The organism is Lysobacter sp. P5_C4, from assembly GCF_054049695.1.
The window spans coordinates 282141-337947 of sequence record NZ_JBFULX010000002.1; the positions used below are offsets into that span (position 1 = coordinate 282141).

The following is a 55807-nucleotide window of genomic DNA, read 5'->3' on the forward strand; positions in this document are numbered from 1 at the left end:
CGATCACCAGCACGTTCGGGCAATGCGCGAGCGCGCCTTCGACGACTTCACGGATCCGCAGCGACTCGTTGAGCGCCGGGATGACGATGCAGGTGCGTCGCGCGAGATCGGTCACGTCGGTCATGCGATGGCCACCTGCAGGGTGCGCCCGCGGCCTGCGAACAGGTGCGCTTCACTCCGCGTCGCGGCGAACGCTTCGAACAAGGGCAGCATCTGCGCCATCGCGTTGCCGCCGGCGAGTTCGGAAAGACGCGCCGCATCGGCGGGCCTGCGGCCCGGTTGCAGGGTGACTTCGATGCGCGGTGCATCGGCCTTCGGCAGGCGCGACAACACCAGCGCGCCGCCCAGCAGGCCCGCGCTGTTGGAAATCGGCATCAACGGACCGACGGCGCCACCGTCGTAACCGACCAGCAGCACCGCTTCCTCCCCCGCTGCCAATTGCACGAGCGCCTCGACCAGGCCTTCGGCGAAGGTCGCGTCGTACGCACTGATCGCCGTGGTCGCTTCCGTGCAACCCGCGCCGATGGTCCAGTAACCGGCGGCTGCGTTGTGCACCGAGTTGTGAAAGCGCGTCGGCGAGATCGAACGCGGGTCGGCCGCGAGCGTCGCGCACATGTAGTCGGTGATCCCCAGATCGCCGTGCGTGGAGGCAAACACCGACGGCAGCGCGCGCGGGTCGCGGCCGGCTGCGGTGCACGCGGCCAGCGCCACTTCCAGCGCGACCGCGACGGTGTCCGGCGCGCGGCGGCGTTCGTTCGGCGCGAGCAGTTGCGGCGAAGGGCGGGCGGGTGCAGCTTCGGGCAAGGCGCCGTCGCGCACGAATGCGCGTGCGGCGCTCCAGTCCGGCAGGCCGTTGCTCCAGAAGCCGATGCCCTCGACGGTGGCGGACAACCCCGTCATGCCGCGAACACCAGCGAACAATTGTTGCCGCCGAACCCGAAGGAGTTGTTCATCGCGTAACGGATCGCGCGTTGCGCGTTGTCGAAGCGGATCTGCGCGCCGCAGGCGGGATCGCGTTGCGCGCTGTTGAGGATGCCGGGCAACACGCCGTGTTCCAGCGCCAGCATCGCGCAGACCGATTCCACGATGCCGGCCGCGCCGAGCGTGTGCCCGGTCCACCCCTTGGTCGAACTGGCGTGCAGCGTGTCGGGAAACAGTGCGGCGATGGCCTGCGCCTCGATGGTGTCGTTCGCGGGGGTCGCCGTGCCGTGCAGGTTGAGGTACCCGATGTCCGCAGCCTGCACGCCCGCGCGCGCAAGCGCATCGCCCATGGCCAGTCGCGCGCCGAGGCCTTCGGGATGCGGCGCGGACATGTGGTGGGCGTCGCTCGACTCGCCGTAGCCACGCAGCGACAGGCCGGGTGGTGCGCCGTCTTCGACGCGTTCGAGCAATGCGAAGCCGCCGGCCTCGCCGAGCGACAAACCGTCGCGCGTCGCATCGAAGGGTTTGCACTTGCCCTGCGACACCAGGCCCAGCGCGTTGAAGCCGTACAGCACGCTGCCACACAGGGTATCGACGCCGCCGACGAGCGCGGCATCGGCGAGCCCCGCGTGGATCAGGCGCGCGGCCTGCGCGAACACCTTCGCGCTCGACGAGCACGCGGTCGCCACGGTGACGCAGGGGCCGTCGAGCCCGGTCGCATGCGCGATGAAATCGCCGAGCGAATGCGGGGTGTGCACGATCGGGCGCTGCATGTCGTGCGGGAACGCGGGGCCGGCGGCGGTGGATTCGAGCCGCGCATACGCCTCCTCGCTGGCGCCGATGCTGGAGGTGGAGGTGCCCACGACGATGGCGACGCGGTCGGCGCCGAAGCGATCGCTCGCCTCGCGCACCGCGTCCAGCATCCCGTCCTGCTGCAGCGCGAGCCAGGCGAGCCGGTTGTTGCGACATTCCCAATGTGCGAACGCGTGCGGCAGCGCCTGGGTTTCCAGCCCGTCGACGCGGCCGATCCAGCAATCCAGGCGGTCTTCGCCGCCGAAATCATTGGGACGCAAGCCGCCGCGGCGGTCCCGGAACGCATTCAGTTGCGCATCGCGACCGCGGCCGAGCGCGGTGGTCGCGGTATAGCGACGGATCGCCAGTGGTGGAAGCGGCGTGTTGGGCGAGCCTGGCGGCAGGGAAGACAAATGCACACAGGGCTCCGGAATGCAGGTTCATCGAAAGGCGGGCCGAGTATAGCCATCGCCCCGTCGGCAGCCAGCGTGGCGCATCCGTCGCGGAAACGGGATGATGGCGGCCGTCGCGGGGGGCCCGGCATCGCCGAGGACGCGGCGTTTCCGAAGAGAACCAAGGGGAATCACCGCATGAAGCTCCATCGTCGCGCGCTCGTCGCGTGTTTCGCACTGCTGTCCATGTGTGTCTTCGCCGCCAACGTGCAGGCCCGCCAGAGCCGCCTGAGCGATCCGGCCGCCGTCGCCATTCCGGCCGGGATGTCCGAAGAACAGGTCGTCAAGGACATCAAGCGCGCCCTCGCCGGCCGCGGCTGGACGATCGCCGAAGAAAAGCCGGGCGACATCGTCGCCGAGCTCAACCTGCGCGAGCATTGGGCGAAGATCCACGTCACCCATGACGGCAAGGCCGTGCAGTACGCGTACATGGACAGCCGCAACCTCGATTTCGAATCCCGCCGCGGCAAGCGGTGGATCCATCGCAATTACCTCGGCTGGATGAATTACCTCGCCACCGACACGCGGACCAACTTCCAGCTGACCTCCGGGCAGTTGTGATGCGCCTTGCGTCGTAGCCCACACATCCGGGCCGCGCAACGCACGTAAACTGGAGGCGCCGCACCCGCGGCGCTTTCTTTTTCGACCCCACGCCCCCATCCAGCGGCCATGCCGTCCCACGTCGCCCATCGTTTGCACCTTGCCGTCGATCGCGATGTCCTTCACACGGGGCTGGTGACGCTGCTCGCCTGCATGTTGAGCGCCGGCGTGGTCTATCTCGGCTACTTCTGGCATGTGCTGCGCGTGGCGCGCCGCGCGCCGACGACGCCCGAGCACGGCGTCACGGTCCTGTTGTTCGGCAAACACGCACCGAACGGCCGCATCGACGCGGATTTCGCCGCGCGCCTGGAACGCGCCGCCACCCTGTGGCGCGAACGCCCGCCGCGCGAAGTGATCCTCCTCGGCGGCGGCGCACCCAACCAGCCCACCGAAGCCGAAGTCGCCCGGCAGTCGCTGCTCGCGCGCAACCTCGACGTGGGCCCCGCGCTGCGCCTGGAGGCGCAATCGCGCGACACCCTGCAGAACCTGCGCAACGCCCGCGACCTGATGGTGGGCGAAAATGCGCGCCGCGTGACCCTGCTCAGCAGCCGCTATCACCTCGCGCGCTGCGCCCTGTTCGCCCGCCAGCTCGGGTACGACTGGGAGTTGTGCGCCGCCGAACCGCGCCTGCCACTGCGGCCCGCGACGCTGCTGCACATCGCCGCCGAAGCCTATTTCGTCTGCTGGAGCGACCTGGGGACGCGCTGGGCGCGCTTCATCGGATCGGACCGGATGCTCGCGCGCGTGACCTGAGGGCGGGGCGCAAAACGAGACGCCCGTCCCTTGTGCAGGACCACCGGCAGGGGCCGGCGACGGGGGTGGTTGCGCTAGCATCGGTCGCTTCCGGATCCGTTTTGGAGCAGGGGCATGGGTTTGAAGTTGGATCGCAGCGCACGCGCGCTGCTCGTCGGCGCGGGTCTCGCGCTGTCCTCGGGCGCATTCGCCCAATCGCCGGCGAAGGTCACGACCGCGGATTACGACCGCGCCGTGAAGATGCTTTCGCAGAATACGAATCCGTTGGTCGACCACGCGGCGCAAGGCGTCACCTGGCTCGACGACACGTCCTTCGTCTGGTTCGACAACGATGCCAACGGCGTCCGCGTGGTCCGCACCGACGCAACGACCGGCAAGTCCGTCGCGGCCTTCGATGTCGCGCGCATGGCCAAGGCCCTGTCGTCCGCGTCGGGCAAGCAGGTCGACGCCAAGCGCATCGACAAGTCCATCTACGGCGTTGGCCTCAACGCCGACGGCCGTTACGACTTCTCGGTGAAGGGCACGCACTACCTGTGCGACGTGTCCAAGCCCCGTTGCGTCGCCAAGCCGGCGGCGAAGGGCAAGGACGGCGACGGCCCGGCGAACGTCTCGCCCGATGGCAAGCGCGAAGCCTTCATCCGCGACTGGAACCTGTGGGTGCGCGACACCGCCACCGGAAAGGAAACCCGCCTGACCACGGACGGCGTCGAGAATTTCGGCTACGCCACCAACAACGCCGGCTGGGTGCACGACGACAGCGCGATCCTCGTGTGGTCGCCCGATTCGTCGAAGATCGCCACCTTCCAGCAGGACCAGCGCAAGACCAGCACGATGGCGGTGGTCGGCACCAATGTCGGTGCGCCGAAGATCGAAACGTGGAAGTACCCGTTCGTCGGCGACAAGGACGTGACCATGATCGAGCGCGTCGTGATCGACGTGCCGACGCAGAAGCTCGTGCGCCTGAAGATGCCGGCCGACCAGCATCGTTCGACGCAGTGCGACGACGTCAGCTGCTTCGGCGGCTGGGAAGACGTGCAGTGGGCGAAGGACGGCAAGTCGATCGCCTTCGTTTCCACCGCGCGCGACCACACCAGGAGCTGGGTGCGCACGGCGGATGTCGACACCGGTGCCGTGCACGAGGTCTTCGACGAAAGCGCGAAGAACTGGCTCGAATCCGGCATCAACGCCATCAACTGGCGCTACCTGCCGGAGAGCAACGAGATCCTGTGGTGGAGCCAGCGCAGCAACTGGGGCCACCTGTATCTGTACGACCTGGGCACCGGCAAGCTGAAGCGCCAGGTGACGACAGGCGACTGGAACGTCGCCGAAGTGCTGCGTTTGGATCCGGCTTCGCGCACGGTGTGGTTCACCGGCGTGAACCGCGAAGCGGGCCATCACCCGTACCACCAGCACCTGTACAAGGTGAACCTCGACGCCGGCGAGCCGACGCTCCTGTCGCCGGAAGACGCGCAGCACGACTTCAGGCTGTCGAAGGACGGCAAGTATGTCGTCGATACCTATTCGACGACCGCCGTCCCGCCGGTCACCGTGTTGCGCGATGCCAACGACGGCAAGGTGCTCGCGCAAATCGCGAAGGCCGACATCTCGCGTTTGAAGGCGTCGGGTTGGGTGGCGCCCGAGCAGATCGTCGTCAAGGCGCGCGACGGCAAGACCGACCTGTACGGCATGCTGTTCAAGCCGTCCAACTTCGATCCGAACAAGAAGTACCCGATCGTCAATTACATCTACCCCGGCCCGCAGGTCGGCTCGGTGCGCACCTACGGGTTCGCGCCCTCGCATGGCGACAACCAGGCGCTGGCCGAGCTGGGCTTCGTGGTCGTCGCGATCGACGGCATGGGCACGCCCTATCGTTCGAAGGCCTTCCACGACGCCTACGCGAAGAACGTCGGCGACAACACGCTGCCCGACCAGGTCACCGGCATGAAGCAGCTGGCCGCGCGCTTCCCGTGGATCGACCTTGCGCGCGTCGGCATCTGGGGCCACTCCGGCGGCGGCAACGCCACGGGCACGGCGATGTTCCGTTACCCGGACTTCTTCAAGGTCGGCATCGCCGAAAGCGGCAACCACGACAACCGCAACTACGAAGACGACTGGGCGGAGAAGTGGCAGGGCCTGCTGGTCACGGGCAAGGACGGCAAGACGAACTACGACGACCAGGCCAACCAGGCCCACGCCGGCAAGTTGAAGGGCAAGTTGCTGCTCATGCACGGACTGATGGACGACAACGTGCCGCCGCAGAACACGCTGCTCGTCGTCGACGCACTGATCAAGGCCAACAAGGACTTCGACCTGCTGCTCCTGCCGAATGCGCGCCACGGCTACGGCGAGTACTCGCCGTACGTCATGCGCGAGCGCTGGGACTATTTCGTGCAGAACCTGCTGGGCGCCGAGCATCCCGACGCGTATGAAGTGAAGCTGCCGAAGTAAGCGAAGCAAGCAACGGCGCGACTTTCACGCGCGTGAAGACGGGGCCTTCAGGCCCCGTCTTTGTTGGTGAAACCGGCGTGGAAACGATGATGTATCGTTTTCACATGACAGCAGCAGCCGACAACGGATATCGCGATCGCCTGCGTGGCGCCACGGGCACCGCGCACGTGCGCCTCGACGCGCGTTTCGCGCAAGGGTTGCGCACCGGGGCGCAGTACCGCACGTACGTCCTGGGCATGCAGGCCTTCGTGGCGAATGCCGAGCGCGCGTTGTCGCTCGCCAACCTGCGGCCGGCGTGGAACGCCTGGCGCGATCCCGCGCGTACTGCCTGGCTCGACGAGGATCTCACCGCCATCGGCATCGCCGCGCTTGCGCAAGGCCCGCGGATGTCGATCGCCGGCGACGCGGATGCGGCCGGCCTGTTTTACGTGATCGAAGGCTCGGCACTCGGTGCGACGCAGTTGTTGGGCGATGCGCAGGCGCTCGGCCATGGGCCGGGGACCGGTGCGACCTTCCTGTCGCGCCACGGTGGTTTCGGCGCGGGCAAGCGTTGGCGCGCCTTCGTCGCCGACCTGGAACGCGCCGATTTCGACACCGGCTGCGAACGCGCGATGCTCGAATCGGCGGCACGCGCCTTCGCCTGCGCCGAGCACGAGTTCCATCGCGCGGAGCTCGCGCACTCCACTTTCAGCGACGGACGCTGATCCAATGGACGAGGCAACGCGCAGCGCCGCGGGCGCCGACGCCGAGTGCGCGCGCGAACCGATCCACCTGAGCGGCGCGATCCAGCCGCACGGTTACCTGATCAGCTGCTCCTTGCCGGACTGGACGGTGCGCCACGCTTCGGCGAACGTCGCCGAACTGCTCGACGTGGCGCCCGACGACCTCATCGGCCGCAGCCTGGGCGAACACGTCGCCGACGAAGTCCTGCAGCCGCTGCTCGAAGTCATCGACATGATGGAGTCGGGCGCGCCGCCGCAACGCGCCGCGATCGGCAACATCGGTGCGATGGCGCATCTGTGCGATTTCGTCGTGCACGTCGCCGGCGACCTGGTGCACCTCGAACTCGAACCGCGCACCAACATGCCCGTGCGGCAAACGCCGACCGTCGTCGCGCAGCGGATGATCGCGCGCGCCACCGGCAGCGCGGACATGCGTGGCTTCCACCAGCACACCGCCGACGAGGTCCGCGCGCTCACCGGCTACGACCGCGTGATGATCTATCGCTTCCGCCACGACGAAGCCGGCGAAGTCATCGCCGAATCGCGTGCCGACGACATGGAGCCTTACCTCGGCCTGCGCTTCCCGGCGTCCGACATTCCCGCGCAGGCGCGCGCGCTGTACGTGCGCAACCGCATCCGCGTGATTCCTGATGTCGCGTACGTGCCGGTGCCGATCCTGCCCGACCGCGATGCGAAGGGTGCCCCGCTCGACCTGAGCCAGCACATCCTGCGCAGCGTCTCGCCGATGCACATCGAATATCTGAAGAACATGGGCCTGGCCGCGTCGATGTCGATTTCGATCGTCAGCGGCGGGCGCCTGTGGGGCCTGATCGCCTGCCACCATCGGGAGCCGCGTCTGGTGCCGCCATCGATCCGCGCGGCCGCCGACATGTTCAGCCTGTTCGTGTCGATGCGCGTGAGCGCCGCCGACCAGGAAATCGCGGCGAAGCAGGACGACCGCGCACGCGAGGCGCGCGAACGTCTCGCGCTCCGCCTCACGGGCCAGGAAAGCCTGTCGTCCGCACTCGCCAAAGCGATGCCGATCCTCGCCGAAATGGTGCCCGTCGACGGCATCGCGCTGCGCAGCGACGGGCGGTGGACGACACAGGGCCGCGCGCCTTCTCCCGCAGGCCTGTCGCGTGCGTTGGAGTGGGCGCGCACGCAGGGCGTCGACCGCTTGCCCGCGGTCGACCACGCCACGCCCTGGGCCTTGTCCGATGCGCACGACGGTCTCGCCGGCGTGCTCGCGGTGCCGTTTGGCCGACGCGACGATTGGCTGCTGTTCTTCCGCTGCGAACAGGTGGAAGACGTCGTGTGGGCCGGCGATCCGCACAAACCCATGGTGGCGACGGACGACGGCGTGCGGATCGCGCCGCGCAAGAGCTTCGAGAGTTGGCGCCAAACCGTGCGCGGCCACGCCTCGCCGTGGACCGAGGCCGAACGTGCAGCCGCCGAGCGCCTGCGCTGGCTGTTCCAGGAACGTCCGTGGCAACCGCTGCCCGCCGAAAGCGAAGCCGGCAACGTGCGCGACATGCGTCTGTTCCGCCGCCGCCACGTGATCGCCGAACAGAAGTCGCGACTGGATCAACTCGGCGCTTTGCTCGATGGCTTGGGCCATCTCGAAGATGCGGAAACCGCGCGAATCGGCGCGCGCATCGCCGAACTGGAAGCCGAATTGCGCCACTTGATGCATCGCGCCGCGGCCGAATGACCGCACGCGGCTTGGCAAACGTGCGCAGCCGCCGGTAACCTCGGCGGCCACTCCCCCCGCGAAACGCCCATGTCCGATGTCGCTCCGCGCAAGCGCGCGCTCAATCCGCTGCCCACGCTGATCTTCTCTTCGCGCTGGCTGCAGTTGCCGCTGTATCTCGGGTTGATCGTCGCGCAGGGCGTCTACGTCTATCTGTTCGTGAAGGAGTTGCTGCATCTCATCGCCGCGACCCCGCGCCTGGGCGAACAGGAAATCATGTTGATCGTGCTGGGCCTGATCGACGTGGTGATGATCAGCAACCTGCTCGTGATGGTGATCGTCGGCGGTTACGAAACCTTCGTTTCCCGCCTGCGCCTGGAAGACCACCCCGATCAGCCGGAGTGGCTGAGCCACGTCAACGCGAGCGTTTTGAAGGTGAAGCTGGCGATGGCGATCATCGGCATCTCCTCGATCCACCTGCTCAAGAGCTTCATCGAAGTCGGCATGGTCGGCGGCCTGCCGCTGTGCAGCACGCCCGACGGCATTTCCGCCCTCCGCGCCATGACCGAAGCCGGTTTGAACATGAAGGCCTGCACGACCATCACGAAGGACGGCGTGCTGTGGCAGACGATCATCCACAGCGTCTTCATCATCTCGGCGCTCGGCATCGCCTGGACGGACAAGTTGATGACGGGGGCTGCGAGCAAGCGTGAACACGTACACGCGCACTAGCGCGCGACCGTAAAATGGGGGGATGGATGTCTCCCACCTGCTCGACGCGCTGAATCCGGCCCAGCGCGAGGCCGTCACCGCAGCTTCCGGTCATTACCTCGTCCTTGCCGGCGCCGGCAGCGGCAAGACGCGCGTGCTGATGCACCGCATCGCCTGGCTCAATGAAGTGATGGGCGTGCCGCCGCACGGCATCCTCGCGGTGACCTTCACCAACAAGGCGGCGGGCGAACTCCGCCATCGCGCCGAGCACCTGTTGCGCAACGGCTCCCGCGGCATGTGGATCGGCACCTTCCACGGCCTCGCGCACCGCCTGCTGCGGCTGCATTGGGCCGATGCGGGCTTGCCCGAAGGCTTCCAGGTCCTCGACTCCGACGACCAGCTGCGCCTGGTCAAACGCGTCGTGCAACAACTCGAACTCGACGACACGCGCTTCCCGCCGCGCCAGATCGCCTGGTGGATCAACGCGCAGAAGGACGAAGGCCGCCGCCCGCAGCACATCCAGCCGGGCAGCGATTGGTTCATGGACACGATGCGCAAGGCCTACGAGGCCTACCAGGAGCGCTGCGACCGCGCGGGCCTGGTCGACTTCGCCGAATTGCTGCTGCGCGCGCACGAACTGCTGCGCGACAACGCCGGCCTGCTCGCGCATTACCGCCATCGCTTCGGCGAACTCCTGGTCGATGAATTCCAGGACACCAACGCGATCCAGTACGGCTTCGTGCGCCTGCTCGCGGGCGAGAGCGGGCACGTGTTCGTGGTCGGCGACGACGACCAGGCGATCTACGGGTGGCGCGGCGCGAAGGTGGAGAACGTGCAGCGTTTCCTGCGCGACTACCCGGGCGCCAGCACGCTGCGCCTGGAACAGAATTACCGGTCGACGTCGAACATCCTCAACGCGGCGAATGCCGTCATCGCGCACAACCCCGATCGCCTCGGCAAGCAGTTGTGGACCGATGCCGGGGAAGGCGATCCGATCGATTTGTACGCCGCGTACAACGAAATCGACGAATCGCGATACGTCCTCGAACGCATCCGCCAATGGGTGCGCGACGGCGGCAGCCACGGCGATTGCGCGATCCTGTATCGCAGCAACGCCCAATCCCGCGCCTTCGAAGAGGCCTTGCTCGGCGACCAGGTCCCGTATCGCGTGTATGGCGGGCAACGCTTCTTCGAACGTGCCGAAATCAAGGACACGCTGGCCTACCTGCGGCTGGTGACCAATCGCGCCGACGACGCCGCGTTCGAACGCGCCGTCAACACGCCCACGCGCGGCATCGGCGAACGCACGCTCGACGAAGTGCGCCGCACCGCGCGCGAAAACAGCCTGTCGCTGTGGGATGCCGCGCGCGCGACGAGCGAAGGCACCGTGCTTGCCGCGCGCTCGCGCAACGCACTCGCCGGCTTCCTGCTGCTGGTCGAAGGCTTGCAGGTGGAAACCGACGCACTCCCGCTACAGGAAAAGATCGACCACGTGTTGATGCGCAGCGGCCTGCGCGAGCATTACGCGAACGAGTCGAAGGGCCAGCTGGATTCGCGCACCGACAACCTCGACGAATTGGTGTCGGTCGCCTCGCGCTTCGTGCATGGCGAGGACGAGGAGTCGGCCGCGCTGAGCGAACTGGTCGCTTTCCTGAGTTACGCCGCCCTCGAAGCCGGCGAGGGACAGGCGCAATCGGGCGAGGATGGCGTGCAGTTGATGACGCTGCACAGCGCGAAGGGACTGGAGTTTCCGTTGGTGTTCCTCGCGGGTCTGGAAGAAGGCTTGTTTCCGAACACCAAGTCGCAGGAAGAACCGGGCCGCCTGGAGGAAGAACGCCGGCTGGCGTATGTCGGCATCACGCGCGCGCGGCAGAGGCTGGTGCTCACCTATGCCGAGGCGCGTCGCATCCACGGCGCCGACATGTACGGCATTCCGTCGCGATTCCTGCGCGAAATCCCGGCGCCCCTGCTCAACGAAGTCCGGCCGCGCGTGAAAGTGTCGAGCGCCTACACGCCGCATTCGGGGCGTCGCGAACATGCGATGGCCGCCGTGGACGTGCCCCCGGTGAAGCTGGGCGCGAACGTGCGCCATCCGACCTTCGGCACCGGCGTGGTCACCGACTATGAAGGCAGCGGCGCGCACGCGCGCGTGCAGGTGAATTTCGACGATGTCGGTTCGAAGTGGCTGGTGCTGGCCTACGCGAATCTGACGCCCGCCTGATACCCGCCCGAACGATCAGCGGGCGTCGGCCACCGAGGCTTGCAAGGCGCTCGCCAGTGCGGCGTCGCCGCTGACCAGCGCGGTCCATGCGAGTTCCAGGCCCTTGCGGCGCCCTTTCTCGACGAGCTTCAGGCCGTCCGGGCCGATCGTCAGCGTGTACACCTGGTCGCCGATCTGCACTTCGCGGCGCATGGGCTTGTCGAGCTTGGTCATCGCATTTTCCCCGGAAGAGACTTACCAGCCATAGAGCTTGAAATAGACCGGCACGTTGCGCGTGCCGTCGCTGTTGCGGTCCAGGCGCCCGTCGCCGTCGGAATCGGTGACGTAATAGGTGGGGCCGTTCTTCGGCACGACGCGGACCATCGCCAGCGCGCCGCTGACGCGGTACTCGGTGACGACATCGCCGTTGGCCGCGGTGCGCGTCGCCTGCTCCGACCCTTCGGGAATCGGCGGCATCGCGTTGGGATCCTGCGGGGCGGTGGCACAGCCGGCGGCGAGCGCCACGAGGGCGAGGGCAGACCATCGGTGCGTGGAGCGATTACGGGTCATGTGAGCCCTCCTCCCTGCGGGATACGGAACTGAAGCATAGGTCCGGCCGCTGTAAAGCCCGGGTGTGGACGCGGAGACGGCTAGAATCACCCGATGCCAAGACTGGTCCTGATCGACGGGTCCTCGTACCTGTACCGCGCGTTCCACGCGCTTCCGCCCCTCACCAACAGCGCCGGCGAGCCCACCGGGGCCCTGTTCGGCGTCGTGAACATGCTCCGGGCCACGCTCGCCGAGCAGCCCGACTGCGCGGCCTTCGTCGTCGACGCACCCGGCAAGACCTTTCGCGACGACCTGTATCCCGAATACAAGGCCAACCGTTCGGCCATGCCCGACGACCTGCGCGCGCAGGTGCAGCCGATGTGCGAAATCGTGCAGGCGCTCGGCTTCCCGATCCTGCGCGTCGACGGCGTGGAGGCCGACGATGTCATCGGCACGCTCGCGCTCCAGGCCGCGCGCTCGGGCAGCGAAGTCACCATTTCCACCAGCGACAAGGACTTCGCGCAATTGCTGGGACCGTTCGACAACGGCGGCAGCATCCGCCTGGTCAACACGATGAGCGGCAGCGTGCTGGACTCCGACGAAAGCGTGATGGCGAAGTTCGGCGTCCTTCCGCACCAGATCGTCGACATGCTCGCCCTGATGGGCGACGCGGTGGACAACGTGAAGGGCGTGGACAAGTGCGGACCGAAAACGGCGGCCAAGTGGTTGGCCGAATACGGCTCGCTCGATGGCGTGATCACGAACGTCGAAAAGATCGGCGGCAAGATCGGCGAGAACCTGCGCGCCGCGTTGCCGCGCCTGCCGCTCAATCGCGAACTGGTGACGATCAAGACGGACGTCACGCTGGATGCGGCGGCGCACCAGCTGGGCTTGCGGCCGCGCGATGTCGATGCGCTGAAGATCCTGTATGCGCGCTACGGATTCAACGCGGCGCTGAAGGAACTCGGCGGTACGCCGCCCGCGGCGGGCGAGCGCAAGGTGTCGATGCGCGGGACCGAAGCGGGCTGGGCGCGCACGGGTGCGGCGCCGGCGGAGCCGCCGGATGCGAAGCTCGGCGAGAAAATCGCTTACGAGACGATCCTCACGCGGGAGCAATTCGCGACGTGGCTGGCGAAGCTGCAGGCCAGCGACGCCTTCGCGTTCGACACGGAAACCGATTCGCTGGATGCCCTCTGTGCGAACCTGGTCGGCCTGAGCATCGCGACCGAAGCCTACGCGGGCGCGTACATCCCGTTCGGCCACGATTACCCCGGCGCGCCGGCGCAGCTCCCGCGCGACGAGGTGCTCGACGCGCTGCGCCCGCTGTTCGCCGATGCCTCGAAGAAAAAGGTCGGCCAGCACGGCAAGTACGACCTGCACGTGCTGCGCTGCCACGGCGTGGCCGTGCACGGTTACGACGACGACACGATGCTCGAAAGCTTCGTCTTCAACGCCGGTGCGAGCCGGCACGACATGGATTCGCTGGCCAAGCGTTACCTCGGCTACGACACCGTCCGCTACGAGGATGTCGCGGGCAAGGGCGCCAAGCAGATCCCGTTCTCGCACGTGGCCATCGAGGATGCGACGCGCTATGCGGCCGAAGATGCCGACATCGTGCTGCGCCTGCATTCGGTGCTTGGCCCGAAGCTCGCGGCCGAACCGACGCTGGAGTCGGTCTATCGCAGCATCGAAATCCCGCTGGTGCCGGTTCTCGAACGCGTGGAAGCCAACGGCGTGCTGGTGGATGTCGCGGAATTGCGTCGCCAGTCCGCCGACCTCGCCAAGCGCATGCTCGAAGCGCAGCAGCAGGCGACCTCGCTCGCAGGCCGCACCTTCAGCCTGGACTCGCCCAAGCAGGTGGGCCAGTTGCTGTTCGACGAACTCAAGCTGCCCGTGCAGGTGAAAACCTCCACCGGCCAGCCGAGCGTGAACGAAGAAGCGCTCGAAGCCATCGCCGACCTGCACGAACTGCCGAAGATCATCCTCGAGTACCGCGGCCTGGCGAAGTTGCGCAGCACCTACACCGACAAATTGCCGGACATGGTGAACCCGAACACCGGGCGCGTGCACACGAGCTACCACCAGGCTGGCGCGGCGACCGGCCGTTTGGCGTCGTCGGACCCGAACCTGCAGAACATCCCGATCCGCACCGACGACGGCCGCCGCATCCGCAAGGCATTCATCGCGCCGGAAGGCCGTCGCATCGTCGCGCTCGACTATTCGCAGATCGAGCTGCGGATCATGGCGCACCTGTCGGAAGACCCGAACTTGCTGAAGGCCTTCGGCAGCGGCGCGGACATCCATCGCGCGACCGCGGCGGAGGTCTTCGGCAAGGCCATGGACGATGTGTCGAACAATGAGCGCCGCGCGGCGAAGGCGATCAACTTCGGCCTGATGTACGGCATGAGCGCCTTCGGGCTGGCGCGCCAGCTCGGCATCGGCCGCGGCGAGGCGCAGGACTACATCGCGCTGTACTTCTCGCGCTACCCCGGCGTGCGCGACTACATGGAGCGCACGCGGCAGGACGCGCGCGACAAGGGTTACGTCGAGACCGTGTTCGGCCGCCGGCTGCACCTGGAGAACATCCACGCCCGCAACCAGGGCCTGCGCGCGGGCGCCGAGCGCGCCGCGATCAACGCGCCGATGCAGGGCACGGCCGCCGACATCGTGAAACGCGCGATGATCCAGATCGACCGTTGGCTCGCCGACGACACGCGTGCGCTCATGCTGTTGCAGGTGCACGATGAGCTTGTGTTCGAGGCCGACACCGGGTTCGTCGACGATCTCATCGCCGGTGCGACGTCGCGGATGGCCGCGGCGGCCGAGCTTCGCGTCCCCCTGTTGGTGGATGCCGGGACAGGCGCCAACTGGGACGAGGCGCACTGACGTGCTTGTCGCAAGATTAGGTTTGTGAGGGCGCTCCCGGCGCAATGAATTAAAACTGAATCCAACGGTTCCTTAACCTGAATCTTCACGAACCATCCATGTAAGGAATGATCATATAGCTCGCGTCAGATGCAAGGTCTGACGCAGATCTCTCCCTCCCCTGGAGTGATCCCCGGAGCGGTGACTCCTCCCCAAGTCCCGTTCCCCAGCCCCGCCGGTCTCCCCCTGGCCAGCGGGGCTTTTTATTGCCTGGAATAAAGTCGCCCTGCGCTAGAGTGCCGCAACGGTCGCTTGGGGGAACCCGCATGTTCGAGTTGTCGATGCCCGTCTGGGAGTACGTGCTGCGGGCGATCGTGGTCTACATCGTGCTGCTGGGCATGATCCGCATCTCCGGCAAACGGACGATGGGCCAGTTCACGCCCTTCGACGTGCTGCTGATCGTGTTGCTCGGCAACGCGGTGCAGAACGCGCTGCTGGGGAAGGACACCTCGCTGCTCGGCGGGCTGCTGCTCGCGGCGGTGCTGATCGCGCTGAACTGGATGACGGGTTTCATCGCGTCGCGCAGCCGCATGGCGGAGAAATTGATCGAAGGCGTGCCCATCGTGCTCGCGCAGGACGGCCGTCTGTTCGAACAGGTGCTGCGCCACGAGTTGGTGAGCAAGAACGACTTCGAGGAAGCCTTGCGCCAGAGCGGCGAGCTCACGTTGGACGACGTGCACTTCGCGATCCTGGAAACGGACGGACGGATCAGCGTCGTGCCGAAGAAAAAGCCCGGATCAGCGGACACCGAGCTCACGTAGCCAATCGCGCGGCCGAAGGTAGTCGACCAGCTTCGCCTCCTCGCTGCCCGGCGCCGGTGCGTAGCCGTACTCCCACCGCACCAGGGGCGGGAGGCTCATCAGGATCGATTCGGTGCGCCCGCCGCTCTGCAGCCCGAACAGCGTGCCGCGGTCGAAGACCAGGTTGAATTCCACGTAGCGCCCACGGCGATAGAGCTGGAAGTCGCGCTCGCGTTCGCCGAAGGGCAGTGCGCGGCGCCGTTCGACGATCGGCAGGTAGGCGGCGAGGAATCCATCGCCCACCGCGCGCTGGTACGCGAAGTCGCGTTCTAAGTCCTCGTGCAGGTCGTCGAAGAACAATCCGCCGACGCCGCGCGTCTCGTTGCGATGCTTGAGGAAGAAGTAGTCGTCGCACCAGCGCTTGTGCGCCTCGTAGCGTTCCTGCCCGCCGAAGGGCGCACACAGCGCGCGCGCCGTGCGATGCCAGTGCAGAACGTCTTCGTCGAAGGGGTAGTACGGCGTGAGATCGAAGCCGCCGCCGAACCACCACGCGACCGTCTGCCCGTCGCGCATGGCGCGGAAGTGGCGCACGTTCGCGTGGGTCGTGGGGATGTAGGGGTTGTGCGGGTGGAAGACGAGCGAGACGCCGACCGCGCGCCACGTCGCGCCGGCGAGCTCCGGCCGCGCCGCGGTCGCCGACGGCGGAAGCTTCGAACCGGAGACATCGGAGAACCCGATGCCCGCCTGCTCGAACACCGCGCCGTCGCGCAGGATGCGCGTGCGTCCGCCGCCGCCCTCCGCGCGCGCCCATGCGTCTTCGCGGAACCGCGCGACACCGTCCACGCTTTCGATCGCCGCGCAGATGCGGTCCTGCAGGTCGGTCAGATAGGTGCGGACGCGGGCGAAACCGGCGTCGTCTTCCTGTTCGGCGGGCGTGGACATGCGCGGCATTCTAGGCGACGCCGTGCACGGGGTTTCATTCGCGCAGGCGGGGGACGCCGTGCGCGTCGCGAATCTCGATCGCGGCCTCGTCGGCGATGCGGTCGCGCATGTCGCGGTTGGGCAGGGCGAGCGTGGGTTCGCCGCGCACCGCGCGCAACGCGTTGGCGTAGGACAGGCGCGCGGCCTGCGCATCGCCCGCGGCCGTGTAGCCCTCGGCCAGCGCTTCCCAGGCCGGTGCGCCGCCGCCCTGTGCGACCGCGCGGTGCAGCGAGCTTTCGGCGATCGGCCAGGGCTGCAGCCGTGCGAGCGCGCGCAGCGTCGCCGGGCTTTCGGGATGCGCGGCGAGCCATGTTTCGAGCTGCGTGCGGCGCGCTTCGGGAGACGCAATGGGGAGCGCGCCGTAACGATCGACGAGCGTTTCGTCCCATTGGGTCGCCAATGCCTGCTCGATGTTGCGGGCGGCCGCCACGTCCCAGCGCATCGCCGAGGCGCGCGCGGCATAGGCGCCAACGACGGCGGCGTCGGATTGCAGCGGCTTGGGCAGCGCATCCCAGCGATCGGCCAGCGCATTGGCGTCCGGGGCCTCGGCGAGCGAGGCGGCGGCCCAGCGCGCCTGCAAGGCATCCAGGCGGTCGGACGGCAGTGCCTGTTGCTGGCGCAAGGCACCGAGCATGCCGTAGGCCTCGTGGGCGCGGCCGAGATCGGCCAGTGCTTGCGCGCGCAGGATCAGCCCGCGCGGCGGCAACGGTTGTGCGTTGGGCGCATCGAGGATCGTGAGCGCGGCGGCGGGATCGCCGCCCGCAAGCGTGCGCTCGGCACGTGCGATGGCGCTCGCAAGCGGTGCGCGTTCGGCGAGTGCGTCCAGATGGCGTTGCGCCGCGACCGAATCGCCGCGCGCATCGGCGGCTTGCGCCGCGGCGACGCGTGCGACCCCCGCGGCTTCGTCGCGTTGCGCCGCCAGTTCGAGTTGTTTCTCCGCGCGCGCCCAGTGGCCAAGCTGCAGCGCGCCCAGACCGTCGGTCAAACGCAGTCGCGCCTGCCGGTTGCGGAAGCCGCGCCAGCCGCGGAACGGCAACGCGAGCACCGTCCACAGCAGCCACAGCGCGAAGACGCCGAGCAGCAGCAGCAGGAACGCGCCGACCACCGTGCTGCGGTAGTCGTGGCCGCGGAAGCGCACCAGCACTTCGCCCGGATCCTGCGCCAGCACCTGCGCGACCAGCGCGCCGACCAGTGCCAGCGCGATCCAGAACAACAGGTTGCGGAACAAGTTCATGCGAGCTCCTGTCAGTGCGCCCGCATCGAGCGCAATTGCGCGAGCGTCGTCCCCACCACCGGCGATGCGATCGCGAGGGGTTGCGCGCGCAGCCGCTGCAGCATCGCCCTTTGCGCGCGCAGCGCCGGTGAATCCGGCCACAAGCGCGGCAGCCAGGCATCGGCGCGGGCGAGCGAGGCCTTCCAGGCGGTCCTGTCGCGCCGTTCGAGCGCCGCGCGCGCCAGGGTGAGTTCGATGCCGAGCGCTTCCATTGCCGCGGAGCGGTCGCTTGCCGCACGCAACTGGACGCGATCGGACGGCTGCACGTCGACCAGCTTCGACGCGACGCGCTGCCACCATGGCTTGTCGCCCGTTTCGCCGACCGCCTGCGTCGCGGGCAGGCGCGCGAGGCCGGATTCGATCGCAGTGAGTTTGGTCGAGGCCTCGTGCACCGGGTCGACACCCTTCGCATCGAGCGTGCCGCGTTCCTGCGCCAGCGTCTGGCGCAGGCTCAGGTAGGCCGGATCGTCGATTCCGTCGAGCATGCCGGCCGCGAGCGCGTAGGCGCGCCGCGCGCCGTCGAGATCGGATGCGAGCTGCAATCGTTGCTGCGCCATGCCGAGCAGCATCTCTACCTCGTCGAGACGAATCGCCTGCGCCCCGTGGCGATCGGGATCGGCGAGTTTGGACACGCTGTCCTCGAGCAAGGCCGCGCGCTGGCCGACGCCGAGCAGTTCGTCGCGCAACACGCGGTTCGTCGCCTCGGCTTGCTGCAGGCGTTGTTGTTGGGCGCGCTGTTCGCTGCGAAGCGTGGCGATGCGGTCTTCGAGTGCGGTCAGGCGTTGCGAAGCGTCGTCGGCCGCGGCGCGTTCGTGCATCGCGCGCGTGTTCCAGGCGTGCCACGCCCATGCGCCGCCCAGGACGAGCAGCAACACCACGAGCCATGCAAGGGGCGCGCGGGAACGACGGACCGGCGGTTCGGGCGGGGAGTCGGTGTCGAGCACGGCCTGGACGTGTCGCGAAAGGTGCTGGCGATGCTACCGGATGCGGCGTGGTGGACGGCCATCACGCATGGCCACCGCCCCGCGCGGCGACCAGGTCGGCCGGACGGGCGCCGGCGGCCACGCGCAGGTCGCGGAAGCCGAGTGCGCGCGCTTCGTCCGCGAGGCGCTCGCTGCCGGCGAGGATGCGCGCGGCGCGCAGTTTCAACGCGAGATCGGCGGGCGCGTGGTCCATCAGCGTGCGCAGCGCTTCACCGCTGCTCAATGCGATCGCCCACCGGCCGCGCGCGGCGCGCAGGGCGGCGAAGGCGCGCGATGTCGGCGCCTGGGCCTGGCGTGCGTAGACATCGGCGCGAACGACCTGCGCGCCACGCTTGCGCAGTCCGGGTTCGATCCGGTCCCGTCCGCCCGGGGCGGTCACCAGGCCTACGCGCAGGCCTGCGATGTCCCGCAGCGCGTCCATCGCGAGCAACGCTTCGCTGTCCGCGCGCGCCGGAACGTGGACTTCGTCGATGCCGGCGCGACGCAAGGCCGCGGCGGTGCCCGCGCCGATCGCGAAGTGCCGTTGCGACCGCTTGCGACGCAAGGGCGCCATCGCCGCCGCGGCGCGCACGGCATTCGGGCTGGTGAACACCACGCGCGGCGCGGCGAGGGCGTCGCGCAAACGGCGGCGTGCCTGCGCGTCGTCGCGCAAGACGATGCGCATCGTCGACAACGCGACGCATCCCATCCCCGCGCGCGCGGCGGCGCGGCGCACGGCGTCGTGTTGCCCCAGCGGTCGCAGGGAGATGACGTACCATGCCGGCCGTCGTGGACTCGCATCGTCGCGCATGCGCGCAGCTTGCGGCGTGCCGCTCCGCCCCGCAATCGCAGGTTCGCTTCCGATGTCGCACGAACACCTTCTCGCCCACCTCGACGCCCACTACCGCGGCATGCCCCCGGTTGCCGCGATGGAGGTCGCGATCGTCGGCTACGACGGGCAGTCGCTCCGCCTGCGTGCACCGCTGTCGCGCAACGTCAACGACAAGGGCTGCGCGTTCGGCGGCAGCCTGTCCTCGCTGATGACGCTCGCGGCCTGGGGCGTGGTGTCGCTGCACATCCAGGGCGCGGGCATGGAGGCCGAGGTGTACATCGCCGACAGCCAGGTGCGTTTCCTCGCGCCCCTGTTCGCCGACCTCCAGGCGCAAGCGCAGGCCGCGCCCGACGTCGACTGGCATGCCTTCCTCGCCACGCTGGCCGAACGGGGCCGCGCGCGCGCCGAACTCGTGGCGCGCGTCCCGCTTCCCGATGGCGGCGACGCGGCGACATTCACCGCCCGGTTCGTCGCCTTCCGGAAAGGCTAGGATGCGGGTGTCGAGACCGGGGACAACGACATGCGGAAGATGACCTTGTGGTCCAGGTGGACGGGGCTGTGCCTGTGCGTGCTTGTGCTCGCCGGCTGTGCGTCCGGTTCTCACGACACCAACAAACTCGACACACAGACGTATGCCTACTCCGCCGCCATCCGCTGGGGCGACTTCGAAGGCGCCTGGACGCTGGTGGATCCGAAGTTCCGCGAGGCGCATCCGCTCAGCGACGTCGAACTGGAGCGCTACAAGCAGATCCAGATCGCCGGCTACCGCGACCTGGCCACGCAGACCTTGCCCGACGGCGACGTGGTCCGCGAAATCGAGATCGACGTCGTGAATCGCCACAACCTCACGCAGCGGCAGACGCGCTACACCGAGCACTGGCACTTCGATCCGTTGGCCAAGCAGTGGTGGCTGGTGAACGGCCTGCCCGACCTCTGGGAAGACTGATCCACGCGCCTTTTGCGTGCGGCGGCGGCGCGGGCGACAATCCCCGCCCGCTCGCCAACCCGCAGAACCCCGTGAATTACGCCGAACTCCTGGATTTCGCCAGTCGCCACATCTTCTACGTGATCGCCCTGGTGGGCATCACGCTTGCGCTGGGCTACACCGAGATCGCGCGCCTGTTCCGCCCCTTCAAGGCGCTGCGTCCGGCCGCGCTCACCCACCTGATCAACCGCGAGAACGCGCTGGTCGTGGATTTTTCGGCGATCAACGACTTCGAAAAGGGCCACATCCCCGGTAGCAAGAACGTGGTGTTCAGCCAATTCGACCCGGACAACAAGGTGCTGGCCAACGCCAAGCAGCTGCCGGTGGTCGCCGTTTGCCGCACCGGGCAGGCGTCCGAAGGCGCGGCCAAGCGACTGAAGCAGGCGGGCTTCGAGCACGTGTACTGGCTCGACGGCGGCATCGCCGCATGGCAGCAAGCCGAGCTGCCGCTGGTAAAGGGCCGCTGAGTCCCCATTCCTGAGGCGACGGCGCGCGGAACGACCGCGGGCCGCATGCCATAATCGCCCTCTTTTTCGCAGCATTTCCCGGAGCAACAACGATGTCCGAAGAGACCACGCAGCAGCCGCAGGCCGGCGCTTCCTTCACGGTCGAGAAGATCTACGTCAAGGACGTTTCGTTCGAGGCGCCCGGCGCCCCGCAGGTGTTCAACGAAGCCGGCGCGCCCGAGCTGCAGATGAACCTCAACCAGAAAGTGCAGCGCCTGAGCGAGTCCGCGTTCGAAGTGGTCCTCGGCATCACGCTGACCTGCAACATCGCGGGCAAGACCGCTTACCTGGCCGAAGTGCAGCAGGCCGGCGTGTTCACCCTGGCGGGCTTCGAAGACGCGGGCATCGACGCGATGCTCGGCACGCAGTGCCCGAACCTGCTCTATCCCTACGCCGCCGCGAGCGTGAGCCACCTGATCCAGTCGGGCGGTTTCCCGCCGTTCTTCATGCAGCCGATCAACTTCGAAGGCCTGTATGCGGAAAACCTGCGCCAGCGTTCGGCTCAGATCGGTTCGGGTACCGACCTCGGCGGCACGGAGACGGTCGGCAACGCCTGACCGCCCATGGGCAGCGACGCATCTGACATTCGGTTGTCGGTCGCCGTCCTCGGCGCGGGCTCGTGGGGCACCGCGCTCGCCGCGCTGATCGCGCGCCACGGGCACGACACCGTGCTCTGGGGGCGCGATGCCGCGGCGATCGACGCGCTGAACGCATCGCACGAGAACGCCCGCTACCTGCCGGGCGTGCGACTCCCGGCATCGCTGCGTGCAACGCACGACATGGCCACGTCCCTCGCGGGGCGCGACCTCGTGCTCGTCGTCGTGCCCTCGCACGCGTTCGCGGAAACCCTGCGCATGCTCGCGCCACATCGCCCCGCGCATGCGGGCGTGGCATGGGCGACGAAGGGATTCGAACCGGGTTCGGGGCGCTTCCTGCATGAAGTGGCGGGCGAAGTGCTGGGCGCGGACGTCCCGCTCGCCGTCGTCACCGGTCCGTCGTTCGCCAAGGAAGTCGCGCAAGGCTTGCCGACTGCGCTGACGGTGCACGGCGACGCGCCCGCCTTCACGCAGCAGGTCGCCGAAGTGCTGCACGGCCCCGCGTTCCGCGCCTACACCGGCGACGACATGCTCGGCGCCGAACTCGGTGGCGCGATGAAGAACGTCCTCGCGGTCGCGACGGGCGTGGCCGACGGCATGCAGCTCGGCCTCAACGCGCGCGCCGGCATGATCACGCGTGGCCTCAACGAAATGCTGCGCCTCAACGCGGCGATCGGCGGCAAGGCCGAAACGCTGATGGGGCTGGCGGGCCTGGGCGACCTCGTGCTCACCTGTACCGGCGATCTCTCGCGCAATCGGCGACTGGGCCTCGCGCTCGGCCGCGGGCAGAAACTCGACGATGCGGTGCGCGAAATCGGGCAGGTCGTCGAATCGATCCAGACCGCCGACGAAGTGATGCGCCAGGCGCAACGCCACGGCATCGAACTGCCGATCTCCGCGGCGGTGCAAGCCGTGCTGCACGGCGACATCACGCCGGCGCAAGGCCTGCAACGCCTGCTCGCCCGCGACCAGAAGCCCGAATACCCCGAAGCGCTCTTCCGTTGAGCGCAGGCAAAAAGAAGCCCGGCGTTCGCCGGGCTTCGCATCGCGCTGCAGGAGGAGGAGGGGATCGCAGCGCGAACCGGGCGCGGCGGTTTACCAGGCGGGGTTTACCAAGTGAATCGCGGGCCGATGAAGTACTGCTTGTCGCCGCCTTCGATGAACTTGATGTCGCCGGCCAGGCCCCAGTTCTGGTTGAACTTCACCTGCGCGCCGACCTTGCCGTAGAAGTCGCCGTCCACGCGCTCGTAGTCTTCCCAACCGGCCATCGCGTAACCCTCGAACATGTCGTTCGCCGCGCCGCGCACGCCGACTTCCGTGCTGTAACCGTCGATGTCGAGGTTGGTGCCCGCGTCGAGCTTCTCGTAGGCCACGCGCGCGACCAGGTCGATCTTCGGCGCGATCGTGTGGTTGTAGCCGACGCCGAAACGGTACTGGTCGAAGTCGCCGTTGATGTCCTTGAAATCCTGGTTCTGCCAACCGCCGAAGAGGTGGAAGTTCTCGTGGATGGCGACCGAGCCGTCGAGGCCGAAGCCGTCGGCGTCGAGGCCGGAGTGGTTCGAATCCGTGGCGACGTAGCCACCCTGGACGTAGTTCCAGGAAATGCCGTCGGCGGCCGAGGCGGCGAACGGTGCGGCCGCGAGGACGGCCATCAGGAGCAGGGAACGCTTCATGCGAAAACTCCAACGATCATGGGGGATATGCCGGCTTGCCTTGTGGTCGGGAAGCTCAGCGGCGGCAATCCTTACAATTTCGTTACGAACGCATCCTGAATACAGAACCGGCGAGTTCAGGAACTTTTGACACGGCCTCTGGTCCACGCGTGCGCACTTCATTCGGCATCGGTGGGCGCCCCTTGTGGCCCGCAAAAGCGCCCCCAATCCGTGTGAAGGGGAAATTCCCGGCGATCGGAGGGCCTGCCGGCCTGACGGATCGCCGACACCCGGTGTGGCATACGAAGGCCCGCGTCGAATACACGCGAGTGCCGTCGTTTGTTGCATGAATGCAACACTGCGAACTTTTCCCACCCCGTTGTATCCAAGAAGGCCATTGCTAGAATCCCTGCCATGACCCAGACCCCGCTTTCCACCGCCCTCGTCGCGAACAACCTCCCGATCCCCAGTGCCCTGGGTTCGCTGGACGCGTACATCGGTGCGGTGCACCAGATTCCCGTGCTCACCGTCGAAGAAGAGCAGGCGCTCGCGCACCGCTTCCGCGATGGCGAAGACCTCGACGCGGCCCGCCAGCTCGTGCTGTCGCACCTGCGCTTCGTGGTGCACGTCGCGCGCGGCTACAACGGTTACGGCCTGCAGATCGGCGACTTGATCCAGGAAGGCAACATCGGCCTGATGAAGGCGGTGAAGCGCTTCGACCCGACGGTCGGCGTGCGCCTGGTGAGCTTCGCGGTGCATTGGATCCGCGCCGAGATGCACGAGTACATCCTGAAGAACTGGCGCATCGTCAAGGTCGCCACGACCAAGGCGCAGCGCAAGTTGTTCTTCAACCTGCGCAAGAGCAAGACGCGCCTTGGCTGGATGAATGCCGAGGAAGTGCGTGCCGTCGCGGCGGACCTGAAGGTCTCCGAGCGCGAAGTGATGGAGATGGAGTCGCGCCTGTCCGGCCGCGACATCGGCTTCGACGCACCCAGCGACAGCGGCGACGACGACCACATGCCGCCTGCGCCCGTCTCCTACCTGATGGCGAACGACGAAGACCCGTCGATGGCCTATGAGCGCGCCGACAGCGAAGACAACCAGCTCGAGTTGCTGCGTGAAGGCATGTCGCGGCTGGATGCGCGCTCGCGCGACATCGTCAAGCGCCGCTGGCTGGATCCCGACAGCAAGGTGACGCTGCAGGAACTGGCCGACGAATACGGTGTGTCGGCCGAACGCATCCGCCAGGTCGAAGCGAACGCGTTGAAGAAAATGCGGGCGTTGTTCACCGCGTAATGCGGCCCCTGCAATGCAAGACGAAAACGGCGCCAACAGGCGCCGTTTTCATTTCTGCTCCCGCCCCAGCACGATCCGCGCGTTGCGCTGGTAGGTCCAGTACGCCATTGCCCAGTCGAGCAACACGACCACGCGGTTGCGGAAGCCGATCAGGAAGAACACGTGCGCGATCAGCCAGAACGCCCACGCGAAGTACCCCGAGAAACGGAACCCGTGCAGATCGACGACCGCGGCGCGGCGACCGATCGTCGCCAGGTTGCCGTAATCCTTGTAGCCGAAGGCGGGCGGTGCTGGCTTGTTCGCGAGCCGCGCGCGAATCACGCCCGCGACGTAATTGCCCATCTGCTTGGCCGCCGGTGCGACGCCGGGAACGCGTCGTTCGCCCCACTTCACCGTCGCAAGATCGCCGGCGACGAAGATCTCGGGGTGCCCGGGCAAGGTGAGATCACCTTCGACGCCAACGCGCCCCGCGCGATCCAGCGGGACATCGAGCGTGCGCGCGAGCGGCGATGCGGCCACGCCCGCGGCCCACAGCACCGTATGCGCGTCGATGCGTTCGTCGCCGAGCACGAAGCCCGCTGCATCGATGCGCGACACCGGCACGCCGGTGCGCACGTCGACGCCCAGGCGCGCGAGCGCGCGCGAGGCCTTCGCCGAAAGCTGTTCGGGAAACGTGGCGAGCACGCGCGGCCCCGCTTCGAGCAGCATCACGCGTGCGTTGCCCGGATCGATGTTGCGGAATTCCTTGCGCAGCGTGTGGCGCGCGATCTCCGCGAGCGTGCCCGCGAGTTCGACGCCCGTCGGGCCACCGCCGACGACGGCGAAGGTGAGCAGCGCGGTGCGGCGTGCCGGATCGGTTTCGGCCTCGGCGCGTTCGAAGGCGGTGAGGATGCGTCGGCGGATCGCGAGTGCGTCGTCGAGTGTCTTCAGGCCGGGCGCGTGCGGCGCCCATTCGTCGTGGCCGAAGTACGCGTGCGTCGCGCCCGTGCAGACGAGCAGCGTGTCGTAGGCCAGCGACGTGCCGTTGCCCAGTTGCACGCTGCGCGCCGCCTTGTCGATGCCGACCGCCTCGCCCATCAACACGGTGGCGTTGCGTTGCCCGCGCAGGATGTGGCGCAACGGGGCGGCGATGTCGGGTGCGGACAGGCCGGCGGTGGCCACCTGGTAGAGCAAGGGTTGGAACAGGTGATGGTTGCCGCGATCCAGCAGCGTCACGCGGACCGGCGCGCTGGCGAGCGCACGCGTCGCCCACAGGCCGGCGAAGCCCCCACCCACGACCACGACATGCGGCACGTCGGCCATCGCGTCCTGCTGTTCCCGTCGTTGCCGGCATTCTCGCGCAAGCGCGCGTCGATCAGTAGAGGTCTACCGGATCCACGTCGAGCGACCAGCGCACGCGCTTGGCCTCGGGCGCATCGCGCAGCGCGGGCAACGCGGCTTCGAGCGCCGCATGCAGCGCCCGCCGTTGCGGGGCCGACACGAGCAGTTGCGCGCGCTGGAACCCGGCGCGACGCGGCATCGGCGCCGGCAGGGGACCGAACACGTCGACATCGGCGATGTGCGCATCGGCGATGCAAGCCTTCGCCAGTGCGAGGAAGTGCGTGTTCGGCTCGGCGGATTTCGCCTCGGCGCGCAGCAGCGCCAAGTGCGCGAACGGCGGGAAGCCCGCGGCTTCGCGCTCCGCCAGTTCCTGCTCGGCGAATGCGCGATAACCGCCCGCGATCAAGGTCTGCAACAACGGATGCGCCGGATGATGCGTCTGCAACCACACCTCGCCGGCGCGGCGCGCACGTCCCGCGCGCCCGGCGACCTGGATCAGCAACTGCGCGAGTTTTTCGCCCGCCCGGAAATCCGCGGAGAACAGGCCTTCGTCGATGCCGACCACCGCGACGAGCGTGAGGTTCGGCAAGTCGTGGCCCTTCGCGAGCATCTGCGTGCCCACGAGGATGCCGGGACGATCGCCGAGTTCGCCGAGCAGCGATTCCAGTGCATTCCGACGCCGCGTGCTGCCGCGGTCCACGCGCAACACCGGCATGTCGGGAAACAATTCGACGAGGCGTTCCTCCAGGCGCTCGGTGCCCACGCCCTGCGGTTGCAACGCCAGGCCGCCGCAATCCGGACACGCCATCGGTGCGGGTTGCCGCGCGCCGCAGTGATGGCACTGCAACCGCCGCCCGCCCGCATGCACCGTCATCGGACGCGGATGATCGGGCGTGCTGCACCGCTTGCACGCCGCGCTCCAGCCGCAGTCGTGGCACAACAGCACCGGCGCGTAACCGCGGCGATTGCGGAAGACGAGGACCTGCCCGCCGGATTCGACGGTGGCGCGGATCTTTGTGAGCAATTCGGTGGAAAGGCCCGCATCGAGCGCGCGCTTGCGCACGTCGAGCACGCGCACGGCGGGCGGTTTCGCATCGCCGGCACGTTTGGACAGGCGCACGTGCGTGAAGCGACCAGCCTGCGCGTTGTGCAGGGTCTCCAGCGACGGTGTCGCGCTGCCGAGCACCACCGGCACGTCGAGCGCCTTGCCGCGGACCAGCGCGAAGTCGCGGGCGTGATAGCGGATGCCGTCCTGTTGCTTGTAACTGCCGTCGTGTTCTTCGTCGACCACGATCAAGCCCGCTTCGGGCAACGGGATGAAGACCGCCGATCGCGTTCCGACGATCACGCGCGCCTCGCCGCGCGACGCGGCGGCCCACACGCGTGCACGCGCCGTGTCGTTGAGCCCGGAGTGCAAGGCGTGCACGTCGATGCCGAGCCGCGCGCGGAAACGCGCGAGCGTCTGCGGCGTCAGTCCGATTTCCGGCACGAGCACCAGCGCCTGTCGCCCGCGTGCAAGACAGTCGGCGATCGCCTGCAGGTAGACCTCGGTCTTACCGCTGCCGGTGACGCCCTCGAGCAACACCGCGCCGAAACCGGCATGCGCGAGGATCGCCTCCACGGCCGTGCGTTGCTCATCGTTGAGCGCCGGCCCCGGCGTGCCGACGCCCGCGGTGCGCGCTGGCGTCGTGCGCAGCGATTCGGCCAACCCCTTCGTCGACAACGCGCGCGCGGCCGTTCGCCACCCGGGCAAGGCGTCGTCGAGTTCCTCCTCGTTGCGCGCACGTTGCGCGAGCAGGGCCGCCAACCGATGCGGCATCGCGTCGCGCTTGAGCTTGTCGAGCGATGCGCCTTCGACCAGGCGCCACGCGACCTGATCGGTTTCCGGCAGCGGCCCACCCTGGCGCAAGGCCGCGGGCAGCGCCGTCGCCAGCACTTCGCCCAGCGGCGCATGCGCATAACGGGACAACCAGCGCAGCGAGTCGAGCAGTTCGCCGTGGAGCAGCGGCGCAGCGTCGAGCACGGCCAGGGCCGGCTTCGTTTCGCGGGCGCCCGCGTCGACCGGGCCGACGCCCGCGACCACGCCGATGAGTTCGCGAGGACCGAACGGCACGCGGACGCGCGCGCCCACCGGCACGCTGTCGACCACCACGCCGGCGGGCGCGCGATAGTCGAACAGTCGAGCCAGCGGCACGGGCAAAGCCACACGCAGGACGGTGTCGTCGGAGGACATCGCGTGCAGTCTAAGCGCGCGCTGCAGCGGACATGAATGCGCGTTGCGACGTCCCGGGCAATCGCACCATCGGTTTGCCGGAAATTGTTTCCGTGTTCGTGACGTAAGTCATGCAAGTGGTTGCCACGTAACGCCTTTCGCCTTTATCCACACGATCTGTGGATAAATCTGTGCATGGCGCGATTCCACAGCACTCCGCAAGGCAAAAAATGCGAATTAACTCTACGATGGTGAAAAAAGTGCCATCGGGTCAGAAGCCTGCGTTATCAAAGGCTTAGGCGTGAAACCAAGTTGCAACACAGGCGCGATGCGGGCCGCGGCGCCCCAATGTGACGGTCCTGTTATCGCTGTGCACAACCGTTTTGGGCGAAACCCGCGCGGGGCTTGGCGGAGCGGGCGCGGCACGGTTCGTCAAGACATTTTTGATACGTGTTCGGATCGCCATCGGACGGAATGCGTGGCTATCATCCGAGCCGATGAGCACGCCGCAAGCATGACGAGCACGCCCTCTCCAGCAAACACGGCGACGGGTGCGCCGGCGGCGTTCCTGCGCGGGGTCGAACGCCGCGCCGCGGTGTTCGCGGCCCTGCAATGCGGGTCGGTCGATCGCGGCGACGCGGCCGTCGCGGCCGTGCTGCGTGCCTTTACGCGGATCGCACCGGATGCGCCGATGGCGACCTGGCCGATCCGCTTCTGGTCGACGCTGCTCGCCGCGCCCGACATGCGCCGCCCTGCCGCCGATGCTGTGTGGCCCGCAACCTGGGCGGCGCTGGCGCCGCTCGGCAACGGGCCGCGCGCGGCCCTGTTGCTCCGGTTGGTGGCCGCGCTGGAGATGGACGACGCGGCCGCGGCGCTGGGCGTCTCCGCCGACGCGTATCGCGACGCGCTGCAACGCGCGGTGCCCTATCGCGAAGACGGCACGCCCGACCGCGACGCCTGGCAGGCGTGGGTCGCAGACGTGCGCGCATCCACCGAAGGCATGCCGGCCGAGCGCCTCGCGCGGCTGCATGCGGCGCCGCAGGCGCCCCGTGCGACGCCGGCCGAGGCAACGCCGCGACCGGTGACTACGCGCGCGCCTGTGCGGCGCAGGGTCGGTATCGGCGCCCTCGTCGCGCTCGCGGCGGGCATCGGTGCAGTCGTCCTGTTTCGCCCGCAATGGTTCGACGCGTTGCCCTTCCGCGGCGAGCTGGTCCGCAGCGCCAACTTGCCGCCCGCCGACGAACCGGTCGCGCGTTACGACGCCGACCTCGCCGCCTGGACGCATCGCGACTTCCTCGCGATCGCCGACCCCGACGGTGTGCGCCGCGCCGATGCGTTCCCCTTCTTCGCCTGGTACGCCGCGACGCTGGCAGTGCAACCGGCGGCCGACGCCTCCGCGCCAGCCAAGCCGGTGCCGGCCGTGGTGCCCGCCGCCGCGCTGGCCGAACCGCCGCCGGCGTTCGTCGCGCCGCCACATGCGAGGCCGCTGCCGATCCCGCGCAGCGTCACGCTGCCGGAAGCCACTGCGTCGGCGATCGCACGGGTCCCCGCGCCGCTGCAGCAGGATTTGCGCGACCAGGCCGCGCTCTGGCAAGCCTTCTCGCCTGCGCAGCGTCGCGACTTCATGCAGCGCGCGGCGCAATGGGATGCGCAGCCGCGACCCACGCAAGTGCGCCTGCGCGAACGCTACGCCGCGTGGCGCGCGCTGGATCCGGTGTCGGCCGAAGCGATCGAAAGCGCGGTGCAGGCGTTCGCGCATCGCACGCCCCAGGAGCAGGCGGCGTTGCACGCACAGTTCGACGGGCTCGATCCGATCGCGCAACGCGGGTGGCTACTGGGCCCCGCGATCGGCGGCGACTATCCGAAGTTGCACGCCCTGCTGGCGCAACTGCCCGAAACGCAGCACGCGCCGATGCTGCGTCTGTTGCGCCGGATGGACAGTGCGCAGCGCGCCGACCTGTGCGTGCTCGCGCAACGCGTGCCCCCGCAGGACCGCGCGGCGCTGGTGCAGGCGTTGTTGTCGACGGCCGATGCGCAACGCACCGCGTGGTTGCAGGTGCGCCTGGCGCAATAGTTAAAGCGCCACGTCCTTCAGGATGCGGCGCCGATAGCGCACGCCTTCTTCGCCGAAGCGCGCCAGGCCTTCCGCGCGCAGGCGCGGCGCATGTTCGCGCTGGTAGGTTTCGAGCGCGCCCAGGTCGCTCACCATGTAACGCACGCACAAGCCCTGGCGGCCGGCGGTGGGCAATGGATCGACGACATCGTGCACCTGCGCCGAGAGGAAGCCGGGCAGCGCGAGCAATTCCTGCACGTGCGCGGCGAGCCATTCGCGGTAGGGCGCGGCGATGGCCACGTCGAATTCCAGGTTGACTTCGTAAACGACCATTTCACATCCAGACAAGGCCCGCCAGCATGGTGAACGCGGCACCGATGCTGAGCAGGACGGAATAACAGAAGCCCAGCACGCAGTATTTCAACAGGGTCATGATCCAGCCTTGACCGTAGACACGTTTCTGCATGATGAGCAGGTACAGCGGCATCCAGATTCCCAGCGACACCTCACCCAGCTTGATGAGGGAATGCAGCGGGGAAGCGACGGCGCCGAGCGAATCCTGCAGCGCCATCAATCCGAACATCACCAGCAAGGCCAGGCAGAGGAACGCATGGCTGTGCAGGGCGACGATCAGGTGTTCCATGTAGAGCCTGCGCTTGAAGGCGTAGGCGATCTTCAGCATCAGCGCGAACAACGGCAGCATCAGGATCAGCGCCGTGGGCACGGTGCTCAGCACCGCATCCTTGATGAGGTTCGGGTCCTTCTCGCCTCGGCGCACATTGTCGCGGAAATGGCCGGCCATTTCGTTGAGTTTCCGATTGGCGGCGGAAGGCAGCCATTCGAAGTGCACGGGGTTGTTGACCGGATCCCAGGGCTTGCCGTTGAAGGAAATCTCGTCGTCGCTTTCCTCGCCGTCGGGCGCGGACACGCCCGGGGGCGGGGGCGGGCGGCCGGCCTTGGAGGCGGCTTCCAACATCGCGATGCGGCGGTCTGCCTGCTTGTTGATCGCAGTCTTCGCCGCATCCAGGCCGATGCTCACGCCCGGTGTTTCCGCCGTTTCCTTCTTCGCCTTTTCCAATTCACGCACCGCCCCGTCGCGGCGCGCGTTGACCTGCGCGACCGTCGTGGCCTTCGCGATCGCCGAGTCGCCGCCGCCGTCCATGCCGACCTTCATGCCGCTGAAGTCGACCGACAGCTGCGCCACGAAGAACGCCACGATGCTCAGGAACACGAACAGGCGCACCGGGCTGACGTAGCGGATGCGATGGCCCGCGAAATATTCCAGCGACAGGCAACCGGGCTTGGTGAACAGCGGCCACAACGTGCGGAACACGCGCGCGTCGATGTTGAAGACGGTGTCCAGCAGGTCGCCCATGATGCTGGTGAAGTGGCGCACGAGCCCCTTCACCGGCTGGCCGCAGGCGTGGCAGTGCTCGCCCAGCAGCGGGACCCCGCAGTTCTGGCACGTCGGCCTGGGCGGCGCGGCGGCGCTGGTGTTCGTCATCTCGCTGCCCATGAGGGTCCCCGTCTGGCGGCTAAGATAGTACGCGGCGCCTTTCAAATCCCCGCGCCCCTTCACGATCAAGCCCTTGCGATGTCCCCACAGCCCCCGTTCGCGCGGGAACTGCGCACCAGCGCAACCCTTGCCGCGCCCCTCGTCCTCGGCCACCTCTCGACGGGCCTGATCGGTTTCGTCGACAGCGTGATCGCCGGCCACCACGGCACGCGCACGCTCGCGGCGGTCGCCGTGGGCACGGCCCTGTTCTGGTTGCCGATGATGGTGCCGATGGGAACGCTGATGGCCTTCCCGCCCGCGGTCTCGCAACTCGACGGCGCGGGGCGTCGCAACGAAATCGCGCCCTTGTTCCGCCAGGCGTTGTGGCTCGCGGCGATGCTCGGCCTGGTGTTGTTCGCGTTCCTGAGCGTGGTGACGATCGCGCTGGAACCGATGGGCATCGCACCGGAAATCCGGCCCGGCGCGGTTGCCTTCCTGCACGGCATCCGCTGGGGCGTTCCTGCGCTCACCCTGTATCTGTGCATGCGCTATCTCAGCGATGGCCTGCATTGGACGCTGCCGACCATGGTGCTCGGCTTCGGCGGCCTGGTCGTGTTGGTACCGCTGGGTTACGCCCTCACGTGGGGCGTCGGCGGGTTGCCGGAGCTCGGCGCCGGCGGGCTCGGGCTCGCATCGGCGGCGATGATGTGGGCGCAGGCCATCGCCTTCGCGCTGTACCTGCGGCGTTCGAAGCGATTCCGATCGCTGGGCTTGTTCGCGCATTTCGAACGGCCGCGCTGGCCCGAGCTGCGCAACTTGCTCGCGACGGGCCTGCCGATCGGCGTGACGGTGATGATGGAGGGCAGCTTGTTCATCGTCACCGCGTTGCTCATCGGGCGGCTCGGCGGCGTGGAGGTGGCGGCGCACCAGATCGCGATCAACGTCGCGAGCCTGTGCTTCATGATTCCCTTCGGCCTGGCCGAAGCGACGACGGTGCGGGTCGGCCATGCGCTCGGCCGTGGCGATCGCGAAGGCCTGCGCCGTGCGGCCTTCGCCGGGTTCATCCTCATGTTCGCCACGCAGGCGGTGTCGGCGGTGCTGTTGTTGTTTGGCAACCACGCGCTCGCCGGCCTCTACACCGCGGACACCGCCGTCGCGACCCTGGCCGCGACGCTGCTGCTGTACGCGGCCGCCTTCCAGTTCCCCGACGGCGTGCAGGTGCTTTCGGCGGGCGCGTTGCGCGGCCTGCGCGACACGCGCCGGCCAATGCTGCTGGCCGCGCTCGCCTACTGGGGCGTGGGCATGCCGCTCGGCGCGGGCCTGGGCCTGTGGCTCGGCTGGGGCCCGCAAGGGATGTGGATCGGGCTGATCGTCGGCCTCACGACCGCGGCCGTCCTCTTGTCGACGCGCTTCTTGCGGTCCTCGCGCGCAGTCCCCATGAACGCTGGGCGCGATGGCGAATCGTCGCCATGACCGACGGCGCATGAAGTCCACACACGCCTGCCGCTAACCTGTCGCCATCTTCCGGGCATCGCCCCCGGCGCACCCCTCTCCAGGAGCTCCACCGCAATGAACGAACCCAGCCGTCGTGGCCCCATTGCCCGCGCCATCGTGGGCATCTGGGACGCCATGAACTTCACGCGGCGCCTGGTGTTCAACCTGGTGTTCTTCGCGCTGCTCATCCTGTTCCTGATGTTCGCCTTCTCCGGCGGTTCGCTCGCGCCCCTGAACGACCGCACCACGCTCGTCATCGCGCCGCAGGGCCGCTTGGTCGAGCAGTACAGCAGCGACATCGCCAGCCGTGCGCTGTCCAAGGCGATGGGCGACGGCGGCAACGACGAAGTGCAATTGCGCGATCTGTTGCGCGCGCTCGACGTGGCCGCGACCGACAAGCGCATCGAACGCGTCTTCGTGCGCTTCGACCGCCTGCAACCCACCGGCTACGCCTCGTTGCGCGAACTCGCCGCGGCGTTGGCGAAGGTGCGCGCGTCGGGCAAACAGGTCGTCGCGTTCGGCGAAAGCTTCATGCAGGAGCAGTACCTGCTCGCCGCGCAGGCCAACGAGGTGTACCTGGATCCGATGGGCGGCCTGGTGCTCCAAGGCCTCGACCGGTATCGCCAGTATTACCGCGAAGGTTTGCAGGACAAGCTGGGCGTCGACGTGCACCTGTTCAAGGTCGGCGAATACAAGTCGGCCGCCGAGCCCTACGTGCTCGATGCCGCGTCGCCGCAGGCGAAGGAAGCCGACCTGTACTGGATGAACGACGTGTGGCAGCGCTATCTCGGCGACGTCGCCAAGGCGCGCGACCTGTCCGCGCAGCAACTCGCCGCCGGCATCGACACGCTGCCCGAAGGCCTCGCCGCCGCGCGCGGCGATCTCGGCCGCTATGCGTTGCAGCAGAAGCTTGTCGACGGATTGAAGACCGAAGAGGAAGTCGACCGCATCCTCGCCGAACGCGGCGTCGCCGACGCCGATGCCGACGGCGGTTTCCGCCAGGTTTCGCTCGACACCTACCTGCGCCACATCGACACCACCTTGCCGGCGACCGAACTGCGCCCGCAGGTCGCCGTCGTCGTCGCCGAAGGCGAGATCGAAGGCGGCGAAAAGCCGCCGGGCCACATCGGCGGCGTCTCCACTGCCGCGCTGCTGCGCGAGGCGCGCGACGACGACCACGTCAAGGCCGTCGTGCTGCGCGTGGATTCGCCCGGCGGTGAAGTGTTCGCCTCCGAACAGATCCGCCGCGAAGTCGTCGCACTCAAGGCGGCCGGCAAGCCCGTCGTCGTCTCGATGGGCGACCTCGCCGCATCGGGCGGCTACTGGATCTCGATGAACGCCGATCGCATCTATGCCGATCCCTCGACCATCACCGGTTCGATCGGCATCTTCGGCGTGATCCCGACATTCCCGCGCGCACTGGACAAGATCGGCGTGCACACCGACGGCGTGGGCACGACGCGTTTCGCCGGTGCGTTCGACATCACGCGCCAACTCGATCCGGCCGTGGGCGACATCGTGCAATCGGTGATCGATAAGGGCTATCGCGATTTCACCGGTCGCGTGGCGCAGGCGCGCAAGCGTTCGGTGGACGAGATCGATGCGATCGCGCGCGGCCGCGTGTGGACCGGCGCGCAGGCGCGCGAACGCGGACTCGTCGACGACTTCGGGGGGTTGCAGACAGCGATCGACGATGCAGCGGCGCGCGCGAAACTCGGCAAGCCCGACGCGTACAACGTGCACTACATCGAGCGCGAAGCCACGCCGTTCGAACGCTTCTTCGCCGGCTTCGTGTCCAGCCGCGCGGGCGCGACGATGATGCGCGACTCGGGTTTCGCCCAGGGCGTGGCGCGCGCCATCGTGTCGCGCAGCGTGCCGCAGATGGACGCGGACCTGCGATTCCTCGACGCCGCCCTCCAGCGCCGCCCGGGCGCGCCGGTGAAAGCGCTGGCGTATTGCTTCTGCGAACTCTGACCGGCGTCAGGCCGGACGCGCGCCGCTACTGATCCGACGGCGGCGGGGCATCGCCCCGCTCCTGCGCATCGATGGACGCGCGCTGCTGGTCGGCCGCCTCGAGCGTCGTCGCTTCGGCGGACTTGGCCTTGTTGATCGGCCTCTGGATCGCCTGCGTCAGCTCGGTGGCGGGCTTCTCGCGCTTGCTCGCGTCGTCCCACGTTTCCGGGTCGGGCTGGCTGGCCGACGCCTGCGGCGCGGGCGGCCGCTCGGTCTCGGGCTTTTCGGGCTTCGAACAAGCGCCCAGGGCGAGCACGCCCATCACGGCAACGCAGAGCACGGCAACCGGGGTTCGCGACATCGCGGCGGCGTCCATTGGAAGGCAGCGGCTATCCTACGCCGACCCGGGCGGACGCAAACGAGGCAGGCGGCATGGATCCGAAGCGCTGGCGGCTGGACGGACAACTCGCCCTGGTGACCGGGGGCAGCGCCGGCATCGGCCGCGCGATCGCACGCGAACTCCTGGGCTTCGGCGCCGACGTGCTCCTCGCCGCGCGCGATGCCGCGGCGCTGGAATCGGCACGCGCCGAACTGGCTGAAGACTTCCCCGATCGCGACGTGCAAGGCTTCGTCGCGGATGTCGCCGAAGACGACCAGCGCCGCGAACTGCTCGACTGGGTCGAAGACTTCGGCGAAGGCCTGCACATCCTGGTCAACAACGCCGGCGGCAACCTCACGCGCGCGGCGGTGGAATACAGCGAAGACGAATGGCGGAAGATCTTCGAGATCAACCTGTTCTCCGCATTCGAACTCTCGCGTTACGCCTATCCGTTGCTGACCAGGCACGCGGCTTCGAGCATCGTGAATGTCGGCAGCGTGTCCGGCAACACGCACGTGCGCAGCGGCGCGCCCTACGGCATGAGCAAGGCCGCGATGCACCAGATGACGAAGAACCTCGCGGTCGAATGGGCCGAGGACGGCATCCGCGTCAACGCGGTGGCGCCGTGGTACATCCGCACGCGTCGCACGCACGACAAGCTCGCCGATCCCGATTATCTCGACGAAGTGCTGCTGCGCACGCCGCTGGGCCGCATCGGCGAACCCGAGGAAGTGGCGGCGGCGGTCGCGTTCCTGTGCCTGCCGGCGGCCTCGTATGTCACCGGCGAGTGCATCGCGGTGGATGGCGGATTCCTGCGCTACGGTTTCTGACGAACGGCGCGGCGCTTCACCCGCCGCTTCAGCGGCCGGAGGCATCCTGCGCGGACATCGCCAGGAGGCCGGGCCCATGTTGCTGCGCACCGCCAGGATGTTGGTTCTTGCAGGCACGCTCGCGCTCGCCGCATGCGGTGGCGGCAGCAGCACCAGCGGTTCGGTCACGATCGGCAACGCGCCGCCCGTCTTCACTTCGCCGACCACGGTGACCGTGCCCGAAGACACCACGGGTGCGTTCTACAGCGCCACGGCCACCGACATGGATGGCCAATCGCTGACCTATTCGATCGACGGTGGCGAAGACGCGAGCGCGTTCCGCATCGCCTCGGGCGGCGCGTTGTCGTTCGCCGCGCCGCCGGATTTCGAACACCCCACCGACGTCGGCACCGACAATGTCTACCGCGTGACGCTGCGCGTGAGCGATGGGATCGTCGCCACCGGCATGTTGCTGACCGTGACCGTCAGCGATGTCGCCAGCACCGCGTTCCGCGTGCGACGCGTGGTGTCGGGCGTGCCTTCGCCCGTGTTCGTCGCGCCCGTGCCCGATGGTTCGGGGCGCGTGTATGTCGTCGAACTCGCCGGCCGCGTCCGCATTCTCTCGCCGGGTACGGGCACGTTCGCGGCCACGCCCTTGCTCGATGTCCGCGGGCAGATATCGACCAACGGCGAACGCGGATTGCTGGGTTTCGCGACGTCGCCGGACTTCATGACCTCCGGCCAGTTCTACGTGTTCCTGACCGACCCGGTCGGCACGATCGAAGTGCGGCGCTACACGGTCAGCGCAACCAACCGCGATGTCGCCGATCCGAGGACACTGCGCGTGATCCTTCGCCAGCCGCATCCGCGCATCAACCACAACGGCGGGTGGATCGGGTTCGACGGATCGGGCTTCTTGTACATCGCGATCGGCGATGGCGGCGGCGGAGGCGATCCCGACAACAACGGGCAGAACCCCGATACCTGGCTCGGCAAGATCCTGCGCATCGACATCACGCGCGACGACTTCCCGCTCGACGACACGCGCAATTACGCGATCCCGGCCGACAACCCCTTCGTCGTCGCGGGCGGCGCACCGGAAGTGTGGGCGCTGGGCCTGCGCAATCCCTTCCGTGCCAGCTTCGACTTCGGGCCGCAGGGCACGGGCCTGGGCGGTTTGATCATCGGCGACGTCGGCGAAACCACGGTCGAGGAAATCGACGTGATGTTCGGCCCCGACGACAACCAGGGCGCGAACTTCGGTTGGTCGGTGCGCGAGGGAACCTTGCCGTTCAAGGGCGCCGACAATCCCGCATACCGCCTGCCCGCGGCGCAATACCTGCACGGCAGCGGGCCGCGCACGGGCGAGACGGTGATCGGCGGCGTGGTGTATCGCGGGCCGGTGGAGTCGCTGCGCGGGCAATATCTGTTCGCGGATTTCATCGAAGGCAACCTATGGTCGCTGCCGGTCGACGATCTCTACGGCAACACGCCAGTCACCAGCGACCTGTTCACCTTGCGCAACGCGACGTTCGCGCCGGACGTGGGCGTGATCGACAACCCGGTCGCGTTCGGAACTGATCAGTCGGGGAACGTGTACATCGCCGATCTCGACGGCGAGATCTTCGTGATCGAGGCCGCGCCTGCGCCGGTGCCTTCGCGGCCCGTACCGGCGAAATCGCGCGCGCACCGCCTGGCGCCGACGGTCAAGCGGCACTGGTGCGCCGAAGCGTGGGACGGGCACACCGTGCGCTGGCTCGACGGGCAGATGGTGATCGGCGGCCAGGGCTTCACGTGCGTGCGGAAGTATTACGAGCGATTGGCCGCGCAGTCGGCGGCACGACAACCCTGAACGAAAACGCCCGCATGCGCGGGCGTTTTCGAATGGTGGTCGAACAGTGGCTCAGCGATTACCGCCGGGTTCGTTGCCGCCGAATTGGTTGGGGGGCGCGTTCTGCGGGGTGTTCTGGGTGCCGCGGTTGCCGCCGGAAGCTTCGCCGCCTTTCCGGCCGATCATCGACATGTGTTCACGATCGCGGCTCACCGCTTCGCCGCCTTTCTGCGCGATCTTTCGCTGCGTTTCCGGATCCATGCTTGCGAATCCACGATTGCTGGTGCCGCGGGTCTGGTTCGCCATGCTGTACGCCTCGGTGCTTGGGGGAGGGAACAGCGACCATAGGGAGGCGTCGGTTAGGAAGTTGCGTGGTGCAGGTCAACGAAAAGTTAGATGCCGCAATTCATCCACGCATCGGGGGCGAATCGTCATCAACGCACCGAATGCTTCAGCGGCGCGTCAGCGGCACGTGCTGTCGATGAATGCAGTGCGCTGGCGCGCGTAGTCGGCTTCGCGGTCGGCCTTCTCCGCGGCTGCGGCGTACGTCATGCGGAATTTCGCTTCATCGATGCGGCGCTGCCAACCGCTGCAGAGCGCCTTGTCGGTGAGCGCGGTGCAGACATCGCGCTTGATCTCGCATGCTTGACCCGCGCCGCCGCCGCCATTCAGGCCCACGGTGTCCATCGGCGCGCAGCGCTCCTCCGGCGAGTCGGTCTCGCTCAGATAGATCTTGGATTCCCAAGTCTTGCATTCGAACAGGGGTGGTGGCGGTTTGCGTTCGGCCATCGGAACCTCGGATTCGGGCAAGGCCTCGGTCACCGGACCGCGGACGAGTTCGAACGATGCACCCGCGGGGGCCTGGTTCGGCGGCTTCACGTCGACCGCGCGCGGTGCCGGCGCGGGCGCGGTGGGCAACTCGCCGATCGTGCGCACGACCTGTTTCTCGCCCGGCGCGCACGGCTTGTCGTTCTGCATAGTCACCGTGCCCTTGGCATCGGTGCATTTGTAGATCGTGGTCGCGCGCGCCGGGTGCCCGGAAAACGGCGAGAGCGCCAGCAGCAACGCGAGCAGGGCGAACGTGGACGGGCGGGTCATGCGGCAAGCGTGCCACACGCAACGCGTCATTGGCCGCCGCAATCGTTGTCCAGGCGCGCGTTGAGGCTGCGTTCCTCGACGCGCAGCACATCCCGCTCGCTGGGCATCGCGTTGAAGAAGCGCTTGCGCAGTTCGTCGCGGCGATCGCGCGTGCGTGCGCACACGTCGGCGGGCGGCAGCATGTAACACGTGTCGCGGATGTAGGAACCGTAGTTGCTCGGGCCGATCCAGTTCGGGCCGGCACCGATGCCCGGGCCGATCATCCCGCGCGCGGGGTAACCCAGCGTCCACAGTGGCACCCAGCGCGGATTGCCTTCGCTGGTGTCGCTGGTGTAGCGCTCGCCGTCGGGCGTGATGCATTCGTACAGCGGGCGCGGCGGCGCGAGGTATTGATCGTGCGAGGCGACTTGCGCGTCGTACTGTTCGTGGACCGGTGGGGCTTGTGTCGCGGCGGGGTTCGCGGGCTTGTGCGGCGCGTCCTGCGGGCGCGCCATCGTGCGCGCTTCCTGCTTCTGGTCTTTCGCGCAGGGCGTGTCGCGCAGCGTGAGGTGGCCCTTGGCGTCGATGCAGCGGTAGATCGTCACGTCCTGCGCGTTCGCGCTCCCCTGCGCGCCCAGGGCCGCCAGGCCGGCGATCAGGAGGACGACGCCGCGCGTTGCTTTCGCCATGCGCGCATCTTGCGCGCAATGGAAGCGGCCGGAACGTTGGGGCCGACCGGCGGTTCAGCCGGCGCGCAGTTCGGCGCCGGTGGCGGCGTCGCGGATCGCGGTGGGTGCGCGCAGGCCCCCGGTTTCGCCGATTCCCACGCCATCGACCTGCGCCAACACCGCCGGCGAAAGCGCATCGAAGGTGAAAGCCGGTGGTTCGCCCGCGAGGTTCGCGCTGGTCGACACGATCGGCCCCCCGAACGCGCGACACAACGCAACCACGTCCGGATGATCGCTCACGCGTACGGCGAGGCCGGTGTGCGTCCCCGTGATCCAGCGCGGCACGCGCGCGGTGACCGGCACGATCCACGTGCGTGGGCCCGGCCATTGCGCGCGCACGATGTCGGCGCGTTCGCGCGGCAGCGCCTCCCACGCGAGGAGTGGGTCGAATTGCGCGAGATCGGCGGCGACGAGGATCACGCCCTTGTCGACGGGGCGTTGCTTGATCGCGAGCAAACGCAGGACCGCGGCTTCATCGAAGGGATCGCAGCCCAGGCCCCACACCGCTTCGGTGGGATAGGCGAGCACGCCGCCGCTGCGCAGCAACGATGCGCCAGCGGCGGGTGCGAGGCGTTGCATCAGGTCGCCTTCGCGACAGTCTTCTTCGCGACCTTCGTGGCGGTTTTCTTCGCGGCCACGCGCTTCGAAGGTGTTTTCTTCGTGGCCTTTTTTGCGGCTTTCTTCGCGGTCTTCTTCCCGGCAGCCGTAGTGCCGCTGCCGACTTTCTTCACCGTCTTCTTCGCGACCTTCTCGACCGGCTCCTTCTTCGCAGCCGTCTTTTTCGCGGCGAACTTCTTCCCGAAGCGCCCGCGCATCGGCTTGCCGGTGTCCTCCATCAGCTTCTGCACTTCCTCCAGCGTCAGCGAGGCCGGCTCGCGATCCTTCGGAATGCGGCCGTTGAGCTTGCCGTCGCTGATGTACGGGCCGTAGCGCCCGTTGAGCACCTGGATGTCGCTGCCCTCGAAGGCCTTGATGATGCGGTTGCGCGCGATCTCTTCCTTTTCCTCGATCAGGAAGACGGCGTGCGCGAGGTCGACCGTATACGGATCGTCCTCCTTCTTCAGCGAGGCATAGGTGCTACCGCGCTTGGCGAACGCGCCGAAACGCCCGATGCCGACGGTGACTTCATGCCCGTCGTGTTCGCCGAGCTTGCGCGGCAGCTTGAACAGCTCCAGCGCATTTTCCAGCGAGATGGTGTGCATCGACTGGCCGGGACGCAGCGATGCGAACGTCGGCTTGTCCTCGTCTTCCGCCGTGCCGATGGCCACGTACGGCCCGTATCGGCCCAGGCGCACGCTCACCGGCTTGCCGGATTTCGGATCGACGCCCAGTTCGCGTGCGCCGGTGGCTTCGGAACGGTCGACGCTTTCGGTCTTGTCCTCGACCAGTTCCTTGAACGGGCCCCAGAACTTCTCCATCAGCGGGACCCAATCTTCCTCGCCGCGCGACACCGCATCGAGTTCGTCCTCGAGCTTTGCAGTGAAGTCGTAGTCCACGTAGCGCGTGAAGTGGCTGCTGAGGAAATTGGACACCGCGCGGCCGACGTCCGTCGGGCGGAAGCTGCGGCTTTCCATCTCGACGTACTTGCGGAACAAGAGCGTCTGGATGATCGAGGCGTAGGTCGACGGACGCCCGATGCCGTATTCCTCGAGCGCCTTGACGAGCGCGGCTTCGGTGAAGCGCGGCGGCGGCTGCGTGAAATGTTGGTCGGCGTGCACGCGGTCGAGCGGAATGCGATCGCCCGGCTTCATCGCGGGCAGCTTGCGGCCCTCGTCTTCTTCGTCGGCGGACTTGGTGTCCTTGCCTTCTTCGTAGACGGCGAGGAAGCCCGGATCGACGACGGTCGTGCCGCTCGCGCGGAAGTTGTGTTCGCTGCCCGCGGCGAGGTCGACGCTCACGGTGTTGAGCGTGGCCGGCACCATCTGCGAAGCCAGCGCGCGCTTCCAGATCAATTCGTACAGGCGGCGCTCGTCGTCGGTGAGGTGACGCGCCACCTGCGAGGGCGTGCGCAACGCGGAGGTCGGGCGCACGGCTTCGTGCGCTTCCTGCGCGTTCTTCGATTTGGTCTGGTAGAAGTTCGGCTTGTCGGGCAGTGCGCGCGTGCCGTAGTCGCGCGCGATGACGTCGCGCATTTCGCTCAGCGCTTCGCCGGACAGATGCACCGAGTCGGTACGCATGTAGCTGATCAGGCCGACGGTGCCTTCATCGCCGATCGCCACGCCTTCGTACAACTTCTGCGCCACCTGCATGGTGCGCTTGGTGGTGAACCCGAGCTTGCGCGCGGCTTCCTGCTGCAGCGTGGAGGTGGTGAAGGGCGGGGCGGGGCGGCGCTTGCGTTCCTTGCTGGCGACGTCGGTGACGTGCAGCGCGCCGCCGGCGGCCTTGAGGATGCGCTGGCGCGCGTCTTCGGCGGTGTCGCCGTCGGTGACGGTGAACTGTTCGAACTTCTTGCCGTCGAGCTTCGTCAGCTTCGCGGTAAAGGTCTGCGAAGGGTGCGCGAGCTCGGCTTCGATGCTCCAGTACTCGCGGGCGATGAAGGCTTCGATCTCCTCCTCGCGCTCCACGATCATGCGCAGCGCCGGCGATTGCACGCGACCGGCGGACAAACCGCGCTGCACCTTGCGCCACAGTACCGGCGAGAGATTGAAACCGACGAGGTAGTCCAGCGCGCGACGCGCCTGCTGCGCATCGACCAGGTCCGTGGCGATGGCGCGCGGATGCGTCATCGCTTCGCGGATGGCGCGCGGCGTGATCTCGGTGAACACGACGCGTTGCAGCGTCTTGTCCTTCAGCAGGCCGCGCTCCTTGAGGATCTCGGCGATGTGCCAGGAGATCGCTTCGCCTTCGCGGTCCGGGTCGGTCGCGAGGAACAGCGCGGTGGCGCCCTTGGCGGCCTTGGCGATCGCATCGACGTGTTTCTCGTTCTTGTCGATGAGGTCGTAACGCATCTTGAAGCCGTTGTCGGGATCGACGGCGCCTTCCTTCGGCACCAGGTCGCGCACGTGGCCGTAGGAGGCCAGGACGGTGAAGTCCGGGCCGAGGTACTTGTTGATCGTCTTGGCCTTGGCGGGCGATTCGACGATGAGGAGGTTCTTGGCCATGGGGCTGGATGGGTCCGGCGGCGTCGGGAATTCCCGACGCGAAGAAGGCGACGCCCGGGGCCATCTGGCCACGGGCGTGAGTGGATTCCTTTTTTAGTGGTGTCACGCGGCCGGCGGCCGTGTCAAGCCGGACGCGCGTCCATCCCCCCGAATGGCGACGCCCGTCGAAGCCGGGGCCGCCCCGTCAGTGGACCGGTTCGGGCTCGTCCAGGAACATCTGGGTCTCCATCCAGGCATACGCGGCCTCGGACCCGGGCTGGTTGAACAGGACCATCAGGACCACCCATTTGAGGTCGTCGAGGTCCAGTTCGTCCTGGTCCAGCGCGATCGCACGGTCGAGGACGAGTTCGCGCTGGTCGGGGTCGAGGACGCCGTGCTGTTCGAGGAACAGCAGGAATCCGCGGCACTCGACGTCGAGCTTTTCGAGCTCGGGCCCGTGGAAGACGCGGGTGGGGCCGTTGACGCGGGGCGTGGCCGACTCCGGGCGCTGCTCGGAGAGTGCGTCCAGCCAGTCGAAGGCCTTGATGATTTCCGCAGGACTGAAACCCGCTCCGGTGAGTTCGGAGAACAACGGGCTGCCTTGGAGGGTGTCGCGGTCGCCCACCGGTGGAACGGTGTCGTTGGTGAAGTAGTGCTCGAACAGGTACAGCAGGACGTCCAGGATGCTCTCTTTCATTTCCCTCGGCCTGCGCCAGTGGCGCTGTGGAGGTTCAGGATGCCTTGCGGGTGTAGCGGCCGTGTTCGGAAACCACGCGCCCTTCCAGCTCCATGACCAGCAGCATGGAGACAAGTTGCGCACTCGTCAATCCAGTTCTTGCAACGAGCACGTCCATAGGGGTTGGGTCGTATCCGAGCGCATCCCACAAGCGCTTGGTGTTCGCATCCATGCCAGATGAATCGCTTTGTGCCGCGACCGATGAGTTGGGGACGTGAAGACGCGCGCGCAAGTCGCCCGCATAGGCGGACAGCAGAGGCTTCAGCGCGTCGATGACTTCTGCCGGGGACTCGACCAGTTGCACGCCCTCGCGGATGAGCCGGTGGCAGCCGCGCGCCATGGGGTTGTGGATCGAACCGGGGAGGGCGAACACCTCGCGCCCGGCGTCTGCGGCGAGGCGCGCGGTGATGAGGGCGCCGGATCGGTATTGCGCTTCCACCACCAGGGTGCCTAGGCAAAGCCCGGCCACGATGCGATTGCGCCGCGGGAACCGGCCGGGGTGGGCGGCGGCTCCGGGCGGGTATTCGCTGACAACGGCGCCGAGGTGCGCGATCTCTTCCATCAAGGCCGCGTTGCCGGGGGGATATGCGGTGTCGATCCCGGTGCCGAGGACGGCGACCGTCGGCGCTTGCAGATCGAGCGCGCCGCGGTGCGCCGCGGTGTCGATGCCCGCCGCCATCCCGCTCACCACGCACCAGCCGGCGCGCGAGAAGGCCCGCGCGAACGTGCGCGCGTTGTCGAACCCGTTGGGCGTGGCGGTCCGGCTGCCGACGATGGCGATCGCCGGATGCCACAGGCATGCGATGTCGCCGCGCACGTACAGCTGCGCCGGCGCGTCGGGCAGGCGGCGCAGCAACGCGGGGTAGTCGGGGTGATCGATCGTCAGGCGCTCGTGCATCGCGCAAGCGTGCGATGCAAACGACGACGGCGCCCTGGGGCGCCGTCGCTTTGAATCGTCAGGGAACTCTGATTTACAGCGCCCCTGGTGGACGTCAGCCCTTACCGCATCGCGTCGGGATGCTTGAGCTCGTAGCCGATGTCGCTCGGCTTGATGCCATCCATGAGCAGGCCGTAGCTCATCTTGTCGAAGGTGCGGAACACCATGACGTGGCCGACGAATTCGTCCGGCAGGCGCACGCGGCTGGCATCGCCGAACAGGTCTTCGCTGCGGTTGTTGGAGTACTCCACGCGATCGGGCACGTTGCTGCCCACGCGCCACACCGAGAACACCGTGCCGTTGTCGACGCCTTCGCGCGAACCCACCGACAAGGCGAGGACATCGCGCGTGCCACCGGTATGGAGCCTGTCCGGCACGCCGACGACCTGCGCGCGACCGTATTCGAACTGCTGGCGCGGCGGGTGCGGGAAGAACTGCAGGTCGTAGGGCTGGGCCTGCACCGGTATCAGGCGATCACCGATGCGGACTTCGCGGCCGCCCTGGTCGAGTACGACGGTGGTGGCTTCCACGCCACCGCCTGCCACCTGCGTCACCGCACCGGTGCTCATCTGCATCAGCTCGTAGCCGAGCTGCTCATAGCCCTTGTCCGGCGTGACCGCCGTGGTCCAGTAGATGTCGTAGTCGGCGAAGACGCGGGCGCCGCGGAAGTCCAGGTCTTCCTTGAATCCCATGTCGCAGCAGCTGGTGCGGTCCAGCCAGGTGAAGCGCACCGTCGGGCGCACCACCGCGTAACGCTGGCCGGGCTGTGCGCCTTCCAGGCCCTTGACGTAGGCCGACATGCCGGAGATGCCGTGGTTGCGGTCTTCCTCCAGGCCGACCACGTAGGGCAGCTGCTCGAATTCGTCGACGACGCGCACGTCCTTCAGGAACGGCTCGACTTCCGACAACGGCACGCCGGTGATCGGCGCCTCCGCGCGGGGGCCTTCCTGCACCGCGACGCGGTCGAGGTAGGCCAGCGACAGCACGTCGCCCGGGTAGATGAGATGCGGGTTCTGGACCTGCGGGTTGGCCTGCCAGATTTCCGGCCACAGCCACGGGCGCTTGAGGAACTTGCCCGCGATATCCCACAACGTGTCGCCTTTCTTGACGACGTAGGTGTCCGGGTGGTCGCCGCGCGTTTCAACGGCGGCGGCATAACTGCCGACCGTCAGCAACGCGACCGCGCAAACCGGAAGAAGCCGTTTAAGCATGGCGGCCATGTGCCCGCTCCCCTTGAGTTTTTCCCCTTGTAGCCGGGCCACTATAGCCCACAATCCTCGGGCCTTTGCAAGCGCGCGGCGTTACAATCGCGACCCTAGGACACCCCATCGCTTGCGCCTGTGACCGGCGCCCCCATTTCGACACCATGGCCCTTCTCCCCATCCTCGAGTTCCCCGATCCGCGCCTTCGCACGAAGGCCGCCCCGCTGACGCCGGAACAGGTGGGCGACCCTGCGTTCCAGCGCCTGGTCGACGACATGTTCGAGACCATGTACGAAGCGCCGGGCATCGGGCTGGCGGCGAGCCAGGTCGACGTCCACCAGCGCTTCATGGTGATTGACGTGTCGGAAGAGAAGAACCGGCCGCTGGTGTTCGTCAATCCGGAAATCCTCGAACGCGCGGGCGAGCAGGTCTACCAGGAAGGTTGCCTGTCCGTTCCCAATATCTTCGCCGACGTCACGCGTGCCAACGAGATCCTCGTCAAGGCGCTGGACCGCAACGGCCAGCCGTTCGAATTGCGCGTCGACGGCCTGCTCGCCGTGTGCATCCAGCACGAGATGGATCACCTGGAAGGCAAGCTGTTCGTCGACTACCTCTCGCCGCTCAAGCGCGAGATGGTCCGCAAGAAACTCGCGAAAGCGCGCCGCACCGCGGAAGCCTGACGCACGCATGCGCATCGTCTTCGCCGGCACGCCGGAGTTCGCCGTGCCGTCGCTGGTCGCGGCCGCGCAGCGCAATGAAGTGGTTGCGGTCTACACGCAGCCCGATCGCCCCGCGGGTCGCGGACGTTCGCTGAGCGCCTCGCCCGTCAAGCGCGAAGCGCTGCAACGCGGCTTGCCCGTCCTGCAACCCGAAACGCTCAAGACCGAGCTCGCGCGCGACGCCTTGCGCGCGCTGCAGCCCGACGTGCTCATCGTGGTCGCCTACGGCTTGCTGTTGCCGCAATCGATCCTCGACATTCCGAAGTTCGGTTGCTGGAACGTGCATGCTTCGCTGTTGCCGCGCTGGCGCGGTGCGGCGCCGATCCAGCGCGCGATCGAAGCCGGCGACACGCAGACCGGTGCATGCCTGATGCAGATGGAAAGGGGCCTGGACACCGGCCCGGTGCTGCTGAAGCAGGCACTCGAGATCGGCCAGTACGAAACCGCCGGCCAGTTGCACGATCGCCTGTCCACGCTCGGTGCGCAGGTACTCGCCGACGGCCTGGGCCTGCTGCGCGCGGGCATGCGCCCGGTGCCGCAGCCGCAGCCCGACGAAGGCGCGACCTACGCACGCAAACTCGAAAAATCGGAAGCGCGCCTGGACTGGGCGGAGCCTGCCGACGTCCTCGCACGCAAGGTGCGTGCGTTCGACCCGTGGCCGATGGCCGAAGGCGACATCGCGGGCGACCTGGTCCGCATCCACCGTGCCGTGCCGATCGACGGCCGCGGCACACCCGGCGCCGTGCTTGCCGCGGGCCGCGATGGCATCGACGTCGCGTGCGGCGAAGGCGCGTTGCGTATCCGCGTGCTGCAACGCGCGGGCGGCAAGGCGATCACGGCCGCCGATTACCTCAACGCGCGTCGCGACCTGCGCAGCGCATGAAACCTGCACCCGGCGTCGCACTGCGCATCGCGGCCACGCAGACGCTGGGCGTGATCCTGCAGCGGCAGCGTTCGCTCAAGGCCGAACTCGCACAACGCCTGCCGACCTTGCGCGACGTGCGCGATCGCGCACTGCTCGAAGCCATCGTGTTCACGGCGATCCGTGGCCAGCCGACATACGACGCGGCCTTGCAGGCCTGGCTCGCCAAGCCCCTGGGCTATCGCGATGAAGATCTGCGCACGCTGCTGTACGTCGGCCTGGCCCAGATCGAAATGGGGCTTCCCGCGCACGCAGCCGTCGATTCGACGGTCGAGGCAACGCGTGCGATGGGCCGCACGCACCAGGCCGGCATGGTCAATGCCATCCTCCGCCGCGCATTGCGCGAAGGTTTGCCCGAGGTCGCACCCGAAACCGCATGGCCGGCATGGCTGCGCACGCGCGTGCAGCGCGATTGGGGCGATGCGGCAGCGGACGTGTTCGCGGCCAGCGCAATCCCCGCGCCGATGTGGTTGCGCGTGAACCGCACGCGGATCGATCGCGAGGCGTATCGCATGCGGCTGCAGGAGGCGGGCATCGAAGCCGCCTCGCCTGCGTTCCCCGAAGACGCGCTCGTGCTCGCCAAGCCCGTCGCGGTGAACGAGCTCCCCGGTTTCGACGCAGGCCTGGTGTCCGTGCAGGACGGCAGCGCGCAATGCGTCGCCGATGCACTCTCGCCACGGAAAGGCGCGCGCGTGCTCGATGCCTGTGCGGCGCCGGGCGGGAAGTCCGCACACTTGCTCGAACGCGATCCGACGCTGCAATTGTTCGCGCTCGACATCGATCCGCAACGCCTGCGACGCGTGCACGAAACGCACGCGCGCCTGGGCGTTGGCACGCATGCGCAATTGCGCGCCGCCGATGCCGCCGCGCCCGACACGTGGTGGGACGGCGTGCCCTTCGACGCGATCCTGATCGACGCGCCTTGTTCGGCGACCGGCATCGTGCGCCGCCAGCCCGACGTGCTGCTGCATCGCCGCGACACCGACGTGGAGTCCCTCCGCGACATCCAGGCGCGCTTGCTCGACGGTGCATGGACCCTCCTCGCGTCCGGCGGGGTGGTGCTGTACGCGACGTGTTCGATCCTCCGGGAAGAGAACGCGGGCCAGATCGACGCCTTCCTCCAGCGCACGCCCGGCGCCATCGCCGAGCCGCTGGACGCGCGCTTCGGCCGCGAATCCGGTGCCGGTCGACAACGCCTGCCCGGCGAAGACGGCATGGATGGTTTTTTCTACGCCCGCATCCGCAAACCCTGAGGTAAGGTGCGCGGCGCCATGACCGATGTCCGCCGCCGCGAGCTGTTCTGGTTCTTCGCCATCGCCCTGCTCGTGCTGGGTGCGGGCATCGGCCTGCGTGGACCGTGGCCGGCGGACGAGCCGCGCTTCGTGCTGGTCGCCAAGCAGATGTGGGACAGCGGCGACTGGTTGTTCCCGCACCGCGGCCACGAGTTGTACGCCGACAAGCCGCCGCTCTTCTTCTGGCTGCTCGGCGCGGCGTATGCGCTGGTGCGCGATTGGACGTGGGCCTTCCTGCTGCCGTCGCTCGTCGCGGCGATGGCGACGTTGTGGTTGACCTGGGACCTCACGCGGCGGCTCTGGTCGCATCGCGCCGGGTTGTGGGCGGCGATCGCGGTCATCGCCTGCGTGCAATTCCTCTACCAGGCCAAGCGCGCGCAGATCGATCCGACCGTGGTGTGCTTCATCACGCTCGGCGTGTACGGCATCGCGCGGCACGTGTTGCTCGGGCCTGCGTGGCGTTGGTTCTGGATCGGGTGTTTCGCCGCGGGGCTGGGCGTGATCAGCAAGGGCGTCGGCTTCCTCGCGTTGCTGGCGTTGATTCCGTACGCGTTGATGCGTTGGCGTGGATGGAACGGGCTGGCCGACGTCGGCCGCGGCAATGCAGTGCGCTGGAGTTGCGGCGGCCTCGCATTCCTCGCGGCGATCGCGGTGTGGTTCGTCCCGATGATCCTCACCGCGACGACGAGCGGCGATCCCGAACACCAGGCCTACGTCAACGAACTGCTCTTCAAGCAGACCGCGACGCGCTACACCAGCGCGTGGCACCACACGCAGCCGGTCTGGTACTTCCTCGAAGTGATCGCGTTGTATTGGATGCCGTTCGCGCTGGCCTTGCCTTGGCTGTTGCCGCGTTGGCGCGATGCGTTCCGGGCACGCGACGCGCGCGTGTGGCTCCCGCTGGGTTGGGCGTTGCTGGTCCTGGTGTTCTTCAGTGCGAGCCCCGGCAAGCGCGACATGTACATCCTGCCGATGCTGCCGATGATGGCCGTGGCCGCGGGGCCTTACCTGGAAGGCGTGACGTCTTCGAGATGGTTTCGCCGCATCCTCCTCGCGCTCGTCGTCGTCCTCGGCCTCGTGTTCCTCGGCGCGGGCATTGCGGCGCTGCACGGGGATCCCTCGTTCGAAGTGAAGATCGAAGCCGAGCGCGGCCTGCCGCCGGCAAGCGATGCACTGTGGTGGCTGCTCGCGATCACCGGCGGGGCGATGCTCGCGGTCTGCACTTGGTGGCGCCGCGATGCCTTGAAAGCATCCGCCATTGCGTTGTCCTTGCTGGTCATCGTGCTGTTCTCGGGGACCGCGGTACTGCTCGATGCCGAGAACTCGGCGCGCGCCGTGATGGAACGTGGCCGCGCTATGGCCGGCGACGCGACACTCGGCCTGGTCGCGTGGAAGGAGCAGAACCTGTTGCAGGCGCAAGGGCCGGTGGAGGAATTCGGCTTCCGCAAACCGGTCGACCAGCAACTGCGCGCCGGCATCGCATGGATGGAGGCCGCTCCGGAAAAGCGCCGCCTGTTCGTGCAACAGGATGCGTTGGATGCATGTCTGCTGCGCGCGCATGGACAAGCCGTCGGCACCGCGAACCGCCGTACGTGGTGGTTGTTCGACGCCTCGGCGATCGCGCCGGCGTGCCGCGATCCAAGCCGGCGCGGCTCAGGCCACTGAGACGCGGGCGAGCAGGTCGTACTTGCGCTTGGCGTAGCGCGCGTGCAGCCAGTGGAAGCGCCAGCCCGCCGCGCCGTCGACGATGCCGCCGCGCAACAACAGATTCTTGAGCAGATACGCCATCGCCGCGAACCAACCGCGCAGCGGGCCTGCCGTCTTTCCCTTCGCATGCTGCTCGCCGGCCCACAACGCGGCGTAGCGCTGCAACTTCGCCCAGTAATCCTCGGCACTGCGTGCCGTGTCGTGTTCGAGCACGATGTGCGAAGGCCGCACGGTGCGGCCCTCGACGTCCAGGTATTCATGCACCGCGCGCAGGCCGTGGCGGATGTTCGAGCGGAACAGGCGATGCACCGGCTCGCGCGCGAAGCTCCCGCCCCGCAACGCGCGCCCGAGGAAATGCGTGCGGCGCATCAGCAGCCAGACGTCGGATTGTTCGATGTCGCCGGCGAAGAGCTTGCGCACTTCATCCTGCGCGCGCGGCTCGAGCCATTCGTCGGCATCGAGCAGCAACACCCAGCGCTCGCGGGCCATCGCGATCGCCGCGTTCTTCTGCAGCGCGAAGCCCTGCCACTCCAGGTGTTCGATGCGCGCCCCGAGCTCGGCGGCGATGCGCACCGTGTCGTCAGTCGAGCCCGAGTCGAGCACGATCACTTCGCTGCACAGCGGGGTCATGGACGCGACGCACCGCGCGATCCGGTCGCCCTCGTTCTTGGTGATCACGACGCCGGACAGGGGCAGGGGCTGCGACATGCGCGGGATTATGCCCGCCGCGGCCGGTAGACTGCGCGCCATGCATGCCCCCGTCGACGCCCGTTCGCCCGCGCAGCGGCCCGTCCGCGTCCTGCATTTCGTCACGGGCGGATTTTCCGGGGGCGCGACACAGGTGGCGATCGCGCTGACCCAGGCGGGCGTCGACAGCGCGGAGATCGAGCCACTGCTCGTTTTGCGCCGCAAGCGCCGCACCGATCCCGGGCGCATCGCCGAACTCGAACAGGCCGGCGTGCCACTGCGCGTGGTTCCCGGTTGGTCGCACGCCGCGACGATCTGGGCGCTGGTGAAGGTGTGCCGCGAATTCAAACCCGACGTGCTGATCGCGCACGGCTTCAGCGAACACTTGTGGGGCCGCTACGCCGGCCTCATCGCGAAGGTGCCGCACCTGGTGCACGTCGAGCACAACACGCGCGAGCGTTACACCGCCTGGCGCCTGAAGCAGTCGCGCTGGCTGGCGAAACGCACCGCGCGCATCGTCGGTTGCTCGGAAGGCGTGAAGGACGAATTGCTCGCGCAGGGGATGCCGCCGGAGCGCACGATCGCGATTCCGAACGGCATTCGCCTGGCACCGTTCGAACAGGCCGAGGCGCATCCCCTCGCGCAGCGCATCCCCGGCATCGTGATGGTCGCGCGCCTGTCGAAACAGAAGGACCACGCGACGTTGATCCGCGCCGTCGCGCACCTGCGCGATCGTGGGCACGTCGTTCCGGTGTCGTTCGCCGGCGGCGGGAAGCAACGGCATCGCGCGCCGCTGGAACAACTCGTGCGTTTGCTCGGGCTCGAAGACCAGGTGCGTTTCCTCGGGGTCGCGCGCAACGTGCCCGAACTGTTGCTGACCCACCGCATCGCGGTGCTGGCGACGCATTGGGAAGGCATGCCGCTGGCGCTGATCGAAGGCATGGCCGCGGGCTGCGCGGTGGTCGGCAGTGCCGTGCCCGGCGTGCGCGAAGTGATCCACGACGGTGTCGATGGCCGCCTGGTGCCCGAGAACGACGATGTCGCGTTGGCGGACGTGTTGCAGGACTTGCTGCTGAACGACGCCGAGGCGATGCGGCTCGGCGCGGCCGCGCGCCACTGCGCGATGGAAGAATACGGCCGCGAACGGATGCATGAACGCTACGAAGCGCTCTGCCTGGAACTCGCGCGCTGACTTACCAGCGCAGCTTGCGCGCTGCCAGCATTCGCGCGAGGCGATCGCACAACGCACGTGCGTCCGCTTCGCGCATGTGCGCGATGCGCAACGGGCCGGACATCGCGCCCACCCCCGCGGTGTCGAGCCACAGCGTCGCCATGCCCCAACGCCGATCGAGCGGGCCGGTCGCGATGCGCAGCGCCTGCAGCTTGTCGATCTCCGCGAACCGCCACTGCCGCGACCACCAGCCCGCGCGCACCGCGACGATGTTTTCGTTTACCGCGTAACCCGAGCGACGCGCTTGATGCTGCGCGGCGAACCACGTCCACGCCGGCCACGCAAGGGCCAGCAGGCCGATCCAACCCAGGCGCCAGCACGACGCGATCACCACGAGCAGCGGAAACCAGGCGTTGGCAAGGAAGACGCGGATCGCCGACTTCGGATGCATGGGCTGCCATTGCAGCGCGGGCCAACCGGCGTCGGGCAGGAGATGTTCGATCAATGCATCGCATTGCGCCGGGGTCGCGACCGGCGCGAGTTCGCGGAAGGCACGCGGCGCCTGGCCTTCGCGCGTCTGCCCGCCCGCGGTATCCACCTGCAGGCTGCGACGCTTGAGCAAGCGATGCAACAGGCCTTCCTGCAAGGTCCACGCCTGCAGGCGGCGCCTGGACGCGGAATTGCGCGAACGCGCGAGCAATCCGCGTTCCACGGTGAGCCGCGGCCCGTCTTCGCTCAGCACGAACCCGTAGTACTGCAGCAGCGCCAGCGCGAGCGAAATCAGGCGCATCAATGCCAGCAGCGCGAGGACGAGGGTCACGCCGGCGAATGCGTAGTCCTGCACGCCGAAGTGATGCGATTCGGCCCAGCCGAACATCGACTTTCCCCAGGTTTCGAACAGGTTTTCCGCCAGGCGCGGTGCGAATTGCATCGACGCGGCGTAACCACCGACCAGCACGAGCAACCCGCGATTGGAGATCAGCCCGAGGCGCAGGACTTCGCCCGGCGACAAGGCGAGCAACACGTGCGAAGGCGGCGCTTCACCTTCGGCCGCCACCTCGACACGCGCGCCGCGGTGCCGGATCAGGCGTTCCAGCGCCAGCGCATCGTCCATGCGCAGCACGCGCATCGTCGCTTCGGGCTTGTCCCCGCCCGCCGAATCCAGCCGCAGCTCGGCCACGCCGAACAGCCGATGCAACACCGTCTGGTTCACCGACACGTTGTGGATGCGCGCGTAGGGAATCTCGCGCCGTTGGCGATGGAGCCAGCCGCTGCGGATCGTCAGCCCGTCGCCTCCAACGTTGTAACGATAGGTGGCGTATTGCAGCACCGAGGTCAGCGTGAGGACGCCGACGCCGATCAGCGGCCACAACTCGTTGCGATCGCCGCCGAAGAAGAAGGCCGCGACGATCGGAATGATGAACTGCCGCAGTTGCTGCAGCAGGACGAACAGCCACGACCACGGATGCAGCCGTCGGTCGGGCGGTGCCGCGTCAGAGGGCGTCATCGTCGTCGAGCTGGCGCGCGAGGCGGTCGCGCAGGGCTTCTGCATCGTCGGCGTCCAGGCCCGTCACCGACACCGCGCTCATCTTGCTGCCCGCGGTGTGGATCACGAGCGTGGCGAGCTTCCAACGTCGCTCGAGCGGGCCGTGCTTGAGGTCGAGATGTTGCACGCGCGAGGCGGGCACGCGCGTTTCGCGAAAGAACAGGCGGCCACGACGATAGGCGAATCCATCCTCGCCCAGGCGCCACGCGCTCGAACGGAAACGCTTGATGCCCACGATGACGCCGAGCATCAGCACCAGGGCCCACAGCAACGTCGGCAGCGCGATCGACGTCCACGTATCGAAGCGATCGGCGAAGGAGAAGGCCAGGACCGCGATCGGGATGCCGGACACGAAGCCGATGGCGCCATGGCGCAACGCGTACAGCGTCTTCGCGCGTGGCGGCAGCGGCCGCCAGGGCGCGTCGATCGGCATCGGTTGCATGGTTGCGGCTTCGCTCACTGCGCTTCCCCCTCCCCGGTGCGCGCCATCGCGGCACGCTGCGCGCTCGCAGGGTAACAGTCCGGCCAGTACGGATTGCCGAGCGCACTGCCGGGCGCGGGGATCGAGAAACGTTTGTAGGTCCACTGATACTGCGCAGGGTCGCGGCGGGCGACGCGTTCGATCGCGGCGTTCAATGCGGCGACATCCTGCGCAGCATCGGGCACCGCTTCGAATCGCAATGCGAACGCCGGGCCGTCGGGCGTTTCTCCGATGCGTTCGCAATACCCCACCAGCACCGTCGCACCCGTGCGTTGGGCCAGGCGCGTGAGCAGCGTCATCGTCAATGCGGGAATGCCGAAGAACGGTGCGAACTCGCCGTCGCCGGCCTTGGGTTGCTGGTCCGGCAGGATCCCGGCGACACCGCCGCCTTGCAGCAGCTTGAACAACCCGCGGATGGCCGGGCCTTCGGCGCGCACCTGTGTCACGCGGTCGGCGTCGCCGTGCGCTGCGCGCACGCGGCGGAGGAAGGCTTCGCCGATCTTCGAATCGGGCGGGGCATACAGGATCGCCAGCTGCGTGCGCGATGCCAGCCACTGGTTCAACAACTCCCAGTTGCCGTAATGCGGGGCGGCCACGATCAACCCTTTTCCCGCTGCGACCGCGGCATCGAACAGGTCGACGCCGTGCGACGCGCGGATCAACGCCAGGTTGCGCGCATGGGGCCGCGTCCAGAAGCGCAGGGTTTCCAACGCCTGGCGCGCCGTGGTCCGCAACACGTCCGCGCTGCGTTGCGCCCGCTGCGCAGGGAGCCATTCGGGATACGCCAGCTCGAGGTTGCGCCGGACCACTTTCGCGGTGCGCGTGTTGCGTGAGACCCAGGTCCGGGCAAGGGCGTCCGCCATCGTCCGCAGCCACGGCCAGGGCAGGCGGGCGAACCAGGTGGCGAGAAGGTGGATCAGGCCTGCGGCGAAGTCGGTCACGTGGGGAGTCTAGCGGGCGCGGTCTGCTAGCTTGGCGCACCTGCCCCGGATGGCAACCGCCATGCTCGCCCTCATCCAGCGCGTCACCGAAGCCAGCGTGGTGGTCGACGGGTTGGTCGTCGGCGCCATCGACGCCGGCCTGCTCGCCTTCGTCGGCATGGCGCCGGGGGATACCGACGCGCACATCGCGCGGATGGCCGAGCGCCTCCTCGGTTACCGTGTTTTCGAAGACGCGCAGGGCAAGATGAATCTCGGGCTCAAGGACACGGGGGGTGGGCTGCTGCTGGTCAGCCAGTTCACTCTCGCCGCGGACACGCAGTCGGGCATGCGTCCCAGCTTCAGCACGGCCGCGCCGCCCGAGATCGCTGAACCCGGCTTCAACAAACTTGTCGAAGCCTGTCGCCAGCGGCACGCGGGAAGGGTGGAAACCGGCCGGTTCCGTGCCCATA

General features: G+C 68.0%; 52 protein-coding genes and 1 pseudogene (2 of these 53 only partly in view). 26 read left to right on the plus strand and 27 right to left on the minus strand.

The window, feature by feature from the left end; genetic code table 11:
• The 3 genes in view from ACXJJ8_RS05800 to ACXJJ8_RS05810 are tightly spaced (each overlapping or abutting the next) and all read right to left on the minus strand, a layout consistent with a single transcriptional unit that may run on beyond the window.
• On the minus strand, nucleotides 1–124 hold the beginning of the coding sequence (locus ACXJJ8_RS05800) for a glycosyltransferase family 2 protein (RefSeq protein ID WP_499027584.1). It extends 719 nt beyond the left edge of the window; only the first 124 of its 843 coding nucleotides appear in the window; the start codon lies at nucleotides 122–124; its stop codon lies beyond the left edge, outside the window.
• Complete coding sequence (locus ACXJJ8_RS05805; protein ID WP_499027586.1) at nucleotides 121–900, minus strand: beta-ketoacyl synthase chain length factor; 780 nt, start codon at nucleotides 898–900, stop codon at nucleotides 121–123. Before ACXJJ8_RS05805 ends, ACXJJ8_RS05800 begins: the two co-directional genes overlap by 4 nt.
• On the minus strand, nucleotides 897–2117 hold the full coding sequence (locus ACXJJ8_RS05810) for a beta-ketoacyl-[acyl-carrier-protein] synthase family protein (protein ID WP_499028597.1): 1221 nt from the start codon (nucleotides 2115–2117) through the stop codon (nucleotides 897–899). The genes ACXJJ8_RS05805 and ACXJJ8_RS05810 overlap by 4 nt, the downstream gene beginning before the upstream one ends.
• 186 nt (nucleotides 2118–2303) lie before the next feature.
• Here ACXJJ8_RS05810 and ACXJJ8_RS05815 point away from each other — a divergent pair, with 186 nt between their 5' ends.
• From ACXJJ8_RS05815 to uvrD, 7 genes are all read left to right on the plus strand, one after another.
• Nucleotides 2304–2726 (plus strand): hypothetical protein, encoded by a 423-nt coding sequence (locus tag ACXJJ8_RS05815; protein WP_499027588.1) that lies wholly within the window; start codon nucleotides 2304–2306, stop codon nucleotides 2724–2726.
• Nucleotides 2727–2834: 108 nt separating this feature from the next.
• Nucleotides 2835–3518, plus strand: coding sequence for a YdcF family protein (locus ACXJJ8_RS05820; protein WP_499027590.1), 684 nt, complete (start codon nucleotides 2835–2837; stop codon nucleotides 3516–3518).
• Nucleotides 3519–3632: 114 nt separating this feature from the next.
• Nucleotides 3633–5966 carry a S9 family peptidase gene (locus ACXJJ8_RS05825; RefSeq protein ID WP_499027592.1) on the plus strand — a complete coding sequence of 778 codons (2334 nt, stop codon included), beginning with the start codon at nucleotides 3633–3635 and terminating at the stop codon, nucleotides 5964–5966.
• Nucleotides 5967–6070: 104 nt separating this feature from the next.
• Nucleotides 6071–6670, plus strand: coding sequence for a biliverdin-producing heme oxygenase (locus tag ACXJJ8_RS05830; protein ID WP_499027594.1), 600 nt, complete (start codon nucleotides 6071–6073; stop codon nucleotides 6668–6670).
• 4 nt (nucleotides 6671–6674) lie between these two features.
• Entirely contained in the window at nucleotides 6675–8399 is a 1725-nt protein-coding gene (locus tag ACXJJ8_RS05835; protein ID WP_499027596.1) for a GAF domain-containing protein, read from the plus strand.
• A gap of 69 nt (nucleotides 8400–8468) precedes the next feature.
• Nucleotides 8469–9110 (plus strand): TIGR00645 family protein, encoded by a 642-nt coding sequence (locus ACXJJ8_RS05840; RefSeq protein ID WP_499027598.1) that lies wholly within the window; start codon nucleotides 8469–8471, stop codon nucleotides 9108–9110.
• Nucleotides 9111–9132: 22 nt separating this feature from the next.
• Nucleotides 9133–11310, plus strand: a complete 2178-nt coding sequence (gene uvrD / locus ACXJJ8_RS05845; RefSeq protein WP_499027601.1) for a DNA helicase II — start codon at nucleotides 9133–9135, stop codon at nucleotides 11308–11310.
• A 15-nt stretch (nucleotides 11311–11325) separates the two neighbouring features.
• Here the strand turns inward: uvrD and ACXJJ8_RS05850 are convergent, their stop codons facing one another.
• Together ACXJJ8_RS05850 and ACXJJ8_RS05855 are read right to left on the minus strand one after the other, a co-directional pair.
• Entirely contained in the window at nucleotides 11326–11523 is a 198-nt protein-coding gene (locus ACXJJ8_RS05850) for a hypothetical protein (protein ID WP_498978368.1), read from the minus strand.
• Nucleotides 11524–11544: 21 nt separating this feature from the next.
• Nucleotides 11545–11859: a DUF2782 domain-containing protein gene (locus tag ACXJJ8_RS05855; RefSeq protein ID WP_499027603.1), complete on the minus strand. Its 315-nt coding sequence runs from the start codon at nucleotides 11857–11859 to the stop codon at nucleotides 11545–11547.
• 93 nt (nucleotides 11860–11952) lie between these two features.
• Between ACXJJ8_RS05855 and polA the strand changes: the two genes are divergently transcribed.
• Nucleotides 11953–14724: a DNA polymerase I gene (gene polA / locus ACXJJ8_RS05860; protein ID WP_499027605.1), complete on the plus strand. Its 2772-nt coding sequence runs from the start codon at nucleotides 11953–11955 to the stop codon at nucleotides 14722–14724.
• Between the two features lie 305 nt (nucleotides 14725–15029).
• Nucleotides 15030–15524, plus strand: a complete 495-nt coding sequence (locus ACXJJ8_RS05865) for a DUF421 domain-containing protein (RefSeq protein ID WP_499027607.1) — start codon at nucleotides 15030–15032, stop codon at nucleotides 15522–15524.
• Here ACXJJ8_RS05865 and hemF read toward each other — a convergent pair.
• From hemF to ACXJJ8_RS05885, 4 genes are all read right to left on the minus strand, one after another.
• Entirely contained in the window at nucleotides 15501–16445 is a 945-nt protein-coding gene (gene hemF, locus ACXJJ8_RS05870) for an oxygen-dependent coproporphyrinogen oxidase (RefSeq protein ID WP_499027609.1), read from the minus strand. The genes ACXJJ8_RS05865 and hemF overlap by 24 nt on opposite strands.
• 34 nt (nucleotides 16446–16479) lie before the next feature.
• Nucleotides 16480–17718, minus strand: a complete 1239-nt coding sequence (locus tag ACXJJ8_RS05875; protein WP_499027611.1) for a heme biosynthesis protein HemY — start codon at nucleotides 17716–17718, stop codon at nucleotides 16480–16482.
• Nucleotides 17719–17729: 11 nt separating this feature from the next.
• Nucleotides 17730–18701, minus strand: a complete 972-nt coding sequence (locus ACXJJ8_RS05880; RefSeq protein WP_499027613.1) for a uroporphyrinogen-III C-methyltransferase — start codon at nucleotides 18699–18701, stop codon at nucleotides 17730–17732.
• A gap of 61 nt (nucleotides 18702–18762) precedes the next feature.
• Nucleotides 18763–19530 (minus strand): uroporphyrinogen-III synthase, encoded by a 768-nt coding sequence (locus tag ACXJJ8_RS05885; protein ID WP_499027616.1) that lies wholly within the window; start codon nucleotides 19528–19530, stop codon nucleotides 18763–18765.
• A gap of 52 nt (nucleotides 19531–19582) precedes the next feature.
• On the opposite strand from ACXJJ8_RS05885, the gene ACXJJ8_RS05890 reads away from it, so the two are divergent.
• The 5 genes from ACXJJ8_RS05890 (at nucleotide 19583) to ACXJJ8_RS05910 (ending at nucleotide 22643) form a co-directional block, all read left to right on the plus strand.
• Complete coding sequence (locus ACXJJ8_RS05890; RefSeq protein WP_499027618.1) at nucleotides 19583–20041, plus strand: YiiD C-terminal domain-containing protein; 459 nt, start codon at nucleotides 19583–19585, stop codon at nucleotides 20039–20041.
• Nucleotides 20042–20071: 30 nt separating this feature from the next.
• Nucleotides 20072–20497, plus strand: coding sequence for a hypothetical protein (locus ACXJJ8_RS05895; RefSeq protein WP_499027620.1), 426 nt, complete (start codon nucleotides 20072–20074; stop codon nucleotides 20495–20497).
• A gap of 71 nt (nucleotides 20498–20568) precedes the next feature.
• Complete coding sequence (locus ACXJJ8_RS05900) at nucleotides 20569–21003, plus strand: rhodanese-like domain-containing protein (protein ID WP_499027622.1); 435 nt, start codon at nucleotides 20569–20571, stop codon at nucleotides 21001–21003.
• Between the two features lie 92 nt (nucleotides 21004–21095).
• Entirely contained in the window at nucleotides 21096–21599 is a 504-nt protein-coding gene (gene secB, locus ACXJJ8_RS05905) for a protein-export chaperone SecB (protein WP_499027625.1), read from the plus strand.
• A gap of 6 nt (nucleotides 21600–21605) precedes the next feature.
• Nucleotides 21606–22643 (plus strand): NAD(P)H-dependent glycerol-3-phosphate dehydrogenase, encoded by a 1038-nt coding sequence (locus tag ACXJJ8_RS05910; RefSeq protein ID WP_499027627.1) that lies wholly within the window; start codon nucleotides 21606–21608, stop codon nucleotides 22641–22643.
• A gap of 104 nt (nucleotides 22644–22747) precedes the next feature.
• Here ACXJJ8_RS05910 and ACXJJ8_RS05915 read toward each other — a convergent pair whose 3' ends face one another.
• On the minus strand, nucleotides 22748–23311 hold the full coding sequence (locus ACXJJ8_RS05915; protein WP_499027628.1) for an outer membrane beta-barrel protein: 564 nt from the start codon (nucleotides 23309–23311) through the stop codon (nucleotides 22748–22750).
• 393 nt (nucleotides 23312–23704) lie between these two features.
• Here ACXJJ8_RS05915 and rpoH point away from each other — a divergent pair, with 393 nt between their 5' ends.
• The gene (gene rpoH, locus ACXJJ8_RS05920) at nucleotides 23705–24586 is read left to right on the plus strand and encodes an RNA polymerase sigma factor RpoH (RefSeq protein ID WP_499027630.1); all 882 of its coding nucleotides are present in this window, start codon (nucleotides 23705–23707) and stop codon (nucleotides 24584–24586) included.
• Between the two features lie 48 nt (nucleotides 24587–24634).
• Here the strand turns inward: rpoH and ACXJJ8_RS05925 are convergent, their stop codons facing one another.
• The gene (locus ACXJJ8_RS05925; RefSeq protein ID WP_499027632.1) at nucleotides 24635–25888 is read right to left on the minus strand and encodes an NAD(P)/FAD-dependent oxidoreductase; all 1254 of its coding nucleotides are present in this window, start codon (nucleotides 25886–25888) and stop codon (nucleotides 24635–24637) included.
• A 52-nt stretch (nucleotides 25889–25940) separates the two neighbouring features.
• Nucleotides 25941–28139 (minus strand): primosomal protein N', encoded by a 2199-nt coding sequence (locus tag ACXJJ8_RS05930; protein ID WP_499027634.1) that lies wholly within the window; start codon nucleotides 28137–28139, stop codon nucleotides 25941–25943.
• A 457-nt stretch (nucleotides 28140–28596) separates the two neighbouring features.
• Between ACXJJ8_RS05930 and ACXJJ8_RS05935 the strand changes: the two genes are divergently transcribed.
• Nucleotides 28597–30192: a DUF3106 domain-containing protein gene (locus ACXJJ8_RS05935; RefSeq protein WP_499027637.1), complete on the plus strand. Its 1596-nt coding sequence runs from the start codon at nucleotides 28597–28599 to the stop codon at nucleotides 30190–30192.
• Here ACXJJ8_RS05935 and ACXJJ8_RS05940 read toward each other — a convergent pair whose 3' ends face one another.
• Both ACXJJ8_RS05940 and ACXJJ8_RS05945 read right to left on the minus strand, forming a co-directional pair.
• The gene (locus tag ACXJJ8_RS05940; protein ID WP_499027640.1) at nucleotides 30193–30504 is read right to left on the minus strand and encodes a DUF4286 family protein; all 312 of its coding nucleotides are present in this window, start codon (nucleotides 30502–30504) and stop codon (nucleotides 30193–30195) included.
• Between the two features lies 1 nt (nucleotide 30505).
• Complete coding sequence (locus ACXJJ8_RS05945) at nucleotides 30506–31675, minus strand: DUF3667 domain-containing protein (RefSeq protein ID WP_499027642.1); 1170 nt, start codon at nucleotides 31673–31675, stop codon at nucleotides 30506–30508.
• Between the two features lie 90 nt (nucleotides 31676–31765).
• Here ACXJJ8_RS05945 and ACXJJ8_RS05950 point away from each other — a divergent pair, with 90 nt between their 5' ends.
• Together ACXJJ8_RS05950 and sppA are read left to right on the plus strand one after the other, a co-directional pair.
• Entirely contained in the window at nucleotides 31766–33139 is a 1374-nt protein-coding gene (locus ACXJJ8_RS05950) for an MATE family efflux transporter (protein ID WP_499027644.1), read from the plus strand.
• Nucleotides 33140–33235: 96 nt separating this feature from the next.
• Entirely contained in the window at nucleotides 33236–35134 is a 1899-nt protein-coding gene (gene sppA, locus ACXJJ8_RS05955) for a signal peptide peptidase SppA (RefSeq protein ID WP_499027646.1), read from the plus strand.
• Between the two features lie 25 nt (nucleotides 35135–35159).
• Here the strand turns inward: sppA and ACXJJ8_RS05960 are convergent, their stop codons facing one another.
• Nucleotides 35160–35474, minus strand: a complete 315-nt coding sequence (locus ACXJJ8_RS05960; RefSeq protein ID WP_499027649.1) for a hypothetical protein — start codon at nucleotides 35472–35474, stop codon at nucleotides 35160–35162.
• Nucleotides 35475–35545: 71 nt separating this feature from the next.
• On the opposite strand from ACXJJ8_RS05960, the gene ACXJJ8_RS05965 reads away from it, so the two are divergent.
• Together ACXJJ8_RS05965 and ACXJJ8_RS05970 are read left to right on the plus strand one after the other, a co-directional pair.
• Nucleotides 35546–36322 carry an SDR family oxidoreductase gene (locus ACXJJ8_RS05965; protein WP_499027651.1) on the plus strand — a complete coding sequence of 259 codons (777 nt, stop codon included), beginning with the start codon at nucleotides 35546–35548 and terminating at the stop codon, nucleotides 36320–36322.
• A 76-nt stretch (nucleotides 36323–36398) separates the two neighbouring features.
• Nucleotides 36399–38153 (plus strand): PQQ-dependent sugar dehydrogenase, encoded by a 1755-nt coding sequence (locus tag ACXJJ8_RS05970; protein ID WP_499027654.1) that lies wholly within the window; start codon nucleotides 36399–36401, stop codon nucleotides 38151–38153.
• Between the two features lie 51 nt (nucleotides 38154–38204).
• Here the strand turns inward: ACXJJ8_RS05970 and ACXJJ8_RS05975 are convergent, their stop codons facing one another.
• The 8 genes and pseudogenes from ACXJJ8_RS05975 to ACXJJ8_RS06010 form a co-directional block, all read right to left on the minus strand.
• Nucleotides 38205–38438 carry a KGG domain-containing protein gene (locus ACXJJ8_RS05975; protein WP_498959529.1) on the minus strand — a complete coding sequence of 78 codons (234 nt, stop codon included), beginning with the start codon at nucleotides 38436–38438 and terminating at the stop codon, nucleotides 38205–38207.
• Nucleotides 38439–38594: 156 nt separating this feature from the next.
• Entirely contained in the window at nucleotides 38595–39230 is a 636-nt protein-coding gene (locus ACXJJ8_RS05980; protein WP_499027656.1) for a DUF4124 domain-containing protein, read from the minus strand.
• 26 nt (nucleotides 39231–39256) lie between these two features.
• On the minus strand, nucleotides 39257–39898 hold the full coding sequence (locus ACXJJ8_RS05985) for a DUF4124 domain-containing protein (RefSeq protein WP_499027658.1): 642 nt from the start codon (nucleotides 39896–39898) through the stop codon (nucleotides 39257–39259).
• Between the two features lie 54 nt (nucleotides 39899–39952).
• Nucleotides 39953–40516: an L-threonylcarbamoyladenylate synthase type 1 TsaC gene (tsaC, locus tag ACXJJ8_RS05990; RefSeq protein ID WP_499027660.1), complete on the minus strand. Its 564-nt coding sequence runs from the start codon at nucleotides 40514–40516 to the stop codon at nucleotides 39953–39955.
• Nucleotides 40516–43038, minus strand: coding sequence for a DNA topoisomerase I (locus ACXJJ8_RS05995; RefSeq protein ID WP_499027661.1), 2523 nt, complete (start codon nucleotides 43036–43038; stop codon nucleotides 40516–40518). The genes tsaC and ACXJJ8_RS05995 overlap by 1 nt, the downstream gene beginning before the upstream one ends.
• 184 nt (nucleotides 43039–43222) lie before the next feature.
• Nucleotides 43223–43714, minus strand: a complete 492-nt coding sequence (locus ACXJJ8_RS06000; RefSeq protein ID WP_499027663.1) for a DUF494 family protein — start codon at nucleotides 43712–43714, stop codon at nucleotides 43223–43225.
• 34 nt (nucleotides 43715–43748) lie between these two features.
• Nucleotides 43749–44624: pseudogene (gene dprA, locus ACXJJ8_RS06005) on the minus strand (DNA-processing protein DprA); the annotation flags it as partial.
• Between the two features lie 128 nt (nucleotides 44625–44752).
• Nucleotides 44753–45901 (minus strand): LysM peptidoglycan-binding domain-containing protein, encoded by a 1149-nt coding sequence (locus ACXJJ8_RS06010; RefSeq protein ID WP_499028599.1) that lies wholly within the window; start codon nucleotides 45899–45901, stop codon nucleotides 44753–44755.
• A gap of 155 nt (nucleotides 45902–46056) precedes the next feature.
• On the opposite strand from ACXJJ8_RS06010, the gene def reads away from it, so the two are divergent.
• From def to ACXJJ8_RS06030, 4 genes are read left to right on the plus strand one after another with little or no spacing between them, the layout of a single operon-like run.
• The gene (gene def, locus ACXJJ8_RS06015; RefSeq protein ID WP_499027665.1) at nucleotides 46057–46572 is read left to right on the plus strand and encodes a peptide deformylase; all 516 of its coding nucleotides are present in this window, start codon (nucleotides 46057–46059) and stop codon (nucleotides 46570–46572) included.
• Between the two features lie 7 nt (nucleotides 46573–46579).
• Entirely contained in the window at nucleotides 46580–47494 is a 915-nt protein-coding gene (gene fmt / locus ACXJJ8_RS06020) for a methionyl-tRNA formyltransferase (protein WP_499027668.1), read from the plus strand.
• Entirely contained in the window at nucleotides 47491–48786 is a 1296-nt protein-coding gene (rsmB, locus tag ACXJJ8_RS06025; protein WP_499027670.1) for a 16S rRNA (cytosine(967)-C(5))-methyltransferase RsmB, read from the plus strand. Before fmt ends, rsmB begins: the two co-directional genes overlap by 4 nt.
• A gap of 18 nt (nucleotides 48787–48804) precedes the next feature.
• Nucleotides 48805–50490: an ArnT family glycosyltransferase gene (locus tag ACXJJ8_RS06030; protein ID WP_499027672.1), complete on the plus strand. Its 1686-nt coding sequence runs from the start codon at nucleotides 48805–48807 to the stop codon at nucleotides 50488–50490.
• On the opposite strand, the gene ACXJJ8_RS06035 is transcribed toward ACXJJ8_RS06030, so the two are convergent.
• Nucleotides 50479–51240, minus strand: coding sequence for a glycosyltransferase family 2 protein (locus tag ACXJJ8_RS06035; RefSeq protein WP_499027674.1), 762 nt, complete (start codon nucleotides 51238–51240; stop codon nucleotides 50479–50481). The two genes, ACXJJ8_RS06030 and ACXJJ8_RS06035, sit on opposite strands and share 12 nt — an antisense overlap.
• 40 nt (nucleotides 51241–51280) lie before the next feature.
• On the opposite strand from ACXJJ8_RS06035, the gene ACXJJ8_RS06040 reads away from it, so the two are divergent.
• Nucleotides 51281–52411, plus strand: a complete 1131-nt coding sequence (locus ACXJJ8_RS06040; protein WP_499027676.1) for a glycosyltransferase — start codon at nucleotides 51281–51283, stop codon at nucleotides 52409–52411.
• Nucleotide 52412: 1 nt separating this feature from the next.
• On the opposite strand, the gene ACXJJ8_RS06045 is transcribed toward ACXJJ8_RS06040, so the two are convergent.
• From ACXJJ8_RS06045 to ACXJJ8_RS06055, 3 genes are read right to left on the minus strand one after another with little or no spacing between them, the layout of a single operon-like run.
• On the minus strand, nucleotides 52413–53897 hold the full coding sequence (locus ACXJJ8_RS06045) for a PH domain-containing protein (RefSeq protein WP_499028601.1): 1485 nt from the start codon (nucleotides 53895–53897) through the stop codon (nucleotides 52413–52415).
• Nucleotides 53884–54396, minus strand: a complete 513-nt coding sequence (locus ACXJJ8_RS06050) for a PH domain-containing protein (protein WP_499027679.1) — start codon at nucleotides 54394–54396, stop codon at nucleotides 53884–53886. Before ACXJJ8_RS06050 ends, ACXJJ8_RS06045 begins: the two co-directional genes overlap by 14 nt.
• Nucleotides 54393–55358 carry a lauroyl acyltransferase gene (locus ACXJJ8_RS06055; protein ID WP_499027681.1) on the minus strand — a complete coding sequence of 322 codons (966 nt, stop codon included), beginning with the start codon at nucleotides 55356–55358 and terminating at the stop codon, nucleotides 54393–54395. Before ACXJJ8_RS06055 ends, ACXJJ8_RS06050 begins: the two co-directional genes overlap by 4 nt.
• A gap of 61 nt (nucleotides 55359–55419) precedes the next feature.
• Here ACXJJ8_RS06055 and dtd point away from each other — a divergent pair, with 61 nt between their 5' ends.
• Nucleotides 55420–55807 carry the 5' portion of a D-aminoacyl-tRNA deacylase gene (gene dtd, locus ACXJJ8_RS06060; protein ID WP_499027683.1) on the plus strand. It continues 53 nt past the right edge of the window, so 388 of the gene's 441 nt are visible here — the first part of the coding sequence; the start codon lies at nucleotides 55420–55422; its stop codon lies beyond the right edge, outside the window.

Coding starts and splice junctions, on each gene's coding strand:
- ACXJJ8_RS05980 (WP_499027656.1), bottom strand. CDS start 39,230: ATGACCCGCCCGTCCACGTTCGCCCTGCTCGCGTTGCTGCTGGCGCTC.
- ACXJJ8_RS05805 (WP_499027586.1), bottom strand. CDS start 900: ATGACGGGGTTGTCCGCCACCGTCGAGGGCATCGGCTTCTGGAGCAAC.
- ACXJJ8_RS06010 (WP_499028599.1), bottom strand. CDS start 45,901: ATGCTTAAACGGCTTCTTCCGGTTTGCGCGGTCGCGTTGCTGACGGTC.
- ACXJJ8_RS05985 (WP_499027658.1), bottom strand. CDS start 39,898: ATGGCGAAAGCAACGCGCGGCGTCGTCCTCCTGATCGCCGGCCTGGCG.
- ACXJJ8_RS06030 (WP_499027672.1), top strand. CDS start 48,805: ATGACCGATGTCCGCCGCCGCGAGCTGTTCTGGTTCTTCGCCATCGCC.
- ACXJJ8_RS05890 (WP_499027618.1), top strand. CDS start 19,583: ATGTCGCACGAACACCTTCTCGCCCACCTCGACGCCCACTACCGCGGC.
- tsaC (WP_499027660.1), bottom strand. CDS start 40,516: ATGCAACGCCTCGCACCCGCCGCTGGCGCATCGTTGCTGCGCAGCGGC.
- ACXJJ8_RS06035 (WP_499027674.1), bottom strand. CDS start 51,240: ATGTCGCAGCCCCTGCCCCTGTCCGGCGTCGTGATCACCAAGAACGAG.
- hemF (WP_499027609.1), bottom strand. CDS start 16,445: ATGTCCACGCCCGCCGAACAGGAAGACGACGCCGGTTTCGCCCGCGTC.
- ACXJJ8_RS05945 (WP_499027642.1), bottom strand. CDS start 31,675: ATGACGAACACCAGCGCCGCCGCGCCGCCCAGGCCGACGTGCCAGAAC.
- rsmB (WP_499027670.1), top strand. CDS start 47,491: ATGAAACCTGCACCCGGCGTCGCACTGCGCATCGCGGCCACGCAGACG.
- ACXJJ8_RS05865 (WP_499027607.1), top strand. CDS start 15,030: ATGTTCGAGTTGTCGATGCCCGTCTGGGAGTACGTGCTGCGGGCGATC.
- rpoH (WP_499027630.1), top strand. CDS start 23,705: ATGACCCAGACCCCGCTTTCCACCGCCCTCGTCGCGAACAACCTCCCG.
- ACXJJ8_RS05885 (WP_499027616.1), bottom strand. CDS start 19,530: ATGCGCGACGATGCGAGTCCACGACGGCCGGCATGGTACGTCATCTCC.
- ACXJJ8_RS05815 (WP_499027588.1), top strand. CDS start 2,304: ATGAAGCTCCATCGTCGCGCGCTCGTCGCGTGTTTCGCACTGCTGTCC.
- ACXJJ8_RS05960 (WP_499027649.1), bottom strand. CDS start 35,474: ATGTCGCGAACCCCGGTTGCCGTGCTCTGCGTTGCCGTGATGGGCGTG.
- ACXJJ8_RS06045 (WP_499028601.1), bottom strand. CDS start 53,897: ATGACGCCCTCTGACGCGGCACCGCCCGACCGACGGCTGCATCCGTGG.
- secB (WP_499027625.1), top strand. CDS start 21,096: ATGTCCGAAGAGACCACGCAGCAGCCGCAGGCCGGCGCTTCCTTCACG.
- ACXJJ8_RS05930 (WP_499027634.1), bottom strand. CDS start 28,139: ATGTCCTCCGACGACACCGTCCTGCGTGTGGCTTTGCCCGTGCCGCTG.
- uvrD (WP_499027601.1), top strand. CDS start 9,133: ATGGATGTCTCCCACCTGCTCGACGCGCTGAATCCGGCCCAGCGCGAG.
- ACXJJ8_RS05855 (WP_499027603.1), bottom strand. CDS start 11,859: ATGACCCGTAATCGCTCCACGCACCGATGGTCTGCCCTCGCCCTCGTG.
- sppA (WP_499027646.1), top strand. CDS start 33,236: ATGAACGAACCCAGCCGTCGTGGCCCCATTGCCCGCGCCATCGTGGGC.
- ACXJJ8_RS05830 (WP_499027594.1), top strand. CDS start 6,071: ATGACAGCAGCAGCCGACAACGGATATCGCGATCGCCTGCGTGGCGCC.
- ACXJJ8_RS05835 (WP_499027596.1), top strand. CDS start 6,675: ATGGACGAGGCAACGCGCAGCGCCGCGGGCGCCGACGCCGAGTGCGCG.
- fmt (WP_499027668.1), top strand. CDS start 46,580: ATGCGCATCGTCTTCGCCGGCACGCCGGAGTTCGCCGTGCCGTCGCTG.
- ACXJJ8_RS05820 (WP_499027590.1), top strand. CDS start 2,835: ATGCCGTCCCACGTCGCCCATCGTTTGCACCTTGCCGTCGATCGCGAT.
- ACXJJ8_RS05910 (WP_499027627.1), top strand. CDS start 21,606: ATGGGCAGCGACGCATCTGACATTCGGTTGTCGGTCGCCGTCCTCGGC.
- def (WP_499027665.1), top strand. CDS start 46,057: ATGGCCCTTCTCCCCATCCTCGAGTTCCCCGATCCGCGCCTTCGCACG.
- ACXJJ8_RS05895 (WP_499027620.1), top strand. CDS start 20,072: ATGCGGAAGATGACCTTGTGGTCCAGGTGGACGGGGCTGTGCCTGTGC.
- ACXJJ8_RS05825 (WP_499027592.1), top strand. CDS start 3,633: ATGGGTTTGAAGTTGGATCGCAGCGCACGCGCGCTGCTCGTCGGCGCG.
- ACXJJ8_RS05975 (WP_498959529.1), bottom strand. CDS start 38,438: ATGGCGAACCAGACCCGCGGCACCAGCAATCGTGGATTCGCAAGCATG.
- ACXJJ8_RS06000 (WP_499027663.1), bottom strand. CDS start 43,714: ATGAAAGAGAGCATCCTGGACGTCCTGCTGTACCTGTTCGAGCACTAC.
- ACXJJ8_RS05995 (WP_499027661.1), bottom strand. CDS start 43,038: ATGGCCAAGAACCTCCTCATCGTCGAATCGCCCGCCAAGGCCAAGACG.
- ACXJJ8_RS05970 (WP_499027654.1), top strand. CDS start 36,399: ATGTTGCTGCGCACCGCCAGGATGTTGGTTCTTGCAGGCACGCTCGCG.
- ACXJJ8_RS05965 (WP_499027651.1), top strand. CDS start 35,546: ATGGATCCGAAGCGCTGGCGGCTGGACGGACAACTCGCCCTGGTGACC.
- polA (WP_499027605.1), top strand. CDS start 11,953: ATGCCAAGACTGGTCCTGATCGACGGGTCCTCGTACCTGTACCGCGCG.
- ACXJJ8_RS05875 (WP_499027611.1), bottom strand. CDS start 17,718: ATGAACTTGTTCCGCAACCTGTTGTTCTGGATCGCGCTGGCACTGGTC.
- ACXJJ8_RS06040 (WP_499027676.1), top strand. CDS start 51,281: ATGCATGCCCCCGTCGACGCCCGTTCGCCCGCGCAGCGGCCCGTCCGC.
- ACXJJ8_RS05915 (WP_499027628.1), bottom strand. CDS start 23,311: ATGAAGCGTTCCCTGCTCCTGATGGCCGTCCTCGCGGCCGCACCGTTC.
- ACXJJ8_RS05840 (WP_499027598.1), top strand. CDS start 8,469: ATGTCCGATGTCGCTCCGCGCAAGCGCGCGCTCAATCCGCTGCCCACG.
- ACXJJ8_RS05850 (WP_498978368.1), bottom strand. CDS start 11,523: ATGACCAAGCTCGACAAGCCCATGCGCCGCGAAGTGCAGATCGGCGAC.
- ACXJJ8_RS05950 (WP_499027644.1), top strand. CDS start 31,766: ATGTCCCCACAGCCCCCGTTCGCGCGGGAACTGCGCACCAGCGCAACC.
- ACXJJ8_RS05940 (WP_499027640.1), bottom strand. CDS start 30,504: ATGGTCGTTTACGAAGTCAACCTGGAATTCGACGTGGCCATCGCCGCG.
- ACXJJ8_RS05925 (WP_499027632.1), bottom strand. CDS start 25,888: ATGGCCGACGTGCCGCATGTCGTGGTCGTGGGTGGGGGCTTCGCCGGC.